At 33.9% G+C, this 42,661-nt stretch carries 34 protein-coding genes; 14 read left to right on the forward strand and 20 right to left on the reverse strand.

Annotated elements, in window-relative coordinates:
* Positions 1–1,188 precede the first annotated feature (1,188 nt).
* Positions 1,189–1,659 carry a VanZ family protein gene (locus BUB80_RS19670; RefSeq protein WP_073296729.1) on the forward strand — a complete coding sequence of 157 codons (471 nt, stop codon included), beginning with the start codon at positions 1,189–1,191 and terminating at the stop codon, positions 1,657–1,659.
* A 116-nt stretch (positions 1,660–1,775) separates the two neighbouring features.
* On the opposite strand, the gene rpsA is transcribed toward BUB80_RS19670, so the two are convergent.
* Positions 1,776–3,578: a 30S ribosomal protein S1 gene (rpsA, locus tag BUB80_RS19675; protein WP_054510055.1), complete on the reverse strand. Its 1,803-nt coding sequence runs from the start codon at positions 3,576–3,578 to the stop codon at positions 1,776–1,778.
* Between the two features lie 309 nt (positions 3,579–3,887).
* Here rpsA and BUB80_RS19680 point away from each other — a divergent pair, with 309 nt between their 5' ends.
* Positions 3,888–5,156: a carcinine hydrolase/isopenicillin-N N-acyltransferase family protein gene (locus tag BUB80_RS19680; RefSeq protein ID WP_139262807.1), complete on the forward strand. Its 1,269-nt coding sequence runs from the start codon at positions 3,888–3,890 to the stop codon at positions 5,154–5,156.
* A gap of 40 nt (positions 5,157–5,196) precedes the next feature.
* Entirely contained in the window at positions 5,197–6,504 is a 1,308-nt protein-coding gene (locus BUB80_RS19685) for a DEAD/DEAH box helicase (protein ID WP_073296733.1), read from the forward strand.
* Positions 6,505–6,625: 121 nt separating this feature from the next.
* Here BUB80_RS19685 and BUB80_RS19690 read toward each other — a convergent pair whose 3' ends face one another.
* Positions 6,626–7,519, reverse strand: a complete 894-nt coding sequence (locus BUB80_RS19690) for an SMP-30/gluconolactonase/LRE family protein (RefSeq protein WP_073296735.1) — start codon at positions 7,517–7,519, stop codon at positions 6,626–6,628.
* Between the two features lie 258 nt (positions 7,520–7,777).
* On the opposite strand from BUB80_RS19690, the gene ccoG reads away from it, so the two are divergent.
* A complete protein-coding gene (gene ccoG, locus BUB80_RS19695; protein WP_073296737.1) occupies positions 7,778–9,220 on the forward strand; it encodes a cytochrome c oxidase accessory protein CcoG in 1,443 nt (480 codons plus the stop codon).
* Between the two features lie 474 nt (positions 9,221–9,694).
* Here the strand turns inward: ccoG and BUB80_RS19700 are convergent, their stop codons facing one another.
* Positions 9,695–10,576 carry a helix-turn-helix domain-containing protein gene (locus tag BUB80_RS19700; protein ID WP_073296739.1) on the reverse strand — a complete coding sequence of 294 codons (882 nt, stop codon included), beginning with the start codon at positions 10,574–10,576 and terminating at the stop codon, positions 9,695–9,697.
* A 150-nt stretch (positions 10,577–10,726) separates the two neighbouring features.
* Here BUB80_RS19700 and BUB80_RS19705 point away from each other — a divergent pair, with 150 nt between their 5' ends.
* The gene (locus tag BUB80_RS19705) at positions 10,727–11,068 is read left to right on the forward strand and encodes a MerR family transcriptional regulator (protein WP_066750800.1); all 342 of its coding nucleotides are present in this window, start codon (positions 10,727–10,729) and stop codon (positions 11,066–11,068) included.
* Positions 11,069–11,202: 134 nt separating this feature from the next.
* Positions 11,203–12,504: a helix-hairpin-helix domain-containing protein gene (locus BUB80_RS19710; RefSeq protein WP_139262810.1), complete on the forward strand. Its 1,302-nt coding sequence runs from the start codon at positions 11,203–11,205 to the stop codon at positions 12,502–12,504.
* A 141-nt stretch (positions 12,505–12,645) separates the two neighbouring features.
* Here BUB80_RS19710 and rluF read toward each other — a convergent pair whose 3' ends face one another.
* The 5 genes from rluF to BUB80_RS19735 all read right to left on the reverse strand — a co-directional run bounded on the left by rluF (position 12,646) and on the right by BUB80_RS19735 (position 16,226).
* The gene (gene rluF / locus BUB80_RS19715; protein WP_073296741.1) at positions 12,646–13,371 is read right to left on the reverse strand and encodes a 23S rRNA pseudouridine(2604) synthase RluF; all 726 of its coding nucleotides are present in this window, start codon (positions 13,369–13,371) and stop codon (positions 12,646–12,648) included.
* Positions 13,372–13,382: 11 nt separating this feature from the next.
* Entirely contained in the window at positions 13,383–14,081 is a 699-nt protein-coding gene (gene truB, locus BUB80_RS19720; RefSeq protein ID WP_073296742.1) for a tRNA pseudouridine(55) synthase TruB, read from the reverse strand.
* A gap of 38 nt (positions 14,082–14,119) precedes the next feature.
* On the reverse strand, positions 14,120–14,938 hold the full coding sequence (locus tag BUB80_RS19725) for an undecaprenyl-diphosphate phosphatase (RefSeq protein ID WP_073296744.1): 819 nt from the start codon (positions 14,936–14,938) through the stop codon (positions 14,120–14,122).
* A gap of 89 nt (positions 14,939–15,027) precedes the next feature.
* Positions 15,028–15,324, reverse strand: a complete 297-nt coding sequence (locus BUB80_RS19730) for a DUF3098 domain-containing protein (protein ID WP_073296746.1) — start codon at positions 15,322–15,324, stop codon at positions 15,028–15,030.
* A 2-nt stretch (positions 15,325–15,326) separates the two neighbouring features.
* Complete coding sequence (locus BUB80_RS19735) at positions 15,327–16,226, reverse strand: cell division protein FtsX (RefSeq protein ID WP_073296748.1); 900 nt, start codon at positions 16,224–16,226, stop codon at positions 15,327–15,329.
* Between the two features lie 91 nt (positions 16,227–16,317).
* Between BUB80_RS19735 and rsmA the strand changes: the two genes are divergently transcribed.
* On the forward strand, positions 16,318–17,088 hold the full coding sequence (gene rsmA / locus BUB80_RS19740) for a 16S rRNA (adenine(1518)-N(6)/adenine(1519)-N(6))-dimethyltransferase RsmA (RefSeq protein ID WP_073296750.1): 771 nt from the start codon (positions 16,318–16,320) through the stop codon (positions 17,086–17,088).
* Between the two features lie 69 nt (positions 17,089–17,157).
* Here the strand turns inward: rsmA and BUB80_RS19745 are convergent, their stop codons facing one another.
* The 8 genes from BUB80_RS19745 to BUB80_RS19780 all read right to left on the reverse strand — a co-directional run bounded on the left by BUB80_RS19745 (position 17,158) and on the right by BUB80_RS19780 (position 29,906).
* The gene (locus tag BUB80_RS19745) at positions 17,158–19,521 is read right to left on the reverse strand and encodes a choice-of-anchor L domain-containing protein (RefSeq protein ID WP_073296752.1); all 2,364 of its coding nucleotides are present in this window, start codon (positions 19,519–19,521) and stop codon (positions 17,158–17,160) included.
* Between the two features lie 124 nt (positions 19,522–19,645).
* Complete coding sequence (locus tag BUB80_RS19750; RefSeq protein WP_073296754.1) at positions 19,646–23,230, reverse strand: choice-of-anchor L domain-containing protein; 3,585 nt, start codon at positions 23,228–23,230, stop codon at positions 19,646–19,648.
* Between the two features lie 159 nt (positions 23,231–23,389).
* Complete coding sequence (locus tag BUB80_RS19755; RefSeq protein WP_073296755.1) at positions 23,390–25,756, reverse strand: choice-of-anchor L domain-containing protein; 2,367 nt, start codon at positions 25,754–25,756, stop codon at positions 23,390–23,392.
* A 207-nt stretch (positions 25,757–25,963) separates the two neighbouring features.
* Entirely contained in the window at positions 25,964–26,494 is a 531-nt protein-coding gene (locus tag BUB80_RS19760; protein WP_073296757.1) for a DUF1003 domain-containing protein, read from the reverse strand.
* Positions 26,495–26,503: 9 nt separating this feature from the next.
* Positions 26,504–27,274 carry a TIGR02757 family protein gene (locus BUB80_RS19765; RefSeq protein WP_073296759.1) on the reverse strand — a complete coding sequence of 257 codons (771 nt, stop codon included), beginning with the start codon at positions 27,272–27,274 and terminating at the stop codon, positions 26,504–26,506.
* Positions 27,275–27,281: 7 nt separating this feature from the next.
* Positions 27,282–28,196, reverse strand: a complete 915-nt coding sequence (locus BUB80_RS19770; RefSeq protein ID WP_073296761.1) for a ribonuclease Z — start codon at positions 28,194–28,196, stop codon at positions 27,282–27,284.
* A gap of 181 nt (positions 28,197–28,377) precedes the next feature.
* The gene (gene rdgB / locus BUB80_RS19775) at positions 28,378–28,965 is read right to left on the reverse strand and encodes an RdgB/HAM1 family non-canonical purine NTP pyrophosphatase (RefSeq protein WP_394334058.1); all 588 of its coding nucleotides are present in this window, start codon (positions 28,963–28,965) and stop codon (positions 28,378–28,380) included.
* 110 nt (positions 28,966–29,075) lie between these two features.
* A complete protein-coding gene (locus BUB80_RS19780) occupies positions 29,076–29,906 on the reverse strand; it encodes a CPBP family intramembrane glutamic endopeptidase (protein ID WP_073296763.1) in 831 nt (276 codons plus the stop codon).
* 157 nt (positions 29,907–30,063) lie between these two features.
* Here BUB80_RS19780 and BUB80_RS19785 point away from each other — a divergent pair, with 157 nt between their 5' ends.
* From BUB80_RS19785 to BUB80_RS19800, 4 genes are all read left to right on the forward strand, one after another.
* Entirely contained in the window at positions 30,064–31,245 is a 1,182-nt protein-coding gene (locus tag BUB80_RS19785; RefSeq protein ID WP_073296765.1) for an MFS transporter, read from the forward strand.
* Positions 31,246–31,523: 278 nt separating this feature from the next.
* The gene (locus tag BUB80_RS19790; RefSeq protein WP_073296767.1) at positions 31,524–33,119 is read left to right on the forward strand and encodes a peptide chain release factor 3; all 1,596 of its coding nucleotides are present in this window, start codon (positions 31,524–31,526) and stop codon (positions 33,117–33,119) included.
* Between the two features lie 228 nt (positions 33,120–33,347).
* On the forward strand, positions 33,348–34,286 hold the full coding sequence (locus tag BUB80_RS19795) for a DUF4349 domain-containing protein (RefSeq protein ID WP_073296769.1): 939 nt from the start codon (positions 33,348–33,350) through the stop codon (positions 34,284–34,286).
* 110 nt (positions 34,287–34,396) lie between these two features.
* Entirely contained in the window at positions 34,397–35,428 is a 1,032-nt protein-coding gene (locus BUB80_RS19800; RefSeq protein ID WP_073296771.1) for a cupin domain-containing protein, read from the forward strand.
* Between the two features lie 298 nt (positions 35,429–35,726).
* Here the strand turns inward: BUB80_RS19800 and BUB80_RS19805 are convergent, their stop codons facing one another.
* A complete protein-coding gene (locus tag BUB80_RS19805; RefSeq protein WP_073296774.1) occupies positions 35,727–36,092 on the reverse strand; it encodes a hypothetical protein in 366 nt (121 codons plus the stop codon).
* Positions 36,093–36,114: 22 nt separating this feature from the next.
* Positions 36,115–37,254 (reverse strand): acyl-CoA dehydrogenase, encoded by a 1,140-nt coding sequence (locus tag BUB80_RS19810; protein WP_073296777.1) that lies wholly within the window; start codon positions 37,252–37,254, stop codon positions 36,115–36,117.
* 241 nt (positions 37,255–37,495) lie between these two features.
* On the opposite strand from BUB80_RS19810, the gene BUB80_RS19815 reads away from it, so the two are divergent.
* Entirely contained in the window at positions 37,496–39,274 is a 1,779-nt protein-coding gene (locus BUB80_RS19815; protein ID WP_073296780.1) for an AMP-dependent synthetase/ligase, read from the forward strand.
* Between the two features lie 184 nt (positions 39,275–39,458).
* Here BUB80_RS19815 and BUB80_RS19820 read toward each other — a convergent pair whose 3' ends face one another.
* On the reverse strand, positions 39,459–40,238 hold the full coding sequence (locus BUB80_RS19820; RefSeq protein WP_073296783.1) for a zinc ribbon domain-containing protein: 780 nt from the start codon (positions 40,236–40,238) through the stop codon (positions 39,459–39,461).
* Between the two features lie 2 nt (positions 40,239–40,240).
* Positions 40,241–41,338 (reverse strand): Nif3-like dinuclear metal center hexameric protein, encoded by a 1,098-nt coding sequence (locus tag BUB80_RS19825; RefSeq protein WP_073296787.1) that lies wholly within the window; start codon positions 41,336–41,338, stop codon positions 40,241–40,243.
* A 62-nt stretch (positions 41,339–41,400) separates the two neighbouring features.
* Between BUB80_RS19825 and BUB80_RS19830 the strand changes: the two genes are divergently transcribed.
* Positions 41,401–42,228 (forward strand): ion transporter, encoded by an 828-nt coding sequence (locus BUB80_RS19830; protein ID WP_073296791.1) that lies wholly within the window; start codon positions 41,401–41,403, stop codon positions 42,226–42,228.
* 44 nt (positions 42,229–42,272) lie between these two features.
* A complete protein-coding gene (locus BUB80_RS23725) occupies positions 42,273–42,431 on the forward strand; it encodes a hypothetical protein (RefSeq protein ID WP_175549635.1) in 159 nt (52 codons plus the stop codon).
* The last annotated feature ends 230 nt before the right edge of the window (positions 42,432–42,661 follow it).

A 42,661-nucleotide genomic window follows, 5' to 3' on the forward strand; every position in this document is an offset into this window, starting at 1 on the left:
GTATAGATTTGCGTGTGCAAAAGTAAAACTTTATTTCTAATTAACAAAGCGTTTTCTAACTTAATTTAAAGTCTTTTAAGTAACCCTAATCTCATTTTCAACACCCTTCGTATTCTACTCCTCTGCTCCCGTTTTACCGGACTGCAAAGATACAAATCTTTTTAACTTTCACAACTCTTTCTAAGAAAAAGTTTAAGTTATTTTTTTTTGATTCGTTTTTGTTTTGTAGATCTTGTCTTACTGTCTTCTGCGCTACCGAATCACTCTCGTTTTTCAGTGGGGCAAAAGTACTCCAACTTTACCTACCAATCCAAACTTTATTATTATAAAGTGGAGATAATTAAGTTTTTGTGGAAAAGTATACAGTATATATAATTGATATTATTTACTTTATATAACATATGGTAGTTATCCACATTCTTCGATTGTGGTTTTGAATATGTTATAAGACGGCTTTGTATTGCCTAAAATGTTTTTGGAATGGGTTCCTATTATATATAAGGTATCTCAAAACCTCATAGGTTTTTGAAACCTATGAGGTTTGAGTTGGGGATTGCGATTGGATGTGAGGTTTCAAGGAAGGACTGTTTTTGTCTCCCACAGATGACACAGATTTACACAGATGTTTGTGGGTGCATGGATATTGCAAAGATTGAGACAGGTATTAGTAGATGGATGAAATGTTGAAATATAATTTTTCTAAGTGCTAAAAAAAACCTAACAGGTTTTTGAAACCTGTTAGGTTGAGAGCAAACTCAGTAGAGTGAAGAATCTCTACGCTTTTTTGAATTTCGATGTTGAGATCCTTACAGGATGGTAAACTTTGTGGTGATGCGGACTGTTGAAAAGTACGACATATACCCTAGCCCAGATAGAAGCGACATCCTTTTTTGTTGCGGCCGGAGCGAAGCGGAGGCCGTAACAAAAAAGATACAGCGGAGAGCTGGATGAAGCTCCTGAAAAAATAAACTGGAGAAAAGGAAGGTTTGAGAGCTGGAGAGAATGAGAGTTATTTTTCAATATTTATCAAACCCTATTTTGTGTTAAATAATAGTAAAGAAATATAAAGTTTCCAAATACCAGACTATGAGGTAGGATTTTTGCAGCGACTTTACACTTAGAAAATAATAAAGATCGAATCATTTATGAATAAGCCAATCTTTTTATTACTAATCTAAACACACGCTTATGAAAAAATATTTTGCAATATTCATTACAACCTACACTATTCTATTATTATATATGATGTTTTATGGATCAGGAAGAGAAGCTTCAGAAATTGGCTATATACAGATAAAACCGTTCCATACCATTCATTTGTTCTTTTCTGGAAATCATATTTCGTCAAAAGATTTTATCATCAATATAATTGGAAATATTTTTCTATTCAGCCCATTTGGATGGCTAGGATTAACCCTGAAAAAATTCAATCACATTCTTCCAATAACATTATTTTTCATTGTTGCTATTACAGCTATTGAAATCACTCAATATTATTCAGGTCGTGGTGTTGCAGATATTGATGATGTACTTTTAAATACATTGGGAATGGCTATTGGTTTTGTTCTATTTAAATATGTAAAATGGATTAATCTTGGCAATATAAAATTACATTTAGATCTTGTAGAAGAAAAGTATAAATTACAAAAAGCTTCTTAAGTTCCTTCTATCTATAGATTATAATGAAGATTTGTTCATTAAGATCTTCCAACAATAAATACAATAAAAAAAGCCACTCTTTCGAGTGGCTTCATTATTTAGAAATGAAATAAGGATTATTTACCTTCTTCCATTTTTCTTTTCAATTCTGCTAATGCATCGATATCACCAAGAGTTGATCTTTCTTCGTTGTTTGAAGAAGACGATGTATTGTTAGATCTGTTGTTGCTAGAGTTATCTCTTACGTTTTTCTTCTCTTCGTCTCTGAAGATACCTGTGTGAGAAACTACTACTCTTTTGAATTCTTTGTTGAATTCGATTACTTTGAATTGAGCATCTTCACCTTTTTTGATTTTAGATCCATCTTCTTTCTCTAATAATCTTGAAGGACAGAATGCTTCAACTTCAGCATCTTCGAATTGTACAGAAGCTCCTTTATCGTGAACGTCTACCGCTTTACCAGCGTGGATAGTTCCCTCAGCATACTTCGTTTCGAATTTATCCCATGGGTTCTCAGTCAATTGCTTGTGACCTAGAGATAATCTTCTAGCTTGGATGTCTAATTCTAGAACTACAACATCTAATTTATCACCAACTGCACAGAACTCAGATGGGTGCTTGATTTTCTTAGTCCAAGAAAGATCAGAGATGTAGATTAAACCGTCGATACCTTCTTCTAACTCAACGAATACTCCGAAGTTAGTGAAGTTTCTTACAGTTCCTACATGCTTAGATGCAACTGGGTACTTAGTTTCAATGTTTTCCCATGGATCTTTAGACAATTGCTTGATACCAAGAGAGATTTTTCTGTCTTCTCTATCTAAAGTTAATACTTCAGCTTCAACTTCATCACCTACTTTCACGAAATCACCTGCAGATCTTAAGTGAGTAGACCAAGACATTTCAGAAACGTGGATTAATCCTTCTACACCTGGAGCAATTTCTACGAATGCACCATAGTCAGCAAGAACTACTACTTTTCCTTTTACTTTATCTCCAACTTTCATGTCAGCAGAAAGAGCATCCCAAGGATGAGCTTCTAATTGCTTCATACCTAATTGGATTCTTGTTTTCTCGTCATCAAAATCAAGGATAACAACTTTTACAGTTTGTCCGTCTTCTAAGATTTCAGATGGGTGGTTCACTCTAGACCAAGAAAGGTCTGTAATGTGGATCAATCCATCAACACCTCCTAAGTCAATGAATACACCGTAAGAAGTAATATTCTTAACAGTACCTTCAAGAACCTGACCTTTTTCAAGTTGAGCGATGATTTCTTTTTTCTGACCTTCGATATCTGCTTCGATCAATGCTTTGTGAGATACAACTACGTTTTTGAACTCAGGGTTGATTTTCACAACTTTGAACTCCATAGTTTTACCTACGAACTGATCGTAATCTTTAATTGGCTTAACATCAATTTGAGAACCTGGTAAGAATGCTTCGATTCCGTGAACGTCAACGATCATACCTCCTTTAGTTCTAGACTTAACAAAACCGTTAACGATTTCTCCAGTTTCGTGAAGTTCGTTTACTCTATCCCAAGCTTTAAGCGTTCTAGCTTTTCTGTGAGATAACTGTAACTGTCCTGTTTTGTCTTCTCTTCTGTCTACCATTACTTCAACATCATCACCTACTTTTAGGCCTGGGTTGTAACGGAATTCGTTAAGAGAAATAACACCTTCTGATTTGAAGTCGATGTCAACGATAGCTTCTTTATCAGTTAATCTTACAACTTTACCAGTGATAACGTCGTTATCATTTAAACTGCTAAGAGATCCGTTGTAGATTTCCTCTAAATCGCTTTTTTCTTTTCTTGCGTCTGCATCAAGACCTGATTCGAAAGAATCCCAATCAAATTGTTCTGGTGCTACGTTTTGGTTTAAAATAACCTCTGCTGAATTTGTCTCTTTTGACATTTTCTAATAAAATTTGTATTCCTTCTTTTTTAATGGTTTGAATAAATGTGGATTTAAAAAATACGGAAGTAATTAATTTATAATAATTTACCTTTTCAAACCTTACCCACAAAAAGTGGTGCAAAGATACGAAATATTTTAACATTAACAATAGATATCTTTTGTCTAAATAATTAACAATCAATAAAATTATTATATCCTTATTTTATTTAGTGACTACTCCAACTCTTTCTAAATAAACATTTTATTTAAAAAATGATTTTAACTACCGGACTTAATTTTAATCAAATCAGGCATAAACAACATACCATGCAAAAACATTTTTTGTTATTATTAACGTGTATTTTACTTTATTCTAGTAATATGGTAAAAGCCTGTACTATTTTTTCCTGCTCAAGAGAAGGACAGACATTTGTTGCAGCCAATGAAGATGACACCACTCCTTTCACAAGAATATGGTACAACCCAAGTACTAAAGACCGGTACGGATCTGTCTGTTTTGGCGCGCCCGACATGCAGGTAGCCGCCGCTATGAATGAACACGGATTATTTTTTGATTATGCTGCAGCCAACTATAATCTCAGTAAACTAAATCTGACGAATCCTTATAAATCAGATATCATGTGGGAAATATTAGGAAAATGTAAAACCGTAAAAGAAGCGATGGTTATATTAAAAAAGTATGACTATATTTCTCAATCCCAAGTATTATTAGCTGATAAAGAAGGAAACTCTATACTCATTAATCCAAAAGGAATTATTGAAAAAAGCGGAGACTTTCAAGTGAATTCAAACTGCAATATGATCAATGGAAAGTTATCATGCCGAAGACCTGAAATCGCCAACGAAATGCTTTCTGCATCAAAAACCAATACTGTAGATTTTCTAAAAAGTATTTTAGATAAAACACATCAGGAAGGAGAATTAAATACTTTATATTCTACCATCTGCGATCTAAAAAAAGGAATTATCTATGTCTATCTGTTTCATGATTACAACACCGTTTACAAAATTGATCTAAAATCTGAATTAAAAAAAGGATATAGAATAGAGAATCTTTCAGATCATTTTCCAGCTTCCTTTGCTTATGAAAGTTTTTCAAAGAATCATGTTCTATATCTTAAAGAATCAATTTTCCAAGAGATGAAAGAAAAAGGTATAGATACAACTATTGACCATTATATTTCAGAAAGTGAAAAACTATCGCCTAAGAATGAGAAATTAAATTCAGCTTTACTGGAAGTTGCATTACAGCTTATTAAATATTCTTGGAATGAACATAACAATGGCAGGATGTGGGATTATTGGTTCAGCCAACCTGACGGATATAATATAAAGCAATACAAAGATCCTGCATTAGCATCTACTGAAAGGCTTTTACAATATTTATCCAGTAAAGAAACTAAAGATCTTAAGCTTCAAAATTTCATATATGAAATTTCCGGATTTATTAATTTAGTTCAAGGAAATACAAAAGTAGGAAAAGAATTCTATCAAAAAGCCATCTGCACCCCAAATGAAACTTATGCAGTTACCCTACAAAGAGGAAATAAAATGATAAACAGACTAAATAAATAGATTGCTTTATTTAATCATTCCTTTATTTTAACTTTGCAAAATGGAATTAGAATCAATATATCAAAAACTGCAGATTCAGGATATGAATCAGATGCAGAAATCTACATACAAGACTACTGAAAACAATACTGATGTTGTTTTACTTTCCCCAACGGGTTCAGGAAAAACACTTGCCTTTTTATTTCCCGTTCTTCGAAATCTGAAAAAAGATGTTTCTGGAATCCAGGCTTTGATTTTGGTTCCGGCAAGAGAATTGGCATTGCAAATTGAGCAGGTCTTCAAATCTATGGGAACAGATTTTAAAGTTTCGGTATGTTATGGAGGTCATGATAAAAAAATTGAAGTCAATAATTTAATTGAAGCTCCGGCTGTTTTAATCGGAACCCCAGGAAGAGTTACTTATCATTTAAGGAATAACAACTTTGATCCTAAAACCATCAAGACTTTGGTGTTGGATGAATTTGATAAAGCATTGGAACTAGGTTTTCATGAAGATATGGAATTCATTTCAAATTCTTTGAGAGGTCTTTCCCAAAGAATTTTAACTTCTGCAACAGCAATGGATGAAATTCCAGAGTTTACAGGATTGAAAAATGAGAAGATCATTGATTTCTTAAAATTAGGTGATGCAAAACCAGATATTCAATTGCGAAAAGTAATGACGATTTCTGAGGAAAAATTAGATACTTTATTTAATTTGATCTGTAAAATAGGAAATAAAAGAACCTTGATTTTCTGTAATCACCGTGAAGCTGTAGACCGTATTTCTGATCTTTTGGCTGATAAAGGAATAGACAGAGAAACTTTCCACGGCGGAATGGAACAGGATGAAAGAGAACGTGCGTTGCTGAAATTCAGAAACGATTCTGCAAGGATTTTAATTACAACCGACTTAGCTTCAAGAGGTTTAGACGTTCCGGAAGTTGAATCAATTGTTCATTATCAATTACCATATAAAGAAGATGCTTTCATTCACAGAAACGGTCGTACCGCGAGAATGAACGCTAAAGGTTTTGCTTATTTGATAATGACTGCGGAAGAAAATTTTCCATTTATTAAAAATGATACACCCGAAGAAAGTGTTGTTGGATTTAATACGTTTCCAGAAAAAACACCGTTCCAAACAATTTACATCAGTGCCGGAAAAAAAGACAAAGTTAATAAAGTGGATATCGTTGGATACCTTATTAAAAAAGGACAACTTAGAAAAGAAGATATTGGCTTAATTGAAGTAAAAGACACGACTTCTTATGTTGCCGTTTCAAGAAATAAAGTCAAAACATTATTGGATACATTGATTGCTGAAAAATTGAAGGGTAAAAAAATTAAAATAGAAGTAGCTTATTAAGCTGATTCATTAATACACAAAAAATTGTCATTGCGAACTGAAGGTGAAGCAAATTCTTAATTTCAAGTTGAGATTGCTTCGTCGTTCTGCTTCTCGCAATGACAATTTTTTTTCAATAATATTATCTCGTTCCTCTAACTCTTGTTGGCAAAGTATATACCGATTTTGAAGCCGTAATAAACAAGATCTCATTATTCTTTCCTCCGAAAGTAACATTGGAAGTCCACTCTTCATCAATCGGGATCTGATAGATCTTTTTTCCCTCACGATTAAAAATAGTCACTCCTTTTCCTGTTAAATAAAGATTTCCGTGTTTGTCAAGCGTCATTCCGTCTGAACCCATTTCACAAAACAACCTTTTCTCAGACAATTTTCCTTCGCCCAAAATATCATAGACGTATGTTTTCCCAGCATCAATATCCGAAACATATAGTTTTTTATACCTTTCGCTTCCTGCAATTCCGTTGGGTTGTGTGAATGTTTCAAGTTTAGTAATCTTTCCTTCTTTATTTCTGTAATACAAACTTTTGTGTGGGATTTCCTGTTTGAAATTTACCCAATAATCTCTTTTATACAAAGGATCAGTGAAGTACATTCCTCCAAATTCGTCGTTCCAAACATCGTTAGGCCCGTTCAGTCTTTTTCCTTCAAAACCTTTTGACAAAATTTGTACTTTTTTATCTTTTGATATCTTCCAAATTTCCCCATTGTCATCTGAACAAGTGATTAAATTATCATCTTTATCGAAATCTGTTCCGTTGGCTCTGCCAGATTTATCTAAGAAAACAATTACCTGGTTGGTCTTCCAGTCCCAATAATAAATCTTATCATTGGGTTGGTCTGTAAAATATACATTCCCCTCTTTATCCGAAGATGGACCTTCCGTAAAACTAAATTTATCGGAAACCTTTTCGGGTTTTATGCCTTCATAGAACATTTTACTATAATTTACTGATTTACAATTCACTAATGCGAAAACCAAACCAATCAAACTTATTTTAAAGATATTTTTCATTCTCCATTTTTAATGGGTTACAATTTACGATATCAACGATAAGATTCAAAGTTTATTTTATCATTTTGAGACATAATAAACATAAATAAAAAATGTCCTAATTGTACTATTTTGTAAGTGGATGGTATTAGTAATTAATTGGTTTAATTCAGAGCTTTGCAGTAGTCTAATCAAAAGATATTTCCTTTATTACACAATACGTAAAATGAGAAATAAATCAAGTTTGACAGGACGTTTCAAATTAAAACAATCTAAGCGATGAGCACACAATCCGGCGATATTAAAACTTCAGACATTGAAAATGAAGCTTTTAGAAATTCGGTAGGCACAATGGATGAAACCGGAAGCCGAAAATGGGTTTTCCCAAGAAAGCCAAAAGGAAAATATACCAATTACAGAAATTATGTGAGCTACTTCCTATTAGCTTTATTCTTTGGATTACCTTTTGTAAAAATCAATAATAATCCTTTTTTATTAATCAATGTTATAGACAGGCGATTTTTCATTTTTGGACAGCCATTTTACCTTCAGGACTTTTTTATTCTTGCATTAGGAGCGGTTACTTCGGTCATATTCGTCATGCTTTTTACCGTAGTTTTCGGAAGAATATTCTGCGGCTGGCTTTGTCCGCAAACTATTTTTATGGAAAGTGTTTTCAGAAAAATTGATTATTGGATTGAGGGCGACAGAAATAAACAGATGAAACTCGACAGACAGGAATGGGATGCTGAAAAAATAAGAAAGAGAGTAACAAAATGGTCAATCTTTATCTTGATTTCAATAATTATTTCACATTTCATGTTTATGTATATTGTGGGCTATGAAGAAGTTTTCAAAATAATGAAAGAAGGTCCTGTAGATCATTCGTTAAAATTCATAGGAATGATAGGCTTTGCCATGACCTTTTATTTTGTTTTTGCCTGGCTTCGGGAACAGGTTTGTACTTTGGTTTGCCCATATGGAAGACTTCAGGGAGTACTTATTGACAAACAAACCGTAAATGTTTATTACGATTTTAAAAGAGGTGAAAACCGATCAAAATGGAGAAACGGGGAAGACAGAAAAGCTGAAGGCAAGGGAGATTGCATCGATTGCCAACAATGTGTAGTTGTATGCCCTACAGGAATTGACATTAGAAACGGACAACAATTAGAATGTATTAACTGTACGGCTTGTATCGATGCTTGTGATGAGATCATGGAGAAAGTTGGACTTCCAAAGGGATTAGTTCGCTATGCGACTGAAGCTGAGATTGAAAATCAGGAGAAGTTCAAGTTTACCTCAAGAATGAAGGTTACCACTGCATTTCTTATTTTACTGATCGGTTTTCTTGGATATTTGATGTACGACCGAGGTTCTATGGAAGCTAAATTCATTAAACCTGCAGGATCTACATTCTTTATTAAAAACGGAAAAATAACGAATACTTTTATTTATACTCTACTCAACAAAACAAATGAGAAGAAAACATTAACCATAAAAGTAATGAATCCTAAAAATGCTGAAATAACATTCTTTGGTTCCGATAAAATCATCTTAAAAGGGGATGAAATTTTAAAAGGAAATATTAACATTACTTTTCCTGAGCAAGACATTAAATTTTCAAAACAAAATATGACCATTGGTGTATTTGATGAAAGCGGAAAAATGCTCGACTCATTTGATACTAATTTTGAAGGTCCTTTTAAATTATCGTTGTAGTTTGAGTGTTTGAGTGTTTGAGTGTTTGAGTGTTTGAGTGTTTGAGTGTTTGAGTGTTTGAGTGTTTGAGTGTAAAATTATTTCTTTTAACTGCAAAAAGAGAATTTTTTTGACACTTTAGTTATTAAAAGTTTAATCTAATAACTGCTGATATGTTTTTTAACGCAAAGCTTTAACTTCATTATGTATATTTTCAGGGAGCAAAGGATAGAATCAACTTCGTTGATTCGTCGAAGCGAATGGATAAATATACAGCTTCATCAGCGACGAAGTCGCATCACTTTGCCCACTTAAAATAAAGCAAAATTTTCATAAACTTTGCGTTAATCTTTTTTAATCAAAAAATAATTTCAAACATGACCTATTGAATCTTGCCAACAAAAAAAATATGATAATCAAATACATGATAATTCCTGAGTAAAATTTATCACAGGCTCTTAGCTATGGTTGAAAAAAAACGATCCAGAAAAAAACTTAAGCCTTATATTTCTTAATAAATTGCGTGGGAGTCATTCCGGAGCCTTTACGGAAGACTCTCACAAAATAAGAATATTCTTCATATCCCAAACGAAAAGCTATTTCTACCAAACTCTCATCAAGGTACATCAGCATTCTTTTTGCTTCCAGAATGACCCTATCAGTAATCACTTCTGTTGCTGTCTTTTGAACAACAGTCTGTATAATTCTATTTAAATGCTTTGGAGAGATTTCCATTACAGAGGCATAATATGCAATAGATTTTTGAGTCGTAAAATATTGTTCAACCCAATTTTCAAAATCCTGGTAATGTTTAAAATAAGAAATGCTTGTTAGTGAACTTATAGCATCCAAATCTTTAGAAAACTGTCTTGTGGTATTGATATAAATCTGAGTCATAAGAGAAAGAATAAGATCATCTTTCATGATGTTTTGAGAATGATGCTCCTCCTCTATTTGCTGAAACAGATTGATTATTTTTAACAATTCTTCCGATTCAAACTGAAACTTTCTGGGAAATGCGGGCGAACTGAAAAAGGGAAAGCTTCGTAATTTCCGGTTGACATAATGCATATCGTAATATTCCTGCGAACAGAAGAAAATATAACCATCTGTATCTTCCGAAAGTTCCCAGCTGTGAACTTGCCCCGGCGATAAAAAAAAAATACTGCCTTCAGAAACTTCATACTTCTGAAAATCTATTTCATGAACTCCTTTTCCTTTCGTAAAAATGACGGTAACGTAAAAATCATGACGGTGTGGTTTCTCAATATGTTTATGGCTGGAAACCAAATGATCTTTCATTGTATTAAAATAAAAATCTGACGCATTTTTCCCAGACTGAAAAAGATCGATATGTAAGACTGAGATAGAATTCATCCTATTTTATTTAACTTCAAAAATAAAGAAAAAATTCAAAGGTCTTGTGTGACTTTATACATGATTTATCCTACAAAAATCAACATTTTATGTACTCTATTTGTAACAAGCTTTAAAAAATATTTATCTTTGAGTTTTAGGATTTGTAAAATGAAGATAAATTTATCAGACAAACTGTATTATTCTATAGGAGAAGTGGCAAAAGCTTTTGATGTAAACACTTCATTAATACGCTATTGGGAACAGGAATTCCCTATTATCAAACCTAAAAAAAATAAAAAAGGGAACCGATACTTCACTCCTGAGGATATTAAAAACCTACAAATCATCTACCATTTGGTAAAAGAAAAGGGCTACACGCTAGATGGAGCCAGAATTGCCTTAACAACCAATTCTAAAATATCTGAAACTGTTACCATTATTGACCGATTAGAGTTTGTAAAAGCTGAATTACTGAAGCTTAAAGAGTCTTTGGCAGATAATCCGGAATAGCTCCCTTTAAAACTTCCATGAAAATCAGTTTTAAAGTTTAAATTCTTAAGCGTAATAAACAAATTACATCACAAACAAAGTTGTTTTTAACTCACTCATTGACTGATACTTAGTTTTATCATTAATTTTACTAGATGATGAGAAAAAACTACTATCAAAAAGTGGCATTCTTGGGAATGTTTCTAATTATTCTATTGGCTTTTCAAAAATACACAAGCAAGGAAAAAGAGGATTTTTCCGAAGTGAAATTTATTTCTGAAAATACCATTTCTTTAAACCTATCAGAGTTTGAACCGAATGACCTTGATGAAAAGCAATGGCAAAATCTAGGTTTTACCGAAAAACAAATTGCCACTATTTTAAATTATAAAAAGATTGTTGGAGGAAAGTTTACATCAAAAGAGCAGTTGAAAAAATGCTACGCTTTTTCCCCTGAGAAATTTGTAGAATTAGAATCCTACATCATGCTTCCAGAAACCAATAAAGATGCTAAATCTAATCATTTTAAAAGTTTTGAGAAAAAGAGCATTACTATTTCAGGGAAATTCAATCCGGATCATTATTCTACAAATGATTGGGCAAAGATGGGCTTCAGTGAAAGACAGGCTGAAGCTATTGTAAAATATAAAAGTTATTTGGGAGGAAGTTTTATCAGTAAAGAAAAGTTTAAAGAATGTTTTATCATTAATGAAGAAAACTATCAAAAATTAGAGCCTTATTTAATCTTGCCTTCAAAAACTCCCGAAGATTACAAGAGCTATACTAAAAATTATAATGTAGAAAAATCTAAAATCAAGTACCATTCTTTTGACCCTAATATGTTGACTATTGATGGATGGAAAGCTTTCGGATTTTCAGAAAAACAAGCAAACACTATCGTTAATTATCGTGATCGAAATTTAAAGGGAAGCTTTAAAAACTTAGAAGACCTTCAAAAATGTTTTGTGATTTCAGCAGAAAAGTTTGAAGAATTAAAACCTTATATTAAATTTGATCCATCAAATTTTGCCAAAACTGAAGGAAAGAAAGTTGAGATTAAACAACAGGAAACAGACTTTTCAAAAATAGATCTGAATTCAATTACTTTCAAAAAGCTTTTAGAGTTTGGCTTGGATGAAAAAGCTGCGGGATCTATCATAGGATTTAGAAAAAAACTAGGAGGTTTCATGAATAAAGAACAGATTCTGTCCACTTATAATATCGATAAAGAATTGGTTGGCAAGTTAATTTCTACATGTCCTATAAATACATCAAACGTTCCAAGGTACACTTTAGTTGATGCTCCGGAAGGATGGTTAAAGGATCATCCCTATTTTAAATATTCTGCAGATAAAATCATTTTTTATCGCATCAGTAATCCTGATGATAAAAAAATATGGAAATTTCTGAAACTTAAACCAGAATATGAAGCGAGAATGAAACTGTATTTGAAATAATTTCGTCTAATGAACCATTTTTAATTCTTAGATGTTTTGACTTTGCTCTGCATGACATTGCTACCATATACTGTAAAAAAACATTATATTATTCACAATGTCATGCTGAGTATATCTTTTTATTTAACTGTTAGCTTATTGCTAATTAATTGTTTTGCTAGAATCTTCAAGAAGTAAATTCAATGTAGAAAGTTCTTCTTCCGTTAAATCTCTCCATTTTCCAACGGGAAGATCCAATTTAATATTCATGATACGGATTCTTTTAAGCTTCTTTACTTCATAACCTAGGTATTCACACATTCTACGGATTTGTCTGTTTAATCCTTGGGTAAGAACGATTCTGAAAGTCATATCATCGATTTTTTCAACCTCACATTTTTTTGTGACTGTATCCAAAATTGGAACTCCATTTCGCATTTTGTCTAAGAACTTTGGATTGGTCGGTTTATCTACTCGTACCAAATATTCTTTTTCGTGATTATTCCTTGCTCTTAGAATTTTATTTACAATATCTCCATCATTCGTTAAGAGAATAAGTCCTTCACTCGGTTTATCTAATCTTCCAATCGGAAATATTCTTTTAGGATGGTTGATAAACTCTATAATATTATCTAATTCACGTTTTGTGTCTGTTGTACAAACAATGCCTACCGGTTTATTGAAAGCAATATAAATAGGCTTATCCTCAGATTCTCTTATTGCTTTTCCATCAACTTCTACAACGTCTTCATCAGAAACTTTTGTTCCTAATTCAGGAACTTTTCCGTTGATTTTTATTCTGCCTTCTTCTAACAATTTATCTGCCGCTCTTCTTGAGCAATATCCAACTTCCGATAAATATTTATTAATTCGTGTTTTCTCCTGCATAAGTTTGGTTTTTAATTGTTATCAAATCTAAAGTCATTTTCTAAAAACTGGGTCGTTGCATCCTCAATTTTATAGTCGCCGATTTTCGTACGTCTTAGTTGTGTTAAATACGCACCTACTCCCAGTTCCTGTCCGATATCATGAGCAAGACTTCGGATATAAGTTCCTTTAGAACATCCTACGGTAAAGCTTACCAAAGGTAAATCTATTTTAATATCTTCAATATAGAGAATCGTTGTTTTTCTAGATTTCATCTCAACTTCCTCCCCTGCTCTTGCCAAATTATAGGCTCTTTTTCCATCAATTTTTATTGCTGAAAAAACAGGAGGTGTCTGATCTATTTCTCCTAAAAATTTCATTACAGCCTCATTAATCTGCTCTTCTGAAATATGTGAATAATCTTGTGGAAGGATCTCTGGTTTTTCAGTATCGTAAGATTCTGTTTGTACACCAATTTTAATCTCGGTCCAGTATTCTTTCGGAGCATCCTGTATTTCAGGAATCTTCTTGGTGAATTTTCCACAACAAACAATAAGAAGTCCTGTTGCTCTGGGATCTAATGTTCCGGCGTGACCAATTTTAAATTTTTTAGGAAGATTAAACTCTTTTTTGAGTTTGTATTTCATTTTATTGACTGCCTGAAAAGAAGTCCAATCCAGAGGTTTGTCTAATAAAAAAGTATATCCTGATTGCAGTTCTTCAGCTGTCATGAATGATAAGTAATGTGTAATAGGTAATTAATAATGCTTTATTTAAAGAAATAGAAATAGATCAACAAAGCCAATCCAACAAAAATACGATACCATCCCCAAGGTTTGAAACCATATTTATTTAATACTCCAATAAAAGCTTTAATAGCAATTAATGCCACAATAAATGCTACAACATTTCCAATCACAAAGATCATAATATGATCATTTGATGCCATAATCATCTCATATCCTTTTTGAGGATTAGGTGTTTCTTTACCCCAAGTTTTAACAAAAATAGAATATACGGTAACAGCCAGCATGGTAGGAACCGCCAAGAAGAATGAAAATTCTGCCGCAGCTTTTCTCGTTAATCCCTGAGTCATCCCTCCAATAATGGAAGCTGCACTTCTACTTGTTCCAGGCATCATTGCAAGACATTGCCAGAAACCAATTGTTACTGCTTTTTTTACGGTAATTCCTTTTTCATCATCAATGGTAGGATTTTTAAACCATTTATCTGCAAATAATAAAACGACCCCTCCAAGAACCAAAACAGATGAAATTGCAATCTGATTGCCAAGAATAGCCTCAATTTTATCATCGAACAAATATCCTAAAGCCAATGCAGGAATAACTGCGTAAGCCAATTTAAAATAAAACTTGATGTTATTAAAATCAAAGAATTTTTTCCAATAGGCAACTACCACAGACAAGATGGCTCCAAACTGAATGGAAACCTGAAACATCTTTAAAAATTCGTCTTCTTGCATCCCCATTAAATTGGCTGCAAAACCCATGTGCGCGGTAGAAGAGATTGGCAAATATTCTGTCAGCCCTTCAATAATGGCAATAATGATTGCTTTGATTAAATCCATAGTATATATAAAAATTTAAAGATTAAGAGATATTGAAATCTAGAATATTCTAAATCTCGCAATTTCTTAATCTTTAAAATAAAAATTAATTATTTTCTTTTTAAAATCGCGTACCCTTCAATCACAAACCCTATTACAACGAATAGAGGTGCAATTCTTATTCTTCTGATAGAAAATATATCTTCATTCCAAGAATTAGGATCAAATTTTCCGTCAACAGTATTAGCGTCATGTCCCATCATTAATAAAAATCCGACAACAATAAATGCTAGGCCAATAAGCATCCATTTAAAGTTTTCTTTACCGAAATAGAACGTGTTTTCCTGTGATGTTTCAGTTTCTTTACCGAAACTGGCAGCAGAAAATTTATTTGTTTGTTTGCTCATTTTTAAGAATAATATAAATCGTCAACATTAGATTTCAAGAATCTCCACGTTGCGATGATTGTACTTAGAACCGTAATTAAAACTCCAACTCCCAATACGAGTACAATCAACCAAAAATACTGCTGATTATCCTGTACGAATGATGACCCGATCTGGCTCGTGAAATAATACCAAACACCACATAAAGCAGCAAGTCCTATGAAAGAACCAATAGCTCCTAAAATAATAGCTTCAATAATAAAAGGTTTCAAGATAAATCTTCTTTTTGCCCCTACCAACTGCATGGTTTTGATAATAAATCTTTTTGAAAATATTTTTAGACGGATAGAGTTATTAATTAAAACTACCGCTAGAACCAAAAATAAGAGAGAGAAACCAAAAATCCATTTTAAAATTCGACTTAGGTTATTGTAAACATCTACCATTAAGGTACTGTCGTTTTTCACATCTACAATTCCAGGAACAGATTTAATGATCTTTATCGCTGCATCAATTTTTGCAGGATCTACATACTCCGGTTTTAAAGCAATTTCTATAGAAGAAGGGAAAATATTTTCCTCAAAAAGGGCATCACTATCAATTCCCATACTTTTTTTCGCCTCTATTGCCGCTGCCGCTCTCGAAATGTAAGTAGCTTTTTTTACAGGTGCTAAAGTCTGTACCTTTTTTAAAGTTTCTTCTTCAAGTTTAGCAATTTTTACAGAATCTTTAGCATCATAATTTTCATCAAAGTAAGCATTGACAACCAATTGCTCCTTGATATAGTCAGAATATTTCTGGGCGTTGATCAAAATAAGTCCCATTAATCCTAACAAAAATAACACTAAGGCAATACTTATTACGACTGTAATATTGCTGGATCGAAGTCTCTTTTTATTAAATTCATCTACAGATTTAGCCATTAATATTAAAATTTTTGGCTAAATTAGAAAAAAACTTCCGAAATTTGGGACGAAATAGAGAAAATCATTGTTAATAAAATCATAAAAAAACTTGAGTGTAAAAGCAAAAAAGCATCTTGGTCAACACTTTTTGACAGATGAAAATATCGCAAGAAAAATCGTAGAAGGTCTTAGTTTTGAGAACTATAATAATATTATGGAAATAGGCCCCGGAACGGGAGTTCTTACCAAATATCTTCTCGAAAAAGAGCAAAATCTTTATCTTGCAGAAATAGATACCGAATCTATAGAGTACCTGAAAAACACCTATCCTAAGATCACAGAAGAGATCTTTGTAGGAGATTTCCTGAAACAGGATTTCAATTTTATTAATAACGATCAAATTGCTATTATTGGAAACTTTCCTTATAATATTTCTTCGCAGATATTATTTAAGATCATCGATCACTATGAATTGATTCCGGAAATGGTGGGAATGTTCCAAAAAGAAGTGGCAGAAAGAACAGCATCTGTACCGAGAACGAAAGAGTACGGAATTTTATCTGTTTTGGTTCAGGCATACTATGATGTCACTTATCTGTTTACGGTACACGAAAACGTATTCAATCCGCCTCCTAAGGTAAAATCCGGAGTTATAAAATTAACCCGAAACCCAAAAGAAGGGCTGGCAGGAAATGAAGTTCTTTTCAAACAAATTGTAAAAGCGGGTTTTAATCAAAGAAGAAAAAAACTATCCAATTCTTTAAAAGTATTAGAAATCCCTGAAGAATTAAAGACCCATGAGTTTATGGATAAAAGAGCTGAGGAATTAAGTGTAAGTGATTTTATCAACTTCACTAAACTTTGGAAAGAAAACCGATAAAACTTTAGAAATAAAAAAGCCTTTCAATTAATTTTGAAAGGCTTTTTTGATATTTGCATTATCTATTTATTATTCTCTGTTCTTTAATAAGATCCAGCCAGACCAATTCATCTGAGCTTTTGATTTAGGGTATTCAAAATTGAACTTATACCAATACGTAGCTGTTGGTAATCTTTTACCACCTACTGTTCCGTCCCAGATAGGTTGTTGTTTTGAGAATCTGAACATCTCTACTCCGTATCTGTCATAAATAGAACCCGTGAAGTTTTTAAAATCTCCCAGTGCCTTAAGATCCAGAACATCATTAATTCCGTCTTGGTTAGGTGTAATGATATTTGAAATATTTAGGGTAAAGAACTCAAGTGCTCCCACACAATGTGTTCCTACTACCCTTACCTGAATGTGATAGGTTGTATTATTTTGTAATCCTGTAAAGATATTAGATTGCTGCCACAATATCCCTCCATCAATAGAATATTCTAAAACACCTTGAATATTATTAATTGGTGGGTTTTCAGCAGTAATAGTCAGCGTGCCATTTCCATAATTAAGATTAGAAACGAAAGGTGAGGCTGCTCCCATTACTTTCACAGAAAAGGGTCTCTTACAGTATCCATTATCTATTTCCACCGTATAAATCCCCCATTGATCTACTGTAATCGTTTGGGTAGTAGCTCCTGTACTCCATAGGTATTTATAACCAGGACCTGCCCCTGCATCTAAGATCACTCTATCCCCAATACACATTTCAACATCTTTTAATGGAGGAACAATCTCTGGGACCACTTCTACAATTATTGTGGCTGGCTGTAATGATTTACATCCTTTTGCTCCGATAGCATATACCGTGAATGTTGTCGTATTAAAAAGAGTAACTGTCTGAGTACCTCCAGTACCTAAGAAATTATTCCATAGGTAAGTAGTTCCACCTGTGGCCGTTAAACTTACTGATTCTCCAGGACATATCTTGATTCTGGAAGATGTTACAGTTGCTTTAGGAGTAGTCTCCTTTAATAATTTTAATTTAATTAATTTACTACAGAATCCTCCATTAGAAACCACTACATATAAGATTTGTCCATCACTTCCATTATAGTTTAATGGTGTTGTAATATAACTATTGTTTTGAGCTATCGCATCTGCCTGATTTACATAAAAATGAAATACTGCACCAGGTGTTGTACTGATTGATGGAATTGCATTGGATAGATCAAAAGTTGTAATATCCGGAGTACTACAAAGTAATAAAGTAGCATCCTGAGCCACCGGAGTTGTCCCTCCATGAATTTGAATCGTTGCTTTACCCGGACATGGATTTCCAGGAACCTTTACTTCAATTGTATAAGTTCCGGGTTGGGTCGCTGTAATTGTATTTGTTATAGCTCCATTAACGGGTACTCCGTTAAAAAACCATTGATATAATAAATTAGGATCACTCACAGATGCTGTGATCACCTGAGGTACATTATCACAGACATTAATATCTGAAGGCAAAGTAGCTCCCGAAGGATCTAATAAATCTACCCCAATATTAAAAGAGCCACCTTCTAAAAACACTGCTGAGTCATAACCAGGATCTCCAGCATCAGCAATTACCATTTTAAAATGATATTGCTGTCCTGCAACTACTGTTGCCGTAGCCGTAAGAGGTATTGTTCTCCCATTAAGATTTGTATCAATAATTGGAGGATTATACCCCGCAAAATATTGTGCGTTTACAGCTCCACAATATAAAGGAAATCCACTATTATCATTTGCTGGGTGAATATTAGTAACACTTACAGGGCCTCCAGCATTAGGTAATACAGCCATATTAGTATAAGGACCACCTGTAGATGGTCTAATTAATAAAGCAAAAGAATCTGCATATCCACAAGGAAAAGTACCTGTATATTCTTCAGAAGCCATTAAATAATTAAATTTTACCTGAGATGATGTAGGAACGAAATCAAATTCCAATATTACAGCATCATACAATGGCTTACTTGGGCTAGTAGCTGCCACTAAGTCTGGGTCGCTACCTGTTCCTAATGGGTCACTAAGTCCAGAGTCCGGAGTATTTCCCGCACGGCGAGCTTTTCCTGTAATCAACATAATTCCATCTTTAAAAGGAAAGTTGCTGTTAGCTTTATGAAAATACCCCCAGGCTCTTTCAGTATTACTGGCTGGTAAATTTGGGGTTACTACAACATTCGAAACACTAGGTGTTATACAAGAATTGGTTCCTGATGATATTAGTACATCCTTTACTAATTGCTCCATCGTAAAACTGGATTCGTTATATCCGGGAGCATTTACATCAATAAGAGTCCCTGCTTTTGCTGTTAAAGCAGACTGCTTTCTTATATGGGGTTTTCTTGTTGGTATAGTTTGTGAGAACAAAGATGTTGAAATGATTAAGAATAAGAAAAAAAAGGGTAGATATCTCTTCATAATATTTTTGTTTCAACAAATTTAATTTTTTTTTAAATATATCACACATATATTTAATTATTTATTATCAAAACAACAACAAAGCCTTCCGATTGGAAGGCTTTGTAATTATTAGGCTTAATTTTTAATTTCTATTTTTCAATAATATCCAACCTGTTCTTAGTTCAAGTTTTTTGCTTGCAGGATTATCCCACTGAACTTTATACCAATACGTTGCTGTAGGTAAATTAAGATCTTTTATCGTTCCTCTCCAAATAGTTTCAGATTTAGTAGCTTTAAATATTTCCTGACCATATCTGTTAAAAACAGAAGCTCCAAAGTTATTATATTCACTTATTCCAGAGAAATCTACAACATCATTTTTACCATCTCCGTTTGGTGTTATTGCATTACTTATAACGAATGTAAAATAATCTAATGAAGTACTACATTTAGCATCTTTAACCCTAACCATCAAATGATAATTTGTATTATTTAAAACATTATAAAATACATTCGAATTCTGCCATGTTACCCCACCATCAATAGAAAACTCTAAAACTCCACCTGTAGGATTTGTAGCGGTAAGAGTAAGAACATGGTTTTCGTACACGATATTCGTAAACTGAGGTAATGCTGGATTTAAAATTTGAGCGGTGAAAACTTTAGAACAAACTCCATTGCTAATCGTAACACTATAAGTTCCCGTAATATTCGTAGATATTGTTTGGGTAGTAGCTCCGGTACTCCATAAATACGTATAATTTGGTCCGGCACCAGCATCTAAAATCCCCGTATCCCCTTCACAAACAAAAACATCTTGTAATGTCGAAACAATCGCAGGAACCACTTGAATAGTAATTGTTGCTGGGTTTATAGAGGTACATCCATTTCCACCCAACGCATGTACAGAATAGATAGTAGTAAGTGTAGGCGAAACAATCTGAGTATTACCATTACCTGTTAATCCTGCCCAACTATAGGTAATACCACCGGTAGCTGTTAAAGTAACAGATTCTCCAGCGCATATTTTCATTTTAGAAGCTGTGAGCCCTGCTATCGGAGGCCCAACAATTACAGTAACTGTTGCCGGAGTTGCAGAAATACACCCGTTTGCTCCTACCGCAAAAACGGTATATACTGTAGTCGTTGTAGGAGACACAACCTGAGTATTTCCATTACCAGGAAGACCATTACCCCAATTATAAGTAGCCCCACCTGATGCTGTTAAAGTAAGAGATTCACCTACACAAATTTGAGCAACAGAAGATACCAATGCCGCCACTGGAGGTGTTTTATCCTGGGCTACTGTAACTGTTGAAGTATATGTACACGTTAAATTTCCGGGTTGTGTTACGTTTGAAACTGTTAATGTATAAACTCCACCAGCGTTTACCGTTGGGGTTAAAGTATTAGCCCCTGAAACAATATTACCCCCTCCCGTTGTTGTCCATGCAATAGTAGAACCTGTCGGAACTACAGATGCACCAGCGTTTATTGTAATTTGATTGGTTGTACATGTAATTGTTTGTGGAGCAGCTATTGTTAATGTTGTTTGCGCTGTTCTTATAAGCTGCAAAGTAACCACATAGCTACAACCTCCATTTCTTACCAAAACATAAATCGTCTGATTTCCAGCACTGGAAAATGTTGTAGGTGTAGGAATTGTATTTCCGTTTCCTGCATTGGCATCTGCTTGAAGCAGATAATAATCAAAAGTAGCAGTACCAACCGTAGTTATTTGTGGTTGCGCAGAAGTAAGATCATAAATAATATTTCCTTGCTGATAACATTTTAACAAGGTTGCATTTTGTACTGTAATCGGTTGAGAAACTTCTATTGTAATTGTTGCCGGATTTTGAGACACACAACCATTTGCTCCAACTGCCGTTACTGTATACGTTGTTGTAGCAGTAGGAGTTACAACTTGTGTATTTCCATTACCTGTTAATCCGCCTTGCCAGTTATAGGTAGCTCCACCCGAAGCTGTTAAGGTAACAGACTCTCCGGCACAGATAAGAACTTTCGTGGCAGTTAGCCCTGTTGTAGGTGGCGCACTATCTCCTGTTACAGTAACTGTTGAAGTAGCTGTACAATTAAGATTTTCAGGCTGATAATTTTTTGTAATCGTTAAGGTATAAGTCCCTGCATTATTCACCACTGGGTTTAATGTGTTTCCACCAGAAACAATATTTCCTCCTGTAGTTGCCCAGTTAAATGTAGAACCCGCCGGATATACCGATGCAGAGGCATCTAATGTAATCTGTGAATTTATACAAGTTAAAACGGTTGGTGGTACAATTGTAGCAGTCATCTGAGCTGCCTTTATAAGCTGTAACTGTGCTACACTTGAACACGAACCACTGGTTACTCTAACATATACCGTACCCCCAGCACTTGAATAAGCTGTAGGGGTAGCAATTGTACTCGTATTTCCTGCATTAGCATCTGCTTGGTTCACGTAATAAGTAAATGTAGCTCCTGGAGTGGTATTGTTAATTTGCGGTTCAGCTGTAGTTAAATTAAATACAGCATTCCCAGGAACATAACAAACAGTTAAGCTCGCATTTTGTGCTGTAGGTGGAACCCCCATTGTAATGGTTACACTGGCAGTTCCCGGACATGAATTTCCTGGGATTAAAACATTAATGGTGTAGGTTCCAGACTGTGTTGCTGTATAACTAATGCTGTTAGCACCAACAATGGGTACATTATTCAATAACCACTGATAGGTAGCTCCAGGAATATTAGCCGAAGCCGTAAGAACCTGTGGTACATTACCACAAACATTAATATTGGGAGGAAGTGCAGCTCCCGCAGGATCCAAAATTTTAACTCCAATATCAAAAGATCCGGCTTCTAAAAATACACCCGAATCATAATTTCTATCCGAATAATCTGCCAATACCATTTTAAAATGATAAGTCTGGCCAGGGACTACTGTAGCTGTAGCTGTTAACGGAACTGTGCGTCCTGTAAAATTGGTTTCAATCTGAGGATTATTCAATCCTCCAAAGTACTGTTCATTCTTTGGTCCGCAAGGTAAACCTGCAGGAATAATATTGGTAACACTTACGGGTGCTCCATTGGGAAGAACGGCAAGATTGGTATAGTTAGGATCTCCCGCTTTTTTTAGTAATAAAGCAAAACCATCCGAGATGTTACACGTAAAATTATCATAGTATTCTTTTGAAGCAAATAGATATCTGAACTTTACTTCAGTAGAAGTAGGAACAAAATCAAACTCTATATAAGTAGCATCAAACAATTGGTCATAGGGAACTCCCAAAGCAGTAGCGAGATCAATATCTCCTCCTGTTGTTAAATGATCATTTAATGTTCCCTGGTAGTTATTCCCTGCCCTTCTTGCATAACCTGTCGTAAGAATAATACCTTTAGCAAATGGGAAGTTGGTACTTGCCTTATTAAAATATCCCCAACTTCTATTGGGATCAGTTATGGCTAAATTTGGAGAAACAACAACGTTAGATACATTGGCTGTAGAACAAGTAGATCCTCCTGCTATCAAAACATCTTTTACAAGTTGTGTAACATTATAGTTTGATTCAGGATAGCCTGCAGCATTCACATCTATAAATGCTCCAGCCTTCATTGATGCTGACTTAGGCGGCTTCGCAGCTTCTATTTTCCTCCCTTGAGAGAAAACAAAAGTACCAGTAAGCATCAAAAGTAAAGCAAAAAATAAACTTCTTGTCCTCCAATTTAACATTTTATATTATTTTAAACAAAAATACTATTTTTTTTGATTGAAATTCAATTATGAAGAATTTACATTATTATGAATACAATTTTATTTATTATCAAGTATCAATTTCACTTTACTAAAAAAGGCTAACAAATTGTTAGCCTTTTTTAGTATTTAATTATTTTATTCAAAATTCTTCAGCAATATCCAACCTGTTTTTACTGTTGGTTTTTTACTTGCAGGATCATCAAAGTTAAGTTGATACCAGTAAGATGCCGTTGGTAAACGCTTCCCTTGGAAGAAACCATCCCAATATGGTCTTATTTTTTCAGCTTTATACACTTCACGTCCGTATCGGTCAAAAACACTTGCTTTAAAGTCTTTGTAAGTCATCAATCCACTGAAATCTATTTTATCATTGATATTATCTCCGTTTGGCGTAATTACATTTTGCATTACAAATGTGAAATATTCTAAAAAGCCTACACAACTTGTATTTTTCACTCTAACTCTGATCTGTACCACTACATTTCTAGGAATATTAGTGAATGTATTAGAGTTTTGCCATGTCAGTCCGTTATCCGTAGAATATTCTAAAGGCCCGTTGCTTGGATTACTTGCCGTAATCATCATCGTTCCATTTTCATTATAATTCACATTGATAATTTCCGGAATAATAGCCTGAATAACCTGTGTTGTATATATTTTAGTACAAACTCCGTTGTTAATCGTTACACTATATGCACCAGGTGTACCTACTTGAATTGTTTGAGTTGTAGCTCCAGTACTCCAAGTATAGGTATAATTTGGCCCTGATCCCGCATCTAAAATAATTTTATCCCCCACACAAATCATTCCACCTTTAAGATTGGAAGTAATTGCAGGTACCACTTCTACTGTTACTGTAGCAGGCTGTAAAGATTTACATCCCTGTGCACCTATTGCATATACAGTATAGGTAGTTGTTTGATTTGGAGTCACTGTTTGCAATGCCGCAGTACCAGAAAGTACATTCCATTCATAAGTTACCCCACCGGAAGCTGTTAACGTTACAGATTCTCCTTTACATATTTTCAATTTTGAAGCAATAAGCGCAGCTATTGGAGTTGCCTCTTTTTGTAAAGTCAATGTAACGACCTTACTACAAAACGCACCGTTAGAAACCAGAACATATAAAACCTGCCCATCCGTTCCGTTATAACTCGCCAAACTAGCCGTAGGAATAAAAGTATTATCCTGAGCCTGAGCCCCAGCCTGTGTTGGATAAAAACTAAATACAGCTCCTGTAGTTGTGCTTATTAAAGGCTTAGCAGTATTTAAATTAAATGTACTTACAGTTGGAGTTGTACATAATTTCAAGATAGCATTCTGTGCTACAGGTGTTGTCCCGCCAATAATCTTAACCGTTGCTTCAGCAGGGCAGGTATTTCCCGGAACCATAACCTTAATTGTATAAACACCTGGTGAGGTTGCAATATAGGTTGCACTTGTAGCTCCAGGTATTGCGACTCCGTCTTTGTACCACTGATAGGTTGCTCCTGTAATACCAGAAACCTGAGCTACTAAAGTCTGAGGAATATTATCACACACTTTTAATTCACTTGGTAAAAGGACCCCGCTTCCATCAACGAGCTTAATTCCGATGTCAAAAGACCCCCCTTCAATAAATACAGCAGAATCATAATACATATCTCTATAATCAGACAAAACCATTTTAAAATGATAAGCAACTCCTGGTGTAACATCAGCAATTGCTGTCAAAGGAACCGTTCTTCCATTATAATTCGTAACTACTTTAGGCGCAGGATTATAGCCTGAAAAATACTGTTCATTAATAGCAGGACATCCTAAAGATCCTGTTACTACAGGATGTATATTCGTCATACTTACAGGCCCTGCTGCTCCAGGTAAAACAGCTACATTTACATAAGGACCACCTGAGACAGGTTTGATCAATAAGGCAAATGCATCTGAATATTGACACGGAAAACTACCCGTATATTCCTCAGAAGCAAAAAGATAATTAAACTTTACCTGATTAGAATTGGGTACAAAATCAAACTCCAGCATGACATTATCATTATAATTATCAGCAGGGTTAGTAATAGGAACTGCCGCTACCAGATCAGGATCATTTATACCTGCACCGGTTACAGGTATACTAGGAGTGGCTGCTACGTTTCCAGCTTGTCTGGCGTAACCTGTCGTTAAAACAATTCCATCTTTAAACGGAAAGTTTGTTGTTCCTTTATGGAAATATCCCCAAAATCTATCGTTATTAGTTGTTGGTTGGTTAGGAGTTACCGTTACATTCGACACATTAGGGATTGAACACGTAGATCCTCCATTAATAAGAACATCTTTCACCAATTGTTCAGCACTGTACGTAGAAGGTACATATCCTGCTGCGTTTACATCTATGAAAACTCCGGCTTTTTTGTTCACCGATGTTATGATAGGTTTAGGAGCTTTCCTCTGTGAAAATACAGAAGTGGAGATAAACAAAAGCACTAAGGGAAAAAGGTAGTTTTTTAGTCTATAATTTAACATTTTGTTGTTGTTTGTTCAAAAATACTATTTTTTTTAATTAAAACTAAATTTGAATTATATTATTAGCAAAAATGACAATAATAAATCAAATAATTACCATAATTCATTTTATCGTAAACCCCATTATAAAACATAAAAACGGTTAATATTTTATTAACCGTTTTTTATACTTTTATATTTATTTACTCATCTATATGATGAGTAAAATTAATCTTTCTTAAGTTGATCAATCATACTTTGAAGTTCTGAAATTTGATCTTTCAATGCCTTTATTTCATTTTTATTAGAACTCACGTGGCTTTTAAGAATTACATTTTTTGCTCGCTCATTATGATCCTCCTCTTCTTCATCTTCGTTGATCTCTTCAATATCTTCCTGAATATCTTCAATGTCTTCATTAATCTCCTCAATATCCTCGCTGATCTCTTCGATGTCTTCACTAATTTCCTCAATATCTTCCTGAATATCTTCAATATCTTCTTGAATATCTTCAATCTTTTCGTGGCTTCTATTCACCGACATCTGAATAAAAATGGCCAGATAAATTGCCTCTAAAGAAACCACAGTTGTAAGAATCAAAAGCATTTTATCAAACTCCACCATGTGCAGCAAAGGAAGAAGAAAAGAAATAATAAAAAAAAGTGTGTGAACAATAAGTGAAGGTATAGAGCCTATCCACCAAGTAATTCCGTTTGCAATCTTTTCTAGAACTTCTATTTTTTCATGTTGTGTTTTCATCTTTATATTTTATAATAATTCTTTTGTTACTCCTAATCCAAACAAGGCAAAATCATATTTGGCAGGATCTTTTTCATCAAACTTTCTAATAATAACATCAAGTTCTTCTACCGTTTTCCAATCATTTTGAGTTCTTGAAATCAATCCTAATTTCCGGGAGATATTTCCGGTGTGAACATCCAATGGAATTGATAAATATTTTTGATCAATATTCTTCCAAATTCCAAAATCTACTCCTTTTTTATCTTGACGAACCATCCAACGTAAAAACATGATGATCCTTTTTGTAGAAGAGTTTTTATAAGGCGAACTTACGTGTTTGTGCGTTCTGTGTTTCTCAATTCCAAGAAATTGTGTTCTGAATCTTTCAATAGAATGAGAAAAATTGGTTTCAGAATCTTTAATTAAAAATAAATCTTCTAAGCTTTCATTCTCCTTATAAATTCTATTGAACTGTTTAATAAAATAAGAGAAATCCTGACCATTGAAAGTTCTGTGAATACTTTTATTCTGAAGAGATTCTAAGTCTTTTTCAGAGTAATTCATTACAAAATCATAAGGTGAATTGCCCATAATATCGAGCATCTTTTCAGCCGATTTTATGATTGCTTTTCTGTTTCCCCAAGAAATGGTAGCCGATAAAAAACCTGCAATCTCTATATCCTGTTGTAAAGAAAAACGGTGTGGAATCTGTAACGGATCATGTTCAATAAAATCCGGATTATTATACTGATCGGCTTTTTCGTCTAAGAAGCTTTTAAGCTCTTCAAAATTCAACATACAATTTTTAAAATTTTACACTTTCCAACGCTTTTGGTAAAAATGAATTGGTAAAAATAGTTCTCGCTTCATCTGTAAACACCGTTAAATCTCCATATCTGTTAGAGAAATGTCCTAAAATAAGTTTTCCAACTTCTGCTTTCTGAGCAATCGTTGCTGCTTCCAGAGCAGTTGAATGTCCTGTATAATCCGCCATTTCTTTTAAGTCATGTAAAAACGTAGACTCATGATATAGAACTGTTACATTTTTAATAATAGGAATTACACTTTCAAGATATCTCGTATCACTGCAGAATGCGTAAGAAACACACGGCGCAGGATCAACTGTCAATACTTCATTTTTAAGTACGTAGCCATCACCTAACACAAAGTCTTTTCCGGCTTTTATATTATGATAATCACAAGTTTCTATTTCATCATATTTTGCAATTTCCTTCATATTCAGATGTCTGTCTTTTGGTTTTTCTTTAAAAAGATAACCATTACAGTAGATTCTGTGATCCAAAGGAATTGTATAAACCTCTACCCTAGCATCTTCATAGATTTTTTCTGAATAATCTTTGTCCAGTTCATGATAAACTACCTCAAATCCACGATGTGTTTCGGTAATTGTAAAGATGGTATCAAGCATCTTTTTAATCCCTTTGGGACCATACACATGCAAAGGAATATCACGTCCTAATAACCTGAACGACGCAATGAGCCCAGGAAGACCAAAACAATGATCCCCGTGAAGATGCGAAATAAAAATATGATTGATCTTTGAAAATCTCGCTTTTGCTTTTCTTAGCTGTACCTGCGTTCCTTCACCACAATCTATCAAAAAACATCTTTCTTCCATTTCTAAAAGCTGAGATGTGGGTGAAGTATTCACTGTGGGAATCGCTGAATTAAAGCCTAGTATCGTTAAATAAGTACTCAAAACAATAGTTTATTATGCCGACAAATGTACGACAGATTTTTAACTTAACCGCTGTCATTCTGAACGTAACAAAGTGAAGTAAATAATCTATTGAATAGGTTGAGATTCTTTCTTCATCATAAATCAAAGATTCGGTGCAGCCAATGACAAACTAACTGTGAAAATTTTTATGGTTAAAAAATTAATCTTTCACTTTAAAAAACTCTAAGAATAAATCCAACGCCTGTTTACGGTGGCTGATCTTGTTTTTATCTTCAGGATTCATCTCTGCAAAAGTTTTTTCGTATCCTTCAGGAACGAAAATTGGATCATATCCAAAACCTTTGAATCCTTTATTTTCTGTCAATAAATTTCCTTGAGCTCTGCCGTCGAAATATTTTGCACCGTTTTCATCGTAATAACATAGAACCGTTATGAAATAAGCTTTTCTATTTTCAACACCTTCCATTTCACTTAAAACTTTCTCTATATTTTTAGCAAAGTCATGATCTCCTGCATATCGCGCTGAAAAAATTCCGGGTCTTCCGTCTAAAGATTCTACCACCAACCCGCTGTCATCTCCCAAACTTGGAATTCCTGTTTTCTCGAAGCAGTATTTGGCTTTAATTAAAGCATTGGCGTTGAAGGAGTTTCCGTCTTCTACAATTTCTTCGTGAATATCATAATCAGTCAGACTTTTTACGACAAATTCGCTTCCTAAGATCTGCTGAATTTCTTCTTTTTTATGCACGTTGTGGGTTGCTACCAATAATTCCATATCCAATTTCATTTTTTTAAATTCTTTTTTTTAACACGAAAGGCACAAATAATTTTCACGAATAACACGAATCTCATTTGTGAAATTTGTGCTTGAAAAATTAGTGTTATTTGTATTTAGATTTACATTTCAGAATAATGCACTTTATATTTCTTCATAAAAAGATAGTAGAATAAAGAAAAAAGTACAATTCCAATGCCTAATATAACCCATTCAGAAACTTTAAAAGCTTCTGCAAAACTCTCATTTTTAGTGTAGGTAATTAATAATGATGAGCATAAATTATTAAAACCATGCAAAAGCATCGGTAATAGTAAAGACTTTGTTTTATAATACACCAAACCAAGTACGCATCCCAATAAAACTGCCCCTACAAACTGCCAAGGATTCGCATGAACCAATCCGAAAATAATGGAAGAAAACAAAATAGCCTTCCAGGGTTTTACGCCTTTATTCATTAATCCTTTCTGAATAATTCCACGAAAAATAATCTCTTCAAAAATCGGCGCCATAATAACGGCTGTGATAATCATAGTAATAGGCTCACTCGTCAGCTGATTCATCAGATCTGTGAAGAAATCATAGTATTTTCCAAAGAAAGGTCCTGTTGTAGGAATTTGAGCTGCAATAAATTCTGCAATAAACATCATCCCAATCATCAATGGAAAAATCAACACATAGGTGTAAAAATTCGTGGGAGAAAAATTAAAATTTAGTTTCTTTTTTGTAGTTGGTCTTACCACGAAAAAATCAAAAAATGCAATAGCCGTAAGAAACCCGGCCGCATTAGAAAGCATTAAAAACCAATCTTTCAATTGTATATTCTGTCCAAAAACAATTTTACAAAAAGTACTAAAAAGAGAAATGAACATGGTTCCCGCCATTAATCCACCCAATAAAACAACCCCTCCGATCCATGTGAACGTAAACTTTGGGTATTTGCTGTTTTCCATGTTTTTATTGTAATAATTTATAGAAACAAAGGTAATTGATTTTATGGAATTGTAAATCATTATTGAAGTTTTGAATGATAAATATTACCTTTTTAGCACCCTTATTATTCCGATACTATTTTTTTCTGAAGTAACTTTGCACCTTAATTTTTTTCACATGGATAGTTTAGTAAATCGGTCAGAGAATGTTAATTTATCCTTGATGAGTTATGTATCTTTTACATTCGTAGGATATTTTATCATAGGATTGTCTCTGTCTGTTCTTCCGATTTTTATTAATAAAAGTTTAGGTTTTAGTTTGATTGTTGCCGGATTGGTGATTAGCTTACAATATGTTTCTACATTTTTTTTAAGGGCATACTCCGGAAAGATTATTGATGGGAAAGGTCCAAAACCAGCTGTCTTATTCAGTATGCTGAGTTTTTCACTAACTGGAATCTTCTTAATGATTGCTTATTATTTTAGGCTTTCCCCATTTATCAGCCTTACCTTTCTTATAATAACCCGTTTGCTTACAGGCTGTGCAGAAGGCATGGTAGGAGCAAGTCCTATCAATTGGGCAATTATGGCTCTTGGAGAAAAGTATACTGCAAAAATTATTTCGTATAACGGTGTTGCCTGCTATGGAGCTTTGGCAATTGGCGCATCGTTGGGGATTATCATTGAACACAAATTCAGTCTTTATGGAATTGGAATCCTTTCTATTATCTTAGGAATTCTGGGATTTCTCTTCGCTAAAACAAAAGAAAATAAAACCAATACCAATCATCAAGATTCGCAATCTTTCTGGAAAGTGTTGGGCAAAGTAGCACCTTTTGGAATTTGTCTTGCTTTAGGAGGATTGGGATTTGCATCTATTTCTACTTTTATTACTTTATATTACAATTACTTTCACTGGAATAATGGCGCTTTATGCCTTAGTATTTTTGGAGGATTATTTGTTGCCGGAAGATTAGTCTTCAGTAATGTCATTAATAATTATGGCGGAATAAAAGTCGCTATTGCCTGTCTTTTAGTAGAAACTATCGGGCTTTTAATTATTGCTTTTGCAACGACTTCACAAATGGCCCTTGTTGGTGCCGGAGTTACCGGTTTAGGATTTTCATTAATTTTTCCTGCGCTAGGTGTTGTTGCCATAAAAAGTGTTTCACCATCAAGCCAAGGTTCTGCGCTGGCTGGTTATGGACTTTTCATTGATCTTTCCCTTGGTGTTGCCGGGCCGTTAATTGGTGCGGTAGCCGATATTTGGGGGATGAAATATATTTTCCCTTTTAGTGCTGCCATGGTTTTTGTGGGACTTGGATTGGCTTTTGTTCTTAAAAGAAAGTCAAAAATTTAATTATACGTAAAAAGTTTAACCGCAAAAGAGGCAAAAGATTTACACTTTAGAACACTTAAGAAAATGTAAAGCTTTGAAAATAATTAAGATCACATAAGAAGAAAATCTAGTTTATAAAATGAAACACTAATTACACAAATGTGTTCACAAATTTCCACAAATTTAATTGTGCTTATTTGTGATAATAATTCGTGTTATTTGTGTTTAAATAAATGTTTTAAAAATCAAATTTTCAGGATTCGACAAAATTCACGATTTTTGCAACTTCAAAATACTATATGTCAGACTTAATCAAAGAAATAGAAAAAAGAAAAACTTTCGGGATTATCTCTCACCCCGATGCCGGAAAAACCACTCTTACAGAAAAGTTACTACTTTTTGGGGGTGCAATTCAGGAAGCGGGTGCAGTAAAATCCAACAAAATAAAAAAAGGAGCTACCTCCGACTTTATGGAAATTGAAAGACAGAGAGGGATCTCTGTGGCAACTTCCGTATTGGCTTTTGAATACAAAGGGCACAAAATCAACATTCTTGATACACCTGGTCACAAAGACTTTGCAGAAGACACCTACAGAACGTTAACAGCCGTTGACTCCGTTATTGTTGTAATAGACGTTGCAAAAGGAGTTGAGGAACAGACTGAAAAATTGGTTCAGGTTTGTAGAATGAGAAACATTCCGATGTTGGTTTTCATTAATAAATTAGACCGTGAAGGTAAAGATGCCTTCGATCTTTTGGATGAAGTTGAACAAAAATTAGGATTAAGAGTTGTTCCGCTTTCTCTTCCAATTGGGATGGGAGCTGACTTTCAGGGAATTTATAATATCTGGGAAAACAATATTCAGCTATTCTTAGAAGAGAAAAAACAGAGAGTTGGTGAAGCGATTAAATTTGATGATATCAACGATCCTACGATTGATGAAGTTATCGGTGAGAAAGCTGCAAAAAACTTACGTGAAGAACTTGATTTAATACAATCTGTTTATCCTGAATTCAGCCGTGATGAATATATGAATGGTGATCTTCAGCCTGTTTTCTTTGGTTCTGCTCTAAACAATTTTGGAGTAAGAGAATTATTGGATGCTTTCATTGAAATTGCACCAATGCCACAGCCAAAAGAAAGTGATAGCCGTATCGTAAAGCCTGAAGAAAGCACATTTACAGGATTTGTTTTCAAAATTCACGCGAATATGGATCCGAAGCACAGAGACCGTTTGGCTTTCGTGAAAATTGTTTCCGGAGTATTCAAAAGAAACGAAAATTACCTATTAGTAAGAGAAAATAAAAAGATGAAATTTTCTTCACCAAATGCTTTTTTTGCTGATAAAAAAGAAGTGGTAGACGAAAGTTTCCCTGGAGATATCGTTGGTCTTCATGATACAGGAAGTTTCAGAATTGGGGATACTTTAACAGGAGGTGAAAAATTAAGCTTTAAAGGAATTCCAAACTTCTCTCCGGAGCATTTCAGATATATCAATAACAGTGATCCGTTAAAAGCGAAGCAATTGGCTAAGGGTATTGACCAGTTAATGGATGAAGGTGTTGCTCAGTTATTTACACTTGAAATGAACAACAGAAAAATCATTGGAACGGTTGGAGCACTTCAGTATGAAGTTATTCAATATCGTTTAGAACATGAATATGGTGCGAAATGTACTTATGAACCGCTTTCTATGCATAAAGCGTGTTGGGTTGAAGCTGATGAAAAATCTGATGAATTCAAAGAATTTGCAAGACTAAAACAAAGATTCTTGGCTAGAGATAAATATAACCAATTGGTATTTTTAGCAGATTCATCTTTTACAATCCATATGACACAGGAAAAATTCCCGAATGTGAAACTGCATTTTATCAGTGAATTTAAACAAGACTAATTATTAGTTCAATATATAATAAGAATCCGTGAGAAATTTTCACGGATTCTTTTATTTATAGTTGAAAATTCATTTTATTCATCAGTAAATTTCTTTGTAAATCTTTTGTAAAACAAATTCAATCTATTGATTTTATATCGATTACAAATTTACCAACACAATACACTCCTTTTACAAGCGCTACAAGAACTTCACCGCTAATTTTACCTCATCAAAAAAATTAATGTTATGAAAAAGTTCATCTTACTGGTTGCTGTATCAAGCACTTTCATTATGTGTAAAAAGGGAGAAGCTGCTACCCAATCTCAATTTGAAAAAGCAGTGAATTCTGCAGACAGTGCGTCGGCAGTTGCATCTGAAACTATTAATTCTGTTCATAATTCAGCCAATGCTGCTTTAGATTCCGCCAATGTTAAAATAAAAGAATTCGAAGACACTAAAAACGGGATGAAAGATAAAATAGAAGCTACTTCAAAAATGGTAGATTCTTTATCTGATAAAATTACCGCTACAAAACTAGAGTCAAAGATTGAAAAGAAAGATTCTCTTCATAAAAAATCTGAAAAAATTGTTGTTAACGTTCCTGCCCCGAAAGTAATTAAAGAAACCAAAATCATCTATAAAGATAAACCTAAAACTGAAAATTATGAGCTGAATGTTCCCAAGAACAAAATGGTAAAAACAGGAACTTTGGAACTTACCGTAAATGATGCTGAAACAGCAAAAGAAATTGTAAAAGAAGAAGTAAAGAAATATGACGGTTTCATACGAAGTGAAAACATATCATTAAATAATGAAAACAAAATAGCTTATTTAAAAGTAAAAGTTCCGATTCAGAAGTTTGAATATTTAATGGATGAATTGAGTAATAATAACATCGGAAAAACAGAAAACAAGACCATTGAAGTGTCCGGACAGGATCTTGCACAAAATACTCTATGTGAATTAAACATAACCCTCTACGGAAATAAAGATGCTTACGCTGAAAATGAAAATCCCGAATCTTTCGGAGGTAAATCTTTAGCCGCCATTTCTTCAGGCTGGAATGTTATTACTTCTATTTTCCTATTTATTCTTCCTTTATGGCCTATATTTTTAATCGCCGGAATTGGATATTATTTTTATAAAAAGAAAAAAGAAAATCTCCCAAATAACGACTCTCATTAATCTATTCAAATCCATTCTCATGATGGATTTTTATTTTAATAATTTTTTAATGAAAACCATACGTAATACATAATACTTCTTCCTAACTTTATTATATAAAGAATAACCAAATGAGTAAAGAACTTCCCAATTTTAAATATGAGTTAGAGAAAAAAGAACCTCGCCTTGGACCTGGTGGGATTACAAGAGGTGTTTCTGTAAAAGAATTCGAAGCTTCACAAAATCTGGCAGGAGTAAGTATGCATTTGGAACCCGGAGCAATCCGTGAGCTTCATTGGCATGCCAACGCCGCAGAATGGGGTTATGTTTTGGAAGGAAAAATGAGAACAACTGTTATTGATCCTGAAGGAAATGTTTCCATAGACACTTTTAATCCTGGTGATGTCTGGTATTTCCCAAGAGGTTTTGGCCATGTTCTGCAATGCATCAGTAGTGAAGCCTGTCATTTTATTCTCATATTTGATAATGGCGATTTTTCAGAAGATCATACCTTCAGTATTACCGATTTTATCTCTAGTGTTCCGGTAGAAATTGCCGCACAAAATTTAGGAATAAGCGAAGAAGAGGTTAAGCAATTATATCAAGGTGAAGCTTATTTTGCACAATGTGAACTTCCCAATATTCATTCCGGCTTGGCATCACCCAGAGCTGAAATTTCATTAGTTTCTAAACACCGCTACCCTCTTGGCGCTCAACAACCGATAGTTGTTCCGGGTGGAGGCTTACAGAAAGTCGTTACCCAAAAGGAGTTTAATATTGCAAAAACCATCACCGGAAGTATTTTTGAGATAGAGCCCGGCGGATTACGAGAAATGCATTGGCATCCCAACGCAGACGAATGGCAATATTATATTCAAGGGAAAGCCGAAATGGGCGTTTTCTTGGCGGAAGGGCAATTTGTAAAAGATGAGTTTAATAAAGGCGACGTTGGCTATGTTCCCATGGGAGCCGGACATTATATTAAAAATATAGGAACAGAAAAATTGATTGTATTGCTTGGATTTAATAATGGTCTATATGAAGCCATTGATTTAAGCAGCTGGATCAGTGGAAATCCTAAGGATATTTTAAAAGGTAATTTTGGAGTGGGTGATGAAATCATTGATCAATTTCCAATTTCGGATAAGTTTATCATTAAATAATGTATACTAAGTCTTTATTAAAACCGTTAACCATTAAAAGAAGCAAAGGTTGTAAATATAAGCCTGTTTAAATTACTCAAAAAATTTAACCGCAAAAGGCACAAAAGCTATTATTGAATTATTAAAAGTTGAGCTATTTGAAAACAAAGCTTACAAAAGAATGAATTAAGTAAAATACCATAGAGGTTAGTTCGTTTTTCGAAATGACAAAACACTCTAAAAAAGTATTTAAAAATATTGTATTAAAGTTATGTGATTAGTGAAAGTAAAAGGCTCCCAAATTGAGAGCCTTTTGCTATTATTTCATATTCACTATTTTGTCTACAACATAGGTTGTATTTCCTCTCCATGGCAGAGCCCCGTTGTACTCTTTATAATGAAGATCAAAAGATTTTCCGCTGTTCAGCTGCAGTTGTATGAAAACTTCAGGGTCTGAAACAGAAAACTCAAATTCATAACTTGTAATACTTCCCGCTTTACCTGCTCCGAAACCTTCCTGAATTAGCTTGCCTTCATAGGTTTTGAAAACATAACCTTTTTTAATGGCATAATTCAGATAACCGGATTTTACTCCTTCTCCGAAAACAAAGAAATATTTATACCAGATAAATACTCCTAACAGCAGTAAAACAACGCCGAGGGTGATCCAAAAAGATTTTTTCATAGTGATATAGTGTGTTAAGGTTTTATTTTGCAATACTTCTAGAAATCACAATTCTTTGGATTTCAGAAGTTCCTTCATAAATCTGAGTGATCTTAGCATCACGCATCATTCTTTCAACGTGGTATTCTTTTACATATCCGTATCCACCGTGAATCTGTACTGCTTCAATAGTAGTATCCATTGCCACTTGAGAAGAATATAATTTCGCCATCGCTCCACTTTCAGAAATATCTTTTCCAGCGTCTTTTTCTACAGCAGCTTTATAACAAAGCATTCTTGCAGCCGTAATCTGAGTTGCCATATCAGCCAATTTGAAAGCAATTGCCTGGTGGTTGATAATTTCAGTTTTGAAAGCTTTTCTTGTTTTAGCATATTTAAGAGCCAATTCGTAAGCTCCAGAAGCAATACCTAACGCTTGAGAAGCAATACCAATTCTACCTCCGTTCAATACAGCCATAGCAAAATTGAAGCCGAAACCATCTTCCCCAATTCTATTCTCCTTCGGTACTTTTACGTTGTTAAAGATTAAAGAATGTGTATCACTTCCTCTGATTCCTAATTTGTCTTCTTTTGCTCCGATTTCGAAACCTTCCCAACCTCTTTCAACAATAAACGCATTAATCCCTTTATGTTTTTTCTCAGGATCTGTTTGTGCAATCACGATATAGTAAGATGCTGTACCTCCGTTTGTGATCCAGTTCTTGATTCCATTTAAAAGATAGTAATCTCCTTTATCTTCTGCTGTTGTTTTTTGAGAAGTAGCATCAGAACCTGCTTCAGGCTCAGATAAAGCAAAAGCCCCAATCACCTTACCGCTTGCCAACGGAGTAAGATATTTCACTTTTTGCTCTTCAGACGCAAATTTTTCAAGACCTGCACAAACTAATGAATTGTTTACAGACATTACAACAGCTGCAGAAGCATCAATTTTTGCGATCTCCTCCATTGCTAAAACGTAAGAAACACTATCCATACCTGCTCCTCCGTATTTAGGGTCCACCATCATTCCTAAAAGTCCCATTTCTCCCATTTTCTTCACCTGCTCTGTAGGAAACTTCTGATCTCTGTCTCTCTCAATAACTTCAGGTAAAAGTTCTGTTTGCGCAAAATCTCTTGCAGCCTGCTGAATCATCAGCTGTTCTTCTGATAAATTAAAGTCCATAAAAATTTAATAATTAGATAGTCGTAAATTTACACTTTTTAACGAAATCTGGAAATACTATTACAAATTAGGGGTTCTTTGAAGAATTATGATTCTTAAATATTCACAATATCTCGTTTTACTATGAATTATTCAATATATTATGGCATACATTTTATTAATTTATAACTTCTTGTTTCTAATTTCTATAATTAAAAAAAATGCTTATATTTAGAATTCTTTATAAAATTTACAAAAAATCATGACGATCAAAAGATTATTTGATATACCTCACTACGCTTTGGAGAAATTTCCTAAGGCTGATATGTTTGTGACGAAATATCATGGAGAATGGAAAAAAACTTCTACACAGGAGTTTATTAATGAAGGAAATAAAATATCAAGAGGGCTTTTAAAACTGGGAATAAAACCCGGTGACAAAATCGCTTTGATCACTACCAATTCCCGTACAGAATGGGCAATCATGGACCTTGGACTTTCCCAGATTGGAGTAGTTTCCGTACCTGTTTACCCAAGTATTTCTTCTGAAGATTATGAATTTATCTTCACCAATGCAGAAATACAATACTGCTTTGTTTCCGATAAAGACCTCTTGAATAAAGTAATGAAAGTGAAGCATAATATTCCCTCATTACAAGGCGTTTTCACTTTTGATAAGATAAGTGGGGCTCCCAATTGGAGAGAAATTTTAGATCTTGGAGAAGACGATTCTACCCAAATTGAGGTTGAAGAACTATCCAATGCTATCAATTCGGAAGATCTTGCTACTATAATTTACACATCGGGAACAACAGGAAGACCTAAAGGGGTGCTATTAACGCATCATAATATTGTATCTAACGTATTAGGATCAATCCCAAGAATTCCTAAGAAAAAAAGCTTAGATTATAAAGACACGAGAGTGTTGAGCTTTTTACCGATTTGCCATATTTTTGAAAGAATGCTTTTCTATCTTTTCCAATATAATGGCTTCTCTATTTATTTCGCTGAAAGCATTGATAAGATGGGCGAAAATGTAAAAGAAATAAAGCCACACTACATGAGTGTTGTCCCAAGATTGGTAGAAAAAGTATACGATAAAATTTACAATACAGGATCATCTGCAGGCGGATTGAAATCTAAAATATTCTTTTGGGCCTTAAATTTAATTCAAAAAAAGAAAGAAATTTCAAGACCATCGGGATTACAGGAAATCATTGCAGACAAATTGGTATTTAAAAAGTGGAGAGAAGGCTTAGGAGGTGAAATTATCACTTTAGTTTCAGGTTCTGCGGCTTTGTCTACAAGATTGAATTTAATGTTCCAGAACGCAGGAATTCCCATTCTGGAAGGATATGGTCTTACAGAAACTTCTCCGGTAATCTCTGTGAACAGTTTTGATAAAATGAAAATAGGAACCGTTGGCTTACCATTAGATAATCTGACAGTGAAAATTCAGGCAGATGGTGAAATTACCGTAAAAGGACCTTCTATTTTTAAAGGTTATTTTAAAAATGACGAAATGACCAAAGAAGTCTTCACTGAAGACGGATATTTCAAGACAGGAGACATCGGGCATATTGACAGTGAAGGATTTTTACAGATCACTGACCGTAAAAAGGAAATGTTTAAAACATCAGGTGGAAAATACATCGCTCCACAAACGATTGAAAATTTAGCAAAAGCTTCAAAATTCATCGAGCAGATTATGGTGGTGGGTGATGGCGAAAAAATGCCTTGCGCATTCGTTCAGCCAGATTTTGAATTTGCAAAAAGCTGGGCTATGAGAAATAATCTAAGCATTGGCTCTACTCCTCAGGAAATTGCAAAAAGTGCTGAATTAAAAGATCGAATAGAAAAAGAAATTGATGGAATCAACGAACATCTTGGAAACTGGGAGAAAATCAAGAAAATTGAATTAACGCCTGAAGTTTGGACCATTGATGCCGGACTTCTTACTCCGACTTTAAAGCTAAAAAGAAAAGCTATAAAAGAGAAATTTATAGACTTGTATAATAAGATGTATGAACATCACGAATAAAATAGGAACCGTTTCAATTGAAACGGTTTTTTTATTTTTAACACGATCTACACAAATACGCAAACTTCTAAAATCATTAGGAAATATGTTGTGAAATCTAGTATTCATCAAAGTCAAACATATTCAAAACAAAAAAGCTGCTTCAAAATTTGAAGCAGCTTTTATATTGTAGTAAAATCAGTAATTAAAACTTAATTACAGTTTTCATTCTTTCAGTTTCTTCGATTACCAATTCGTCATCAACAAGAATTTTTCCTGAATGCTCATCAATAATGATTTTCTTTCTCTGAGCGATCTCCATTTGCTTTTGAGGAGGAATAGTGAAGAAAGATCCTTTTGGAGCTCCTCTTTCTAATCCTACAACTGCTAAACCAGTAGGAGAACTTGTTCTGATTCTAGTGTAAGAAGCAAGCAATCTTTCGTCAATTTTACCTGCATATTCTTTAGATTGCTCTATTAAATAATCTTCTTCTTTCTGAGTTTCAGAAACCAGACCTTCTAATTCTTCTTTCTTGAATTTTAAGTGATTTTTAAGATTACTGATTTTAGTATTCAATTCACTTAACGTTTCGTTTTTGTGAGCAATTTTAACTCCGAATTCTTTGATTCTTTTATCAGCAAGCTGAATTTCAAGATCCTGGAATTCCATTTCTTTTCCTAATGCTTCAAACTCTTTATTGTTTCTTACTGTATCTTGTTGAGATTTGTATTTTTCAATTAAGCTTTTTGCATGGTTGATAACTTCATGCTTTGTTTTGATCTGATCGTCCTGATCTTTGATGTCCGCATGGAATTTTTCAGCTCTTTTTTCAAGACCTTCAATCTCGATTTCAAGATCTTCAACTTCAATTGGCAATTCTCCTCTTGTATTTCGGATTTCATCCAATCTTGAATCTATGATCTGTAAATCGTATAAAGCTCTTAACTTCTCTTCAACTGAAATATCGTTGGTTTTTGTTGCCATATCTAAAGGAAATAATTTACTGGGTTTGTTTTTTCGTTAGATTTCGAAATTGCAAATGTACTAAATTTTTGTGACAAAATTTCAAATAATTGTTCCGTTACGAATTGCTCTGATTCATAATGACCTATATCACAAATCAGCATCTTTGATTCTGCTAAGAAATAATCATGGTATTTGATATCTCCCGTAAGATACGCATCACACTTCTTAGAAAGCGCAGATTTTATTTCGCTGGCGCCTGAGCCACCTAAAACCCCCACCGTTTTAATTTTTTTATTATTTAAATCTGAATGTTTAATAATTTCAAGGCTGAATTTTTCTTTCACAAACTTCAAAAAGTCTTTTTCATCCATCTCCTCCTCCAATTCGCCATACATTCCTAATCCTGAATATTGATTTTCATTATCCAAAGTATAGATTTGATGTGCCACTTCTTCATAAGGATGCGCAGATTTCATTGCTGATAGAATCTGCCCTTGCTTGTATCCTTCAAAAATAACTGAAATCATATTTTCATCTGCATTTTCACGAATATCCTGCTGTCCTGAAAAAGGATTTGAACCTTCGACAGGTCTGAAAGTTCCGTTTCCGCCCATTGTAAAACTACATTCATCATAAAAACCAATATTTCCTGCTCCTGCTGAAAACAATGCTTCTTTTACTTGCTCTGCATGATCTTTCGGAACAAAAACCGTCAATTGCTTCAAATTATTTTTCTTTGGCTGAAGGATTTTCAGGTTTTTCAACCCTAAATGATTGCAAATTCCCGCATTCACTCCAAAAAAATCATTATCCCAAGCGGTATGAATCGCATAAATTGCAATTTTATTTTCAATAGCCTTTAAAACAGCTCTTTCAACATAGTTCTTTCCTGTTAAAGATTTCAAACCAGAAAAGATAATGGGATGAAAACATACGATCAAATTGCAATTCTTTTCAATAGCCTCATCTACAACATTTTCTAACGCATCGTGGCAAACCAGAATCCCGCTCACGTTACGGGTTGGTAATCCGCATAGCAATCCTACATTGTCAAAATCTTCTGCCTGTTGTAAAGGAATGCGCTTTTCTATTTTTGAAATTACTTCGCTTACTGTCATTTTATTATGTATGTTTGCTACGAAAATAACGATAATTTGTTAAATTTAAAAAAACAATAAAAATGGAAAGAGAGCATAATCTTATTCCTGAGGATAAGCTGTGGAAAAGGTTTGTTTACCGAATCATTTACCGTTCTGATACCAAACTCGGAAAGTTATTCGACATTATCTTATTGTCTCTTATTCTTGTAAGTACTTTTATCATCATGCTGGAAAGTGTTCCTAAGCTTGATAGAAAATACCATTATACTTTCATTATTCTTGAATGGGTTATTTCATTGTTTTTCACCGCAGAATATTGGTCTAGAATTGCAGTTGTAAAAAATAGGAAACATTATATTTTCAGTTTTTTTGGAATTATAGACTTTTTAGCATTGGTTCCTTTTTACTTAAGTTTTTTCTTTCCGGTAACCAAGTATTTTCTTATTTTCAGAATGCTGAGAATGCTGAGAGTTTTCAGGGTTTTTAATCTTCTGGATTTCATGAACGATGGAAGCCTTATTGTAAGAGCTTTAAAAGGCAGTTCAAGAAAAATTTATATTTTCCTTCTATTCTTAATTATATTTTCAGTCATCGTTGGTTCTTTAATGTTTATGGTAGAGGGAGGAAGACCCGGATTTGAAACAATTCCACAATCTATTTACTGGGCCGTAGTGACAGTAACAACGGTTGGGTATGGTGATGTATCCCCTATTACACCGTTAGGAAAATTTTTCGCAGTCGTTTTAATGTTAGCCGGTTATTCTATTATTGCAGTTCCAACAGGAATTGTAACTGCCGAGATGCAAAACAAAAGACAGAATTCTGAAAAAGTATGTGACCGATGCGGAAATGAAGATATTGATGATAATGCAAGATATTGCAAACAGTGTGGCAAGAAATTAGCTTAATACTATATATTAAGTTTAATCTATTAACCAAATACCACAAAATCATGGAACCACAAAAGAAAAACAAGCCAAATAGTTTAGTAATTATTCTTTTTGCTTTAATTGCCTTAATGATCATTGTTTATTTTGTACTCGCAATGTTTTTCCCAACAATTTTTGAGCATATGAGTACAGGTGATATCCAGCCTGTTCCTGATAAATAATCTATAAAGAAAACGAGACGACTTAATCAGCCGTCTCGTTTTTATTAGAATCAATTGTCTAGTCCTGAAATAGCGATACACAAAAAAATGATCGTTATGAAAGAATACTTAGAAACGCTTTATGTCAAGCGTACACAGAAAGATTACAGTTTAAGTTTGAAACTTCAGATTGTAAAAGAAATTGAATTCGGTAAATTAGGAATTACAGAATGTCGTAAGAAATATGGTAT

Source organism: Chryseobacterium polytrichastri, assembly GCF_900142445.1.
GTDB lineage: Bacteria > Bacteroidota > Bacteroidia > Flavobacteriales > Weeksellaceae > Chryseobacterium > Chryseobacterium polytrichastri.

Coding starts and splice junctions, on each gene's coding strand:
- BUB80_RS19670 (WP_073296729.1), top strand. CDS start 1,189: ATGAAAAAATATTTTGCAATATTCATTACAACCTACACTATTCTATTA.
- rpsA (WP_054510055.1), bottom strand. CDS start 3,578: ATGTCAAAAGAGACAAATTCAGCAGAGGTTATTTTAAACCAAAACGTA.
- BUB80_RS19680 (WP_139262807.1), top strand. CDS start 3,888: ATGCAAAAACATTTTTTGTTATTATTAACGTGTATTTTACTTTATTCT.
- BUB80_RS19685 (WP_073296733.1), top strand. CDS start 5,197: ATGGAATTAGAATCAATATATCAAAAACTGCAGATTCAGGATATGAAT.
- BUB80_RS19690 (WP_073296735.1), bottom strand. CDS start 7,519: ATGAAAAATATCTTTAAAATAAGTTTGATTGGTTTGGTTTTCGCATTA.
- ccoG (WP_073296737.1), top strand. CDS start 7,778: ATGAGCACACAATCCGGCGATATTAAAACTTCAGACATTGAAAATGAA.
- BUB80_RS19700 (WP_073296739.1), bottom strand. CDS start 10,576: ATGAATTCTATCTCAGTCTTACATATCGATCTTTTTCAGTCTGGGAAA.
- BUB80_RS19705 (WP_066750800.1), top strand. CDS start 10,727: ATGAAGATAAATTTATCAGACAAACTGTATTATTCTATAGGAGAAGTG.
- BUB80_RS19710 (WP_139262810.1), top strand. CDS start 11,203: ATGATGAGAAAAAACTACTATCAAAAAGTGGCATTCTTGGGAATGTTT.
- rluF (WP_073296741.1), bottom strand. CDS start 13,371: ATGCAGGAGAAAACACGAATTAATAAATATTTATCGGAAGTTGGATAT.
- truB (WP_073296742.1), bottom strand. CDS start 14,081: ATGACAGCTGAAGAACTGCAATCAGGATATACTTTTTTATTAGACAAA.
- BUB80_RS19725 (WP_073296744.1), bottom strand. CDS start 14,938: ATGGATTTAATCAAAGCAATCATTATTGCCATTATTGAAGGGCTGACA.
- BUB80_RS19730 (WP_073296746.1), bottom strand. CDS start 15,324: ATGAGCAAACAAACAAATAAATTTTCTGCTGCCAGTTTCGGTAAAGAA.
- BUB80_RS19735 (WP_073296748.1), bottom strand. CDS start 16,226: ATGGCTAAATCTGTAGATGAATTTAATAAAAAGAGACTTCGATCCAGC.
- BUB80_RS19745 (WP_073296752.1), bottom strand. CDS start 19,521: ATGAAGAGATATCTACCCTTTTTTTTCTTATTCTTAATCATTTCAACA.
- BUB80_RS19750 (WP_073296754.1), bottom strand. CDS start 23,230: ATGTTAAATTGGAGGACAAGAAGTTTATTTTTTGCTTTACTTTTGATG.
- BUB80_RS19755 (WP_073296755.1), bottom strand. CDS start 25,756: ATGTTAAATTATAGACTAAAAAACTACCTTTTTCCCTTAGTGCTTTTG.
- BUB80_RS19760 (WP_073296757.1), bottom strand. CDS start 26,494: ATGAAAACACAACATGAAAAAATAGAAGTTCTAGAAAAGATTGCAAAC.
- BUB80_RS19765 (WP_073296759.1), bottom strand. CDS start 27,274: ATGTTGAATTTTGAAGAGCTTAAAAGCTTCTTAGACGAAAAAGCCGAT.
- rdgB (WP_394334058.1), bottom strand. CDS start 28,965: ATGAAATTGGATATGGAATTATTGGTAGCAACCCACAACGTGCATAAA.
- BUB80_RS19780 (WP_073296763.1), bottom strand. CDS start 29,906: ATGGAAAACAGCAAATACCCAAAGTTTACGTTCACATGGATCGGAGGG.
- BUB80_RS19785 (WP_073296765.1), top strand. CDS start 30,064: ATGGATAGTTTAGTAAATCGGTCAGAGAATGTTAATTTATCCTTGATG.
- BUB80_RS19790 (WP_073296767.1), top strand. CDS start 31,524: ATGTCAGACTTAATCAAAGAAATAGAAAAAAGAAAAACTTTCGGGATT.
- BUB80_RS19795 (WP_073296769.1), top strand. CDS start 33,348: ATGAAAAAGTTCATCTTACTGGTTGCTGTATCAAGCACTTTCATTATG.
- BUB80_RS19800 (WP_073296771.1), top strand. CDS start 34,397: ATGAGTAAAGAACTTCCCAATTTTAAATATGAGTTAGAGAAAAAAGAA.
- BUB80_RS19805 (WP_073296774.1), bottom strand. CDS start 36,092: ATGAAAAAATCTTTTTGGATCACCCTCGGCGTTGTTTTACTGCTGTTA.
- BUB80_RS19810 (WP_073296777.1), bottom strand. CDS start 37,254: ATGGACTTTAATTTATCAGAAGAACAGCTGATGATTCAGCAGGCTGCA.
- BUB80_RS19815 (WP_073296780.1), top strand. CDS start 37,496: ATGACGATCAAAAGATTATTTGATATACCTCACTACGCTTTGGAGAAA.
- BUB80_RS19820 (WP_073296783.1), bottom strand. CDS start 40,238: ATGGCAACAAAAACCAACGATATTTCAGTTGAAGAGAAGTTAAGAGCT.
- BUB80_RS19825 (WP_073296787.1), bottom strand. CDS start 41,338: ATGACAGTAAGCGAAGTAATTTCAAAAATAGAAAAGCGCATTCCTTTA.
- BUB80_RS19830 (WP_073296791.1), top strand. CDS start 41,401: ATGGAAAGAGAGCATAATCTTATTCCTGAGGATAAGCTGTGGAAAAGG.
- BUB80_RS23725 (WP_175549635.1), top strand. CDS start 42,273: ATGGAACCACAAAAGAAAAACAAGCCAAATAGTTTAGTAATTATTCTT.